Origin of the sequence: Acinetobacter sp. LMB-5 (assembly GCF_001541635.1) — a bacterium.
Taxonomy (GTDB): Bacteria; Pseudomonadota; Gammaproteobacteria; order Pseudomonadales; family Moraxellaceae; genus Acinetobacter; species Acinetobacter pittii.
The window spans coordinates 1-57,671 of record NZ_LRDR01000003.1; the positions used below are offsets into that span (position 1 = coordinate 1).

Here is a 57,671-nt window from a genome sequence, read left to right on the forward strand (position 1 = left end):
AAAAGCAAACCGTTTACGTTTATTGGCTCAGTTACGTAACTTGTTTACTGCAGTGGCTGATGTGAGCGTGTTGCAGGGCTAAGCCTTTATTAGTTGTAAATTAATGAGAACCCCTCTATAGATTAGTGGGGTTTTTTAATATTAAAAATAAATCCGCAGTCATCATAATGAATACCACTTCAATTAAAAATTTTTATCGTATAGATGCTTATCTTGTTCTTTGCCACACCCTTTTACTGGTAATCGGTTATGGCCTATGGAAAGTATATCCTCATATAAAGACCAAACCAGATATGAGCGGCCTGTTCTTTATGATTATCTCTATTCTAGGCGGTTTTGCAGGGCTGATTATGCTAGCTGTAACTCTGCCTCGTTTAGATCGTTCTGTTCGTAATTTATCAGTGAACAAATTTATTTTGGCTCTGCTGTATTGGGTTTCTAGTACCATTATTTTCGTACTATTTGGCATCAGCAAATTCTTCTTCAATAACCCGCTAGTTTTGTTGGTTTTTGTTTTGGTTTTTTTCAGCAGTGTTTATCTTTCGGTGATTCGCCTTGCAGATATGCGTCAAAAAGACTGGCTGATCTTAAGCGGAATTTTTGGAGCTATTGTGCTGTTCTTCTTTTTGCCAAAGCTTTAGAAAATGGTTTAAGTAAAGATTCTGAGCTTGCAGCACTTCGCCCACCGATTGATGCATTCTTTGATGGTGTAATGGTAATGGCAGATGATGCTGACCTGAAGGCAAACCATTTACGTTTATTAGCTTAGTTACGTAACTTGTTTACTGCTGTGGCTGATGTGAGCGTGTTGCAGGGCTAATTAGCTTATTATGAAATAAAGGGATCTTTTATAGATCCCTTTATTTTTTTGAGTTAAACAAATTCTTTAATTTCTTCTAAACTTTTTGATGGCTCAAACCACATAAAATCATAATCAGCCACATCATGAATATAAAACGGATCGTTTTTCATGATTTCTTCAGCTTCTGGAATCGAAGAACTTAAAACTAAAATCACCCCACCTACTCTATTTTCGCGGCGCCCCGACGCTAAAAACTTCTTTTGCTCATAGTAATGATCTAAAAATGCAATATGCTGTTTCAGTACAGCATCAACTTCGGCTAACGGTTTTTTATAGGTCAAGGTAACAACAATCATTTCATTCTCTTAAAGCAAGTAGCGCATGACATAGCTTATTCGATAGTACGCCTATTCCCCCAATTCATCCATACCAAACTCCCCACAATAATTACTCCACCCAGCAGCACCATCATTGATGGTTTTTCATTTAAGAAAAGCACTGCCAAACTCATTGCGACAATCGGCGAGCAATATAGAAAATTCGATGCAATCGTTAATGGCATATTTTTAAGTACATAACCCCACAGCACATAAGCCATCGCACTTGGGAAAATACCCAATAAGACAACCGACATATTGGCTTGCCAAGTAGCATGTAAAATTTCATGGGGTAAATGAGTACTATAAAATAGTAAAGGAATGGTTCCGAACCAAATGATGTAGCACATCATGCTCAAAGCGTCATAATTTAAAGCAAATTTCTTATATAAATTAAAGTAGAGACCCCATGCAATTGCAGCCAAAACAATCAATAAACTATAAGGACTCGGTACACCAAAACCATGATCTCCACTGACCACCAACACGGCGCCGCAAAGTCCCAATAAAATACATAACCATTGTTTGAAATTGATTTGTTCCTTAAAAAGCAAAGCTGAAATAATAAAGGTAAATAACGGAATAGATTGGCTCAAAATACTAGAGGCAACCGCAGTCACATATTGCTGCCCTGTATTGATAAGCAGATGATGCAGCGTCACAGAGAACAAACCTAATACAGCAAGCGCAGGAGCATCTTTCCACTTTAAAGGCTGAATGCCTTTTTTTATGACCAAAAGCAGTAAAAAAAACGATGCAATCAAAAAGCGAAGTAAGGCAATGTGCTGTGGGGTATATGAATGCAAAGCACTATGCACACCAATAGGTGAATAACCCCAACAAAAAACGGTCACAGCAATACATAAATAGAGCTTAAAAGCTGGAGGCTGGGTTTCGGCAGCAAGAGAAATTGCCATGTTAAATCTGCACTAATGAAATGGAACTCTTTCATCATATGCGCATAGATAGTTGAATAAAATTAACTTATATTGAGTTAAATATTCATTAAAAGTGAATGATAAAACATGGATATCACTCAATTAAAGATGTTCCAAACCGTGGTTGAGTGCGGAACAATGGCAAAAGCATCAATGCAACTGCATTGTGTACCATCCAATATCACAACGCGCATTAAACAACTCGAAGAAGAGCTTGGAGCACCTTTGTTTTATCGTGAAGGTAAAGCTTTAAAACTCACCCCATCAGGAGAAATCTTTCTCGATTATTGTCATAAAATTTTAGCGCTATGCGATGAGGCAAAACGAAGCATTCATCCAGATGCACCGCCCTCTGGCCCACTCAGAATTGGTGCAATTGAATCTTCTGCTACCACTCGTCTGCCAAACTTGCTTGCGAAATATCATCAACGTTTTCCAGAAGTTTCTATTCAAATTATTACAGGCACATGGAAACAGCTATTAGTCGATATTTCTCAGCACAAACTTGATGGGGCAATTGTCGCGGGTAATATTGAGTTTCCGATGCTCAATAAACTCAGTATTTACCAAGAAGATATGGTCTTAATTGCATCTCACTCTTTGGGAGAGATTCATTGCCAAGAAGACCTGATTGGTAAAGAAATTTTTATGTGGACGGAAGGCTGTCCTTACCGTGCAGCCCTTGAAGAATGGCTTAAACTGAAGAATATCTCTCTTCCCATCACCAGCATTACCAGCTATGCCACGATTATTGGCTGTGTCAGTGCAGGCTCAGGGGTGGCGTTAGTACCTAAAAGTATTTATGAGCAATATAAAAATTTGGCCCATATCCAAAGTTATAAATTTGAATATCTTGCTTTTATGCAGAACCACTTTTTCTGGCACAAAAATGTGAGTAACCATAAAACTAGAGACATGTTTATAGAATTGATTAAATCTGAATTTATCGTTTAGATTTTTTCCTACAACCAACTATCCATGCAAAAATCTATGCTTTATATAAAAGCATGATGCATAAAAAGCATCGCTAAATTTCACATTTTAAAATTTTATAAATATAAAACAACAATTTAATCAAATACCAATTATAACTTTAGAAATAAGTTCTGCATAAGTCATCCGCTTTTTGCAACGACCCCAATAAAAATATGCTCATTCTAAACATATAGAATTTTTTGAGTCACTCAACATGAATAAAGCAATTGGAATCTTAGGTGGCATGGGGCCACAAGCTACGATTGATGCTATGAATAAAATTATTAGAAATACACCAGCACATTGCGATCAGGAACATATTCCTGTCGTTACAGTTTCTATCCCAGATATTCCTGACAGAACTCAAGCGATTATAAATCAAGATAATAAACCACTCGAAAAAATGGCTGAATATCTTAAAATCTTAGAAGCAGCACAAGTCGGTTGTATCATTATTCCTTGTAATACTGCTCATTTCTGGTTTAACCAATTACAAAAGCGCACCCAGACTAAAATGATCAGTATTATTGAATCTGCGGTTCATTTTATTCAAGATAGCCAAATTGATGAGGTTTGTATTCTTGCTACATCTGCCACAATAAACACCGAGCTTTATCAAAGCCAGTTTATTGAAAATAGTATTGGTTTCTCTACTCCTTCGGCTGAAATGCAAAATAAAATAATGCAAAGTATTTACCAATACAAAGCAGGTGATATTAAAAAATCTAAACAAATGATGAAAGAAATTATTAATTTTTATGGTGAAAACAAAAACATAAAATTCCTATTGGCTTGTACAGAAATTCCACTCATTCTAGAAGAGAGTATTGAGGCTTATCCTGAACTATTTATAGACACAACTGATGTACTCATTAAAAATGCAATTGCGTGGTATCAGAATGCTCCTACAGCAAAAGTTGCATAATTAAATAAAAGACAATGCGATTTATGCATAAAAAGTTTAGGCAATTGTCCAATCAATTGCCTTCACAAAACTCCATAAACTTTCAGAAGCTGTATTGAGCCTCGCACTGCTACGATATAAGTAAATATCTACAGATAAAACTGAATCTTTCATAGGCACAATCATAAGTTGATTTTTTTCAAGCTCATCCTGAATGCTGTAATCAGGTAACCACCCTAATCCATATCCCCCTTTAATCATATCTTTAAGCAATAAACTCATTGAAGACACAAAATTTGTCTCAAATTTGTCTGAATGATGCTCTTGAAGAAACTTATTTACTTTTTTACCCATGTAACTGTCATCGGTGTAATTCATGAGCGGAACTGAAGCATCTTCAAGTGAATATTTGGGACGACCTAAATGGTTAGGTGCAGTGACTAAATAAAGCTTTGCTGAAAATAATTTATGGCACAAGAACTGTGGATTCATAAGCTCGTCATCATAAAAAGATGCAATAAAATCACATTGTCCATTTTTGAGAGAATCTACAGTTTCATTTACGTTAATGGCTTCAACATGAAAAATCTTTTCTTGATAGTTTTTTAAATTTCCTAAAATTTTAGGGAAAATATAACCCGCCAATGAGTGAGCAGACGCAATAGTGACTTTACTTCTAACATGATTGTCACCTTTAATTCGATCTATATTGAACTCAAAATCATCTAGCAAATTTCTGGCATGTAGAACAAAAAGCTTACCCTTTTCTGTCAACTGTAACGGCGAAGTTTCTCGGTCAAAAACCTCGAATCCCAGACTATTTTCTAGAGCCTGAATACGGCGACTTAGCGAAGACTGTGAAATATTCCTAATATCAGAAGCTACTGTAAAATTTCGGTATTTTTCTAGAATGATCAGATCATATAACCATTTTAATTCTATATTTTGTATCACCTGAAGCTCCAGATCATTCTAGGAATTTAGATATGCTATTTAATTATATTTGAAATGATGATTTATCGTAATCAAATCGTATGGGTTTTATCTCATTGCAGTACAAGCTTTATTTTTAACAGTAAGATCACCACTTCATCTTTTGATTCTGGTTGGGGAGATTGATCCATATGAAAACCTTACAAGTGTTATGCGTTGCAAGTTCTATATTGGCTTCATCAACCTTATTTGCAGAAACAACACAGCCACAGCAAATTGTTGAAACAACACCTAAAACACAACCTTATGGTGACAATCCTAGCTTAGGACGCGTACTGTTGTATAAAACAGGCAAAGGCATACAAAATTTAGGAAACTCTATTCAAGGTGCTTCTGAAAAAACATCGAATAAAATTAGTGAGAAATGGCAAAACACCAAAGAATTTACTGCTGAAAAAGCAGAAGTCGTTCAACAAAAAGCAGATACAGCTAAAGTATTTACTGAACAGAAAATAGAGCAAGCCAAACAAAATATTACCAGTAGCCGAAATGGTGAAAATATTCCAATTGAGCAAGGTGAATTAAGTAAATCGAGCACAACAGCTAACTAATTTTTTGGATAGCGCGATAACTTTGCGCGCTTATAAACACAGATATTCATCTAGAAATAATGTCATTAACTATAAGAAAGCTGGGAATCTGCCTTATGAATAGTCAAAAACTCCTCTTTTCAACACTATGCTGCTTAGCATTAACTGCATGTGCGACCTCTACACCTCCTTCTTCATCTTATTCTCAAGCACAAGTTTTAGAACAAGATACGAATATCGAGGCTTATCCCTCTACTACAGGTAATGTAGCCAAACTCATTAAACAAGATAAACAGGCTTGTATGATTGAATTTACTGGCTATTTAGGGGGCGGACATGTAACTGAGCACTGGACTTTTAATAATAATGGTCTGATTTCAGCGACCTCATCGACTATGCAGTATCCTGATGAATCAGGCATATTAAATCAGGCAACCAACTCCACAACCAAAAGCTCAACGACATTTAATATTCAAGATCCAGAAATTCAGAATAATTTCAAGAAACTCCAAAACAACTTTAATCCAGCGAATCTAGCAAAGTGTAATTAATACTTTTTACATAAAAAGCCCGTTGCAGAAGTTACCCTTTGCAACGGGTTATAGCTATTTAAAAATTTCTTGGACCTAATTTAAAAAATTATAAATAAGCTATTAATTAATGGTTAAACCATTTGTTGCTGCCAGTAAATCAATACGTGGGAAAACCAAGCCCGTTCTTGAATCAGTAATTGGTTTACCTGTCGTTTTTAAACGGCTGATGGTTTGATCAATACTTTCTGTTGGACTCACGCTATTCGCTCGTAACAAAGCAATTGCACCTGCCACATGTGGTGTCGCTTGAGATGTACCGCCCATGGTATAACCACCCGCCGTTATCATTGCTCCTGGTGCTAATAAGGTCACAAGACTACCACCATTACTAAAGCACGCTACCTTATCTGCCGCTGTGGTTGGGTCCGAACATTTCACTGGGTTCCCCCATGACACACCACCAATATTACTATCATAAACAGCCCCTACTCTTACTGCACCAGCAACACAGGCAGGAGATGAAATTCCATCTGAAAATGCATCATTGCCTGAAGCGACTACAGGCACCACACCAGCAGCTCGTGCATTGGCAAATGCAGTTCCATAACTGCTATCACTACACTCCGAGGTATATTTAACACCTGGTACGCCAAGGCTCAAATTCACCGCTTTAATATTATAGGTTTGTGCATTATTTACAGCCCAATTAATCCCTGCGAGGATATCACTATCATAAGCTGTGCTTACCCACTTACCTTGGGATCTCACTTTTCTAAAGACATCAATACCTATAATTTTGGTTTTGGTAGCAACCTTAGATACGATGCCTGAAACATTACTCCCATGCCCATCATCATCTAAAGCGCCATCATCTGGTGCACTATCAAATGAATAAACCACTCGACATGTGCTTGATGGTGTATCTACTGCCGTACAGCCAAAATCAGAATGAAGATAATTAACACCTGTATCAATTACTGCCACACTAGAGCCTTCACCCGTAAAACCATTGGTATTCACTTGTGGTTGATTAATTAAAGGTAAACTTTCATTGGTCGTAGTCTGGTTAATACGGTTCGGATAAACCGCTTTAACATTTGGATCATTTAATAAAGTCACCAAAGCTTCGCGATTACTAATTCGATAGAAAGCTAAAGGCAAATTATTGTAGTCCCGAAGTACTTGGACACCACCAGCACGGTTAAACCTTGCCTGTATATTCTTTTTATTTGTTGCAATATAACTCCGCCGCTCTAAACCGGAAGGCACACTCACCGAAGGAATATTGTATTCGACGATTAAATCATTCGAATCATTATTGACCAAGGCATCCAAATCGATTTTGCCCTGAAATACTTTTTGTTTTGCTGCTTGATTTAACCGCTGTTTAGCACCTTGAGAATCTAAAGGAAGAGCGGATGCAGTTGTACTTAATATCGTACATAGACCTAATAGAAATAACGTTTTACTTTGCATTATTTTTCTCCGTAGTTTTTCAACTAACAATTTGCTTATTTCGCTTTTATTTCATTTGCTGGATCTTTTTCTGGATCAATCGGTTGAATAGAAAGATCACTTTTTGTGTCATAAAAAGGAACAGTATCAGCTGATACCGATTGAGGATAAGTTGAATGTTGAGATAGATTTTTAGGTTGAGTAGGCTCCTTAAGTTTAGAAAGAAAGGACGATGTGTCTGGTTGTGGCGAATTCGACTCATGTAAAGCAGAATTGAACACATCAGATGCACCACTTGTTGGCTTAAGATAGAGAACAACGGCGACCAAGCCGACCAATACAAGAAGGGAAGCAATAATTTTCATCTGTCATATCTCTGTTTTTTTGTTTATAGATATCTATTTTTATTTTTGATTATCCGAAATAAAGTGCTATTTCTTTCAATACATTTCATGTGAAATTTCTATTTCATGAAATGTACAAACCTGAGAAAAGCTAAAGTACCTTTTCCCGAATAAGCAAAAATACAGTTCTGCCCTGTACATTTATATTTCTGGCAGAATATGGTTCAAAAAAGTGCTAAAAAAGCACTCCATTCTCATAATAAGCAATAATTATGCCGTTTCCTCTAATAAATAATTAGATTCACATCACATTTAAAGATATAAAGGATAAGTCGAGAAAAACCGAAAGAGAAAAAATTAAAGGATATTTTTTAAAAAAGGAAAAACAAGAGAGTCTAATTAGAATATCTAACAAATAAATGTTCTTTTTCACTTTATTATTAATTTTTATTAATCTTCACAATTTATCCCTAGTCTGTTTACTCAACGTAACACTGTTGTAACATTTTGATGAAGACAGTTCACAAGACTATATTGCCTTGGCTATGATTCGTTTGCGTTTATGAAATACCTCACTAAAAGGGTATATTCTTTGAAGGATATCGCAATGAAAATGATGAAAACAGCTATCGTTACTGCAAGTGTTCTTGCTTCTGCCTCTATTTTTGCACAAAGTGCGGGCGTTAATGCAGGTGCTTCTGCTCAAGTAAATGTACAACCGGGTGGTCTTGTTAGTGGCGTAGCCAATACAGTCAAAAATACTGCTCATAATGTAGGTAGCTCAGCAAAGCATGCTGGTCATGTAGCGGCTGACACTACAGTTAAAGCAACAAAAAAAACAACAGGAAAAGTGACTGAACTTTCTTCTAAAGCTGCAAATGGTACAAAACATTTTGCTGCCGAAGCTGCGACAGGTACTAAAAATGTAGCAACTAAAGCCGCAACTGGTACTAAACATTTTGCTACCGAAGCAGTAACAGGTACTAAAAATGTAGCGACTAAAGCTGCAAACGGTACTAAAAACTTAGCAGTTGAAGCGAAAGCTGATACAAAAGCAGGTGTTGATGCTGTAAAAGCTAAAGTTGCAGAAAAACAAGCTGACCAAAAAGAATTTACTGCTGAAAAACAAGCTAATGCTCAAGCGCATGTAGATGCTGTAAAAACTCGTGTAGCTCAAAACCAAGCTGAGCAAAAAGAGTTTGTAGCTGACACTAAAGCTGATGCTCAAGCAAAATTAAATGCAGCTCAACCAGCTCATGGAGTTAACGCTCAAACAGGTGTAAACGTTGGTGTTAATGTTGCTGGTATTAATGCAAATGCAAACGTAAATGCAGGCGCTCAAGCGACTACACAAAAAGCAGAAAAGAAATCTTTTATTAAAGGTCTTTTCGGTAATAACTAATCCGTTATAAATAAAAAAGAGCAATTAATTGCCCTTTTTTATTTCTCAAAATCAAGTATTCAATTCGCTTCAGTTAAAACTAAGCCCGCACGTAAACCAAGCTTCACATTTGGGTTTGGAAATAAAATCCAGACCTGATCTTGCTCAACCACATAATTACCAGAAGGTTGAGTTGCAATGATTTCACCTTTGGTAAAAGTCGAAAAATTCGGAGCTTCAGCAGATAAATTCATCTGGAAGTCTTCATCTTTTTTAATTAAAGAATCAGACACTTTAAAGACTCGAATTTTTGTTTTATTGCGTAGCGGTAAGGCTTGCTCAGAAACTACATTACGAAGAACTTCATCAATTGCAGCAAATTGGCTCAAGTCATTTTGCCCAAATGGCAAGGCTTTGCCTAACTCTAAAGTTGCGCTCGCCGCTTTAAAATTCTCACTCGTAAAATGTGTAAACGTTTTACCTACCGCATTGTGATAAACCAAAGCATCTAAATCGGCTGCTTCAAGACTTGCTGTTAAATCAGCATCATAGCTATGCATTTGATATGGAAATAAAGCAAACGTTGGTAACAATGAAGCACGAATTGCTGTGTGTAAATCATAGTGATAGCGTTTAGCGTCACTTGCACTTTCTTGAAAGAAGTTTGTGACAACTTGCTCTAAAACTTCAGCACGTTTTGATTCTTCAGTCACGGCTAGAGTTTTATATCCACCACAAAACATTCGATTTACATCGTCATGCACATAGCGTTTGCCTTGACGCATTGCATAAGGGTTACCCAATACAAGCAGCAACCTCACAGCAAGATTTAAACGCCCTGCAAATAAATCCGTGCACAGATGAGATAACAATTCAATTGGTGCTGTTTCATTACCATGCACTCCAGCTGACAGTACGACAGCTTTGTCGTACTGTGCGTTTGGCGTACATTCAAGAAGTCCTTCACCCAACCAACGCCAAGAAAAATTATTTTGTTTTCCTTCGCGAGTTGTAGGCTGCTCACCTTGTAAGGTTAATGCTAGAAAATCTTGCATGTCACCTCCTCATTATTTTTGGAAAGGATAAACCGAACCTAAACCTAAAATTTTGGTCAGTTCGTCAAGTGCCATACGGCTTTCCATTAACAAATGCGGATCAGCCAAATCTTCTTGTGCTAAACGATCACGATAATGTTTATCAACCCATTGATTGAGTGTGCCAAACAATTGATCATTCATTAGAACTTTTGGATTTACGGCATTTAACTCAGTTTCGTTCAAAGCTACACGTAAACGTAGACAAGCTGGACCACCACCGTTACGCATACTTTCGCGTAAGTCATATACCTGAATAGCATCAATTGGTGTGCCCATTTGAATCATGTCATTCAAATAGCCCCACACAGCTGTATTTTGACGAGACTCTTCCGGTACAACAATAGTCATTCCACCATCTGGACGAGTCAAAATTTGGCTATTAAATAAATAGGTTGCTACGGCATCGTCAACGGTAACACGGTTTTCAGGGACTTCAATTGAAATAAAGGCTTCACCGATGCTTGCCATTTTTTGACGAATTTCAGCAAAGGCCTGATCTTGATTTAAAAAGGCATGTTGATGATGGAATAAAACCTGTTGGTTACTTACCGCGATCACATCATTATGGAAAACGCCCTGATCAATTACATCCGGATTTTGCTGAACAAAAACAGTATGTGCATCATCTAAACGGTGCAAACGTGCAATTGCTTCACTTGCCTCACGCGTTTGACGAGCTGGATAACGTTTTGGTCCCGGTAAGCCATTATTTAAATGTTGTTGACCATAAACAAACACCTGAACACCGCGCTTAGCATAATCACCACCTAAACGATTGTGATTGGCTGCACCTTCGTCACCAAACAAAGCTACTTGTGGCAATGCTTCGTGGTGTACAAAGTGGCGTTCATTTTTAAAAATTGCTTGTAAAACTTGGCTTGTAGTTTCAGCTTCAATTGAACGGTGAAACTTATTGTTCAAGTTCGCTGCTGTAAAATGCACGCGCTCATCTTGACTATCTGCCGAAGGTGAAACGGTAGCCGCATTGGCAGTCCACATTGGAGAAGCTGAACTTAAAGATGATAATAGTTCAGGTGAATGACGCATTGCTTGAGCAACAACGCTAATGTCATCACCTGTAAAACCTAAACGGCGTAACATTGGAACATGTGGACGCTCATGCGGAGCAAGTACACCTTGTTTCATTCCCATGTCAGCCAAAGCTTTCATCTTTAGCAAACCTTGTTTAGCTGCTAATTTTGGATTCGAGGTATTATTACGGTTTTTTGTCGATGCTTCATTACCAAACGACAAACCCGCGTAGTGATGTGTTGGTCCCACTAAACCATCGAAATTTACTTCATATCCTTTCATTTTTTTCTTTCCCTAGTGTTTAAGGCAACACAATCCCTGGAGATAATTTTTCTGGTAAAGTTAAGCTGTCACTTTCAAGTGATGCCATTGGCCAAGCACAATAGTCGGCAGCATAAAAAGCACTCGCGCGGTGATTACCTGATGCCCCTACACCACCAAACGGTGCAGCACTTGAAGCGCCAGTTAACGGCTTATTCCAATTCACAATACCGGCACGTGCTTCAATGAGTAAGTCATCAAACAGTTCACGTTTTGGTGAAACCAAACCAACTGACAAGCCAAAACGAGTTGCGTTAGCAATTTTTAATGCTTCATCAAAGTTGTCATAACGTTGAATGGTGGTAAGCGGGCCAAAATATTCTTCATCCGGAATATCTTTCACGCCTGTGACATCAACAATACCTGGAGTAAGTAGAGAGCTGTCTTCTTGAGGACGTGTCATGGCTAATAAACTTTTTGCACCCAGCTCAAGTAACTTTTGCTGAGCATGCATCATGTTTGTTGCAGCAACTGACGAGATTACCCCGCCCATAAATGGTTGTTGTTCGTCGTTCCAACGGCCAACTTTTAGGTTTTTAGCAACCTCAACAAAACGTTGAATAAATGCATCACCTTCAGCACCATTTTTTACCAAGATACGGCGTGCACATGTACAACGCTGACCTGCCGAAACAAAAGCAGACTGAATAGCAAGATTAACTACTGCATCGACATCAACAATTTCATCAATAATCAATGCATTATTGCCACCCATTTCAAGCGCAAGAATTTTTTCAGGTGCACCTGCCATTTGCTTATGCAAGTGATAACCAGTGTTTGCACTTCCGGTAAACAATAAACCATCAATTTCATGTGAGGCAGCTAATGCTTCGCCCGTGGTACGACCACCTTGCACCAAGTTCATTACACCATTTGGCAGACCAGCTTGCTGCCAAAGTTTTACAGTTTCTTCAGCAGTCCAAGGCGTTAATTCACTTGGTTTAAATACAACTGTGTTGCCAGCAAGCAATGCAGGAACAATATGCCCATTTGGTAGATGGCCCGGGAAATTATATGGACCGAAAACCGCAAGTACACCATGCGGACGATGACGTAAAGATGCCACACCATCGGCCATTTCAGTTGAGCTTTCGCCTGTACGCTGGTGGTAAGCACGAATCGAAATCGCAACCTTGCCAATCATTGATTGAACTTCAGTTAACGTTTCCCAAAATGGCTTACTGGTTTCTTGGCTAATGACTTCTGCTAAATGCTTTTTATTTTCTTCAAGCAAAGCGGCAAATTTTTCAACAATCGCTACACGCTCTGCAAGTGGTAAACGCGCCCAGGCTGGAAACGCAGTACGCGCTGCCTGACAAGCTTGCTCTACATTAGTAGCAGTAGCCTCGGCACCTGACCATATAGTTTGGTTATCAACAGGATTTGTTTTTTCAAATGTTGCGCCGCTGCCTTGTAACCAGACACCGTTTATAAATAAAGAGTTTGACATCAGGATACTTCCATTGGATTTAGTGATAACACACGAACAACGTGACCTTCTTGTACACCGAGTTTTTCAGCTTGTTCATGTGTTAAATTTATTGTGTTATCAACAAGATCAAGCTTTAACAGCATTGCCTTATAGTCATGATAATTATCATTGGCAATGAGATATTGGGTCTTACCGACCACAGCCTCGCTTGTAATTTTGACGTTTAGTAACTGACTTTCTTTTACTGCTCGCAATTCATCAATATTGGCTTCAATAGTTGGACCAGCATCAAAAATATCGACATATCCTTGATAGCGTAAGCCTTCCGACTCAAGCACATGATAAGCAGGTAAAGTTTGTGGATGCATTTTTCCAATTACCTCTTGCGCATCTTTTGGCAAGAGATCTACATAGACTGGGAAACGTGGCATAAGCTCTGCAATAAACACTTTTTGCCCAATTCCACTCAAATAGTCTGCAGTTGAAAAATCCATATTAAAGAAATGGTGACCAATCGCATCCCAAAATGGAGAACATCCATTTTCGTCCGAGAAACCCCGCATTTCAGCAATTAACTTTTTCTCGAAATATTGCTTAAAGGCAGCGATAAACATAAAACGGATTTTCGATAAGAATTTACCGTTTTGGTTTTCACGACGCTCTGGATCTAAAAATAGTGTACAGAGTTCGCTACTACCTGTTCTGTCATTACTTAAAAATAAAGTAGGTAATGACTTATAGACATTTAATGCTTTTGAAGCGTGTACTTGAGTACCAACATGAAAGTTGTACCAAGGTTCAATGAGCCCTACAGCAACTTCAATTGCACTTAATCCAATAACACGTTGAGCTTCTGTATCTTCAAGAACAAATAAATAACCTTGTTCACTTTTATGGACATTGCCATTTAAAGTATTGCGAGTACGTGAAATTCGAGCCGAAAGTGTATCCATATTTTGTGGCAAGGAAGTCAGGCCTACACCCGACTTACCTGCTAATTTATAAATATCTTCAAGGTCTCGAAACTCGGCATGACGGACGATCATCATGGCTAGCTTTCCTTTTTTTTATTTAGCCAACTTTGCCAATGCGCGTTTTAAACGAGCAATTCCTTCATCAATATCTTGTTCAGGAATAATTAGAGACGGTGTAAAACGAACCACGTTTGGTCCCGCGATTAAAGCAAGCAAACCTTCTTCGCCCGCCCAAGTCGTAATGTCTTTCGCTTTCCCTGCATACTCAGCTTTTAATACGCAACCAATGAGTAAGCCTTGACCACGAATTTCTTCAAAAATCGGGTACTCAGTATTTAATTTATTTAATGCGTCTAGGAAATATTGATGACGATGTTTTACACCTTCAAGTACTTCAGGCGTATTAATAAACTCAAATACTGCACCTGCTACCGCACTCGCTAACGGGTTACCACCATAAGTCGTACCATGTGTACCCACTGAGAAATGCGGAGCAAATTTATCTGTTGTTAGCATTGCACCGACTGGGAAACCACCACCTAATGCTTTGGCAGTCGTTAACACATCTGGAATAACACCAGAGTTCATGTAAGCATACAGTGCACCTGTACGGCCTACACCAGTTTGTACCTCATCAAAAATAAGTAAGGCGCCAAACTCATCACACAGTGCTCTTAAGCCTTTTAAAAATTCGATGTCAGCAGGAATAACACCGCCTTCACCTTGGATCGGCTCAACAATAACAGCACAAGTTTGCTCATTAATCACCGCTTTTGCAGCTTCTAAATCGTTAAAAGCAACATGGTTGATACCATTTGGAAGAGGTGCAAAGTCTTGTGAATATTTAGGTTGACCACCAGCCGAAACGGTAAATAAGGTACGGCCATGAAACGCATTGTTAAATGCCACAATGCCACTTTTGCCAGCAATACCGCTGTCTAGTCCAACTTTACGAGCCAGTTTTAAAGCAGCTTCGTTTGCTTCTGCACCTGAGTTACAGAAGAATACTTTATCTGCAAATGTATTTTCAGTGAGTTGTTTTGCAAGGCGTAGAACGGGTTCATTTGTATAACCGTTACCAACGTGCCAAAGTTTTGTTGCTTGTTCTGTTAAAGCATTTACTGCCACTGGATGCGCATGACCTAATGCGTTTACTGCAATCCCGCCTGCAAAATCGATATATTCTTTATTTTCTTGATCCCAAATACGTGAACCTTCGCCACGTACCGGAATGAAATTTGCCGGTGCAAAAACTGGAACCATCCAGTCGTTAAAGTTGCTTCGAGTTACAGAAATTGGCTGTTCCATGCTTACCTCAGTATTTATTTAATATATTCGATAACACTTAAATTTGAATAATTCAGAAAAAGGGACTGAACAAATAAACCCTATAACATCCTTTATATTTGTTCAGACCACTTTTTCTAAAAGTAATTTCCGCAGATTAGCCTGGGAAAATACCGCGTTCTTTACGAGCTTTTAAGATACGCTCACATGCCAAGATGTAAGCCGCTGTACGTAAAGTACAAGCGTTGCTGTTTGCTGTATTCCAAACATCTTCCATAGCTTGAACCATCAATTTGTCTAAACGCTCGTTGATTTCTTCTTCGCTCCAGAAGTAGCTCGCCATGTCTTGAACCCATTCGAAGTAACTTACAGTTACACCGCCGGCGTTACATACCACGTCAGGAACTACAACAATGCCACGCTCAACTAATACATCTTCAGCTTTAGGATATGTCGGGCCGTTTGCGCCTTCTAAAATCAACTTAGCTTTAAGTTTTTGAGCACGTTCAACAGTGATTTGGCCTTCCAATGCAGCTGGAACAATAATGTCAACTTCAGCTGTCCAGAAATCTTCGTCAGCAATTGATTGCGCACCAGCAAAACCACCAACACCTTGATTTGCATTTACGTGATCACGTAATGCTTCAAGATCAATACCATCAGCATTGAAAATTGTGCCAGTGTGGTCTTGAACGTGTGTAACTTTCGCTTTTGATTCAACAAACAAGAAAGCTGCTTCACTACCTACGTTACCAAAACCTTGAATAGCAACTTTCGCGCCTTCAATTGCTAAATTAATTTTTGCTGCTACTTCACGACCTGTAACGAATACGCCACGACCAGTTGCTTTCACACGACCTAAAGAACCGCCTAAGTGAACTGGTTTACCAGTTACAACACCAGTTACCGTGTGACCTTGGCTAGTAGAATAAGTATCCATCATCCAACCCATGATATTGGCATTCGTACCAACGTCTGGAGCAGGAATATCTTTTTGAGGCCCAATAATATGACCAATTTCAGTCGTATAACGACGAGTCAAACGCTCTAATTCACGAGTTGATAATTTACGTGGATCAACACGGATACCACCTTTTGCACCGCCAAATGGCAAGTTCAAAACAGCAGTTTTAATTGTCATCCATGCAGACAACGCCATTACTTCATTCAAATCAACATTTGGATGGTAACGAACACCGCCTTTACCCGGACCACGAGACAAGTTGTGTTGTACACGGTAACCTTCAAAGTGCTGGATCGAACCGTCATCCATCACGATTGGCACGTCAACAATAAGCGCACGCTTAGGACGTTTTAAAGTATCGATATAATCAGCTAAGTGTTCTAAATATGGCGCTACACGGTCAATTTGTGCCAAGTAAGTTTGCCATGCATCGCTGTGTTCGTTTACGTATGAAAGATCTGACATCTTTTTTCCTATATACCTTCATAGACTCAGATTTGATAAATCCGTAGTCTTTATTATTCAGCAACTAAAACCTTGCAATAACAAAGTGTTAGTTTATTTACTAAACCTTCTGCTCTTCTAAAGCATTAGGTTTTTTAAATTCCATTTGTTGATACTAAAAGTATGATCTACTTTTATATATCGATATCTTTTACAAACTTTCTTTCATTTAACTTACTGTTTATAAAGCTATCTTTATAAAAGCCAAGTTTAACCACAACCCACTTAATCCAGTCGGCTGAAATATAAATACAAAAGAAATGGCATAACCGTTTGGGAGTTAAAAAGAACGATGATTTATAAAAAAATCATATGTCCATAAAAATTATTTTGACTAATCGATAGATCCCTCCATTAGTCTTTTTAAAAATAAACATTGTTCAATAATGCTACAGATTAATTATCTCTACACATACCGCTTAAAATTAAGCCGGAACATAGCTATAAAATCTTCCAATAAATATAGCATAGAGCACACTCATTTAGAACATTTTAAAATAAATAAGCAGAGAAAAAATAATCAAATCGCACTAATCTTTATAATAAAAAAACAACAAATATTAAAAAAAGCTTAACTTTAATAAAAAAAATTTATAGAAAACATAAAATCATAATTTAAAAAAATACACCAAATTAAAATTATAAATAACAATAACTTAAAAATTAATCACCTTCATAAATTTGTCAAAAAATTATACTCTCTCTACATTAAATCTATAATAAGTCCATTTCTAATTCATATTTCATAAAATCCAAAAAACCTCTTTATCAAATAACCAAGCTAAACATAGACTTAATCAACTATTAATAATAAATAAATATTAATAAGAATCCGATAAATGGTAATTTTATAAAACAATATTTGTTTTCATGATTAAAAATAAAACTTCATTTTTAAAAAAAATACAGAAATTCTTTCTTTTGCAGTTCCTTTAAGGCACAAAAAAGGCCCCTTTCGGGACCTTTAAAAACACATTTTTCGACTAAAAAGCTTAGCTTTACACTAGATCTTTCTTTCGATAAAAAATGAAGTAGCTTGCATAGCATAAAATGATAAAAATAATGCAGCAGATAAAACCAACTTGCATAGATGGGTCAAACACCATACTGATACAGGTAACGATACAGAACAGCCCACCTACAATTGGAGTAAGAGGGAAAAGAGGTGCCGCGAAGCGTAAATCTTTTGCTGTTTTACCCGACTTATACCACTGTCTACGGAAGTTAAACTGTGAAACGCAAATCGCAATCCAAACCACAACCATTGTAAAAGCTGCAACGCCCAACAAATTCTTAAAAATTGTTTCTGGCGCGAATTGTTCTGAAAGCAATCCAGGAATTGCACCAAACATAGTTACAGTAATGGCAACAATCGGTGTTCCAGAAGGAGTTAATTTAGAAAATATTTTTGGTAATTGATTTTTTGCCGAAAGCGACCACATCATACGTGAAGCAGCAAACAAACCAGAATTTGCAGCAGATAGTAAAGCCGTAATAATTACAAAGCGAATAATGTCTTCTGCGTATGGAATACCAATATAGTTAAATACCGTCACAAAAGGACTATTACTTACTTCATTTGCACTAAGGCCTGCAAGCTGGAACGGCAGTAATGAACTAATCACCACAATTGTACCAACAAAGAAAATCAGTAAACGCCAAATAGCCGCATTGATTGCTTTAGGAACTGTCTGTGCTGGATTCTCAGCTTCCCCCGCCGCTACTCCAATTAATTCTGTGCCCGAAAAAGCAAAGTTAACAATCAGCATAGTAGCAAAAATTGGGAAGAGACCGTTTGGGAACCAACCGTGAGCAGTCAGGTTACTAAATAATGGCGCTGTTTCATGTCCGTGGTAAGGAATAAAACCAAAAATTGCCAGTAAACCTAAACCAATAAAACAGATGATTGTAATAACTTTGACGAGTGCCAACCAGAATTCAGATTCGGCAAATAATCGAGTTGAACTAATATTAAGGAAAAAAACTAAGGCGCCAAAAAAAAGAGTCCAAGCCCATACCGAGGTAGATGGAAACCACTCCTGCACCAATAAAGCTGCCGCAGTAAACTCAGTTCCCAAAGTTGCAGTCCAAGTTAACCAATAGAGCCAAGTAATCATATAGCCCGTACCCGGACCAATATAACGGCGGGCGTATTCACCAAAAGAACCTGATTCCGGTACATGAACCGCAAGCTCTCCCAGACATAACATCACGGTATAGGCAATTAAACCGCCCAAAAAATAAGAAATAATTGCGCCAATTGGGCCTGCTTGGGAAATTACATCACCAGACCCTAAAAAAAGACCTGTACCTATGGCACCGCCAAGGGAGATCATCACCAAATGTCGAGTACTCATTGCTCGTTTCAAAGGTGCAGAACTTCCATGTTGCGATGCATCATTATTCCGATAATTTAATGATTGCATATAAAAAACTGTAACGACAATTTAGTAAAAAATCATTTTAGGAGAAAAAAATAAATATGCAATTATCTTTGAATAGTGAACTTATTTTAACCAAGCTCTTCAGGTAAAAATAAAATATATAGTAAAAACATTTAGTTATATTTTTTTATAGCTATAACTGTATTTTAATTAATCTTATATTATTTCTACAATTTATGTATTATGAAAACCCATTTATTTTTAAATATAATATTTATATACATTACTGATTATGCCTACTTTAAATACAGCAGATCACCATATAATAAACCTACTATTTATTTAAATAATGAATTTTAAAATAATATACAAATAAGTTTATAAAAAAATATTTTTTAAGCAAAAAATAAAGCCCAAACCTAAAGGTCTGAGCTTTATTTAAACACTATAACGTTTTAATAGCTGATGGTGCTCAACTGCTCTGTAGGTTGAATTGAACCTTCCGTAAATTCACACAGCCCTTGTTCATCAAAAGATAAATTTAGTTGCTTATAGCTAATCGCAAAAGAATCCGAATATTTTTTGATTACAAACGGACTCATATCCGATGTTAAAGGCTCTTCACTCTTGAACAATTTAATAATCTTACGATCATTCATCGCTAACAAATAAATCTCATTATTTAATTCAATATGCACTACACCAGTTTGCTCAGCCACAATTGGAACCAAATAAGATTTATTCGCCAGTAGAGTATCTACTGTATAACTTTCAAACTTTGAGTTGATGAGGTTGAATACCAGAACTAAACCAAAGCTAGTCTGCAAACCTTCTTTATAATTTGCATCTTCTTGAATTCGTTGTACTTTAATACCAAGCTTTTGAAAGTCTATCTCAGTTGCTTGATTTGTTTTTATCAGACTACGTGTAATAGCCTGTTTAAGGGGGTTATCAAAATAACGTTCATCTAACTGGAAATCATTTTGACGTAATATTTTTAACAACATTTCATCATGTTGGGTAAGAACATGCGCAAGTACATTACGGAAGTAAAACTTACTTTGTTTTTTGACCTTACGAACTTGCTGATAAAAATAGATTTCATCGAAATCATGTTCAATAAAATCATGTAATAAACTTGAACTAGCCAATACAGACAATGCTTCATGACCAGTAAATGGCAAATGAATCGTATGTAAGCTTGGTAACAGCTCTTTTATTTTTAAGTAATGTTCACGGTCAATCGAGAAATATGGGTCATAAACAATGACATATTCACGCGCTGAATCGACATCTTGCGGCTTAATCTGCATGTCCTTGTTTGCTACCGAATCAAAAAACTCAGCGTAGCGTCGGTCTTCAACATGCTCTGGGTCAATTGAATATTGAGGCACAAATGCAATCACACGGTTCATATTCAATGAATTAGAATATTTGATTGCCGCATAGCCGCCCATTGAACCGCCATAACCCACAATATTTTTAAAGCCTTCTAGAATAGGCGAAATTGCTTTTGCCAGCTCAATCATGCTTGCTTGAGGAAACCATGATTTTTGTTTTGGCATTACCCCAATAACATTATATTGGTATTTAATTAGAGACTTTTCAGCATTGATAGATAAGCCACTCGCTCGGGTAATCAAATCGCCAAAAGAGAGAACCAATGTATTAGAATCGCCTGGTAAAAAAATGGCTCTAATGTGTTCGTCTTCAAAAATAATTTGCTTATCCATGCTCACACCGAAAGAAAATTTACTCCCACATACAACGTCAAAAATGAAACAAAATAGGTGTTTTGCCAATTTATGATTGCGGAGTATCTTATTTTATAGATGCCAGTCAGATTAAAAAGCGCAAAATATGACACAATCCTTACATCCTGCCGCTCAAAAAGGCTTCAGTTCAGCTGCTGAACTATATCAGCAAGTTAGACCCAATTATCCCGCAGAAATAGTAAGTTGGCTGCAAAATTGCCTACAAATACAGGAAAAATCTACTGTTATTGATCTTGGATCGGGTACTGGCAAATTCTTACCCTACTTAAAACAAACACATGCTGATGTTATTGCAGTTGAGCCAATTGGCGAGATGTTACAGCAGCTTCAACAAGTTTATCCTGATATTCAAACATTACAGGCTTTTAGCCATTCAATTCCTGTAGCAGATCATAAAATTGATGCCATTATTTGTGCGCAATCTTTTCACTGGTTTGACAACCTCGACACCCTAACAGAAATGCATAGAGTATTAAAACCAGAAGGACATTTAGGGCTAGTTTGGAATCAACGCGACGAACGTACAGATTGGGTCAAGGCTTTAGCTGACTTCCTACTTCCTCTTGAGGGTGACACACCTCGTTATCATAGTGAAAAGTGGAAACGCGTATTTGAACAACAAGATTTATTTGTATTTGATAGCCTACAAACATTCACACAGTCACAACAGGGTTCTGTCGAACAAGTCGTGAGTAAACGTTTACTCTCTACTAGTTTTATTGCTGCAATGACTGAAAAAGATCAATTACAACTCAAAGCACAGTTTGAAAAAATTGTTTATGATTTTACGGGATTAGGTCCTCAAGATCAGATTGATTTTCCATATATTACGTATGCATATCACTTTCAGAAAAGTACGTTACCAATTAAATAATTAGTGAATAGGTTTGGTTGAAAGTTATGAAGAAAACACCTCAAATCATATTAATGTCTTTGCTTTGCTCTAGCCTATTTCTGACTGCTTGTAAAAAAGCGGATGAGCCTGCTAAGACGGAGCAACCTTCTAGCACCTCATCTACCGATCAGGTTTTAGAAAAACTGAATGAAAGACCTGTTAAGACCTTCCCTGCCACTGCTGATGATGCGCATGATATTGCGCTGTTAGAGGATTATGATCGTCGCTTTACAGAAATGAGTGACGAGATGGAAAGTGAATTAGCAAAAATGCATGAAGCTGGAACCCTCACTACAGAGTTTGAGCAACAGCGTACACTCGATAATGTGCGCTCTGCTCTAACCATCTTAAAAGATTTAGATCTAAAAACTGAGCAGGGCCGTTACATTCAGGGTCTACTTTATCAATATTGGGAAAACCAAGAAAAACACTTGAGTGATAAGCAAGCCAATAAAGATGAACAGATCAATGATCTTGCCGACTATTTACAAGCGCAAAATCAATTAAAATATTGGAAAGCATCGCAACAGAAATAAGCAATGTAGTGCTTATAAAAAAGCCTTCAAACTTATGAAGGCTTTTTTATAAATTATATATTTTGCTTTTCAACCCAATGAATTGCCTGAACGCGGAATAACTCACATGCACCATCACCCGTATCAGTTGGCGTAAGTGAAGATTTCCAGACTAAATTTTTGTCTTTAATCTCGACAAGGTCACCTTTAAGATAGACCAGATCACCGCGTTTAACCTGTTTAATCTGCTCTGCAATTTTCGGGTTGGCAGGAATGATGTGCATGTTAGACACCATTTGCATTGCTTGCTCTGCTGGAACAGGTAATTTAGGAATTTTCCAGTTTAAATAACGGTCATATTGTTTCACTGAAATATGACGTGCGATTTCAGGCTGTGCAAACAATCCCCAACTTACGGCATAGTCGATAGGAGAAAATTTAGCTTGTTCATCATTTTGATAAACTTTTGAACCCAAGATTCTGAAATTGCCTTGAAAAGGTTGTAATACAGAAATAGATTGATCTTTTTCTATCGGGCTCAAACCATTAGCAATATTATATTCACTTGAGGTCGATGCAAATGTTGAACTCATGCCAATCGCGGCGAGTAAGCCCATCATCAAACGTTGTTTTTTCATCGTGTTACACCTCAAATATTGCTCGATCAAAGTGAATAGATCTTCAATTTATAATAGCTTTAAGCGATGAAAAAAATATCGAAATTTAGTAACAATACAGATCAATTTCGTCTATTTTTGTGCTGAATTAAACAGCTTGTTAATCTTCAAAATCTATTCTCAACGTTTCAAAACGAACCTTGCCTTGTTGAACAGCTTGTGCAATTGCCTGTTGACCTTTCGTAAGTCTAGCTCCACCACTTTTTACATCAAGCAAAATAATATTGATGTCTTCTGCCGTACCATCGCCATCGCGAAAATCGGTGTATCCATCAAAGATAATATAGTCCACTGGATCGCCCATGAATTTTGCATCGCTTGGTAAATACTGAAATTCAGGTAAAACCGGAGCAAATTGTTCTGCCATTTTTCCTTTCAACACCGCACGACTTGTATTTACACTTCTCTTTTGTGCTTGAGTAAGCGCTTGTTGATGCTCTAGTTCAAGTTCAGCAATATATTGCTCATATTCAGCCTTAATTCGTCCATTACGTGTATTTGATAAAATAAGAGTAGTGATAATGATGCCAATTCCAGCACCAATAAGCATGGCAAGCCATACAGACATAAATTTTCCTTAAAAAGCACGAATTAAGATTACAGATCTAATCATATCTAAAATAACGAAACAGCTTAAACTTTTGTCAAATGTGGTCATCTCCTTCACATAAAAAGATGCTAAGGTATAAAACATAAACAAATATGCTGCTGAAAATAATTGGATTTATGAAAACGATACTTATTGCAAATCAAAAGGGCGGATGCGGAAAAACCATGACGGCCATTACGTTGGCAACAGCATTGGCACAAAAAGGATATAAAGTAGCATTAGCAGATTCGGACAATCAAAAATCGGCTTTACAATGGTTAAAACAGCGCCCTGATAGCGTTGCAACGATTCAAAGCCTAGACTGGCGTCATGAGAAATCAATTGGTGATGCACCCAAAAATCTGGACTATTTAATTATTGATGCGCCTGGTGCACTTTCAGGTGAGCATGCTGAACAACTTATTAGTGAAGCTCATGCCATTATTACTCCGCTTCAGCCTTCATTTTTTGACATAGACAGTACTCGTCGATTTTTGAAGCATTTACAAGATATTAAACGTATTCGCAAAGGCAAAGTACAGATTTTGCTTCTTGCTAACCGTGTAAAACCAAATAGTGCAAGCTCAAAAGATATCCAGCAGTTCTTTGAAAAAATTGAACAGGAACCTGTTGCATGGATTGCTGAACGCACTGCCTATGGCAGCTTAGCAATGCAAGGTTTAAGCATTTTTGATAAACCGCAAAAAAACTTTATTAGTATCCAAAATCAATGGCAACCTGTTCTAAACAAGTTAATTGAAGATAAAGCTGAGTGGTTTTAAAGGAATTTTAGCCTTTGAAACTGGATGTATAAGGTTCTTTACATTACGGCCTTAAAATTTGCCTCAGGTTATTTTTCAGTTAATATGACTTTATTCTATGTAGAAAATTAGAGAAATATTGTTCGTGCATCCATACGCTCCTAATTTACAGCGCGTTTTATTGTTTGGGCTGTTTTTTATTTTGATTTTTTTAGGATTTAATATCCTGAAATATTTTATCGTTCCTGTACTTTGGGCTGCCATCATTGCATATATGACTTGGCCTATTTATTTAAGAATTCAGCGTTTTTTTGGAGAATCACGTAATACTTTAAATGCAACCCTGATGATTAGTCTGGTCATTTTGGTAGTTGGTATCCCCTTTACATGCGCGGTTTTTATTTTGCAGCATGAGGGACGTAACTTATATTTTGATTTACAACGTCAGGTTTTTTCGGGTCATTTAAGCGTTCCAGATTTTATTCGTGACCTTCCTTTTGTAGGAAAAGAGATTTCTCGTACACTCAATGAGTTAAATAACGATCCTAATAGTACGATTCAAAATATCGCAGCTTGGGTACAAAGCCATTTAAGTTATGGCCGTGTGCTGCTCGGTGAAATTAGTAAAAATATTGTCAAACTTGGTTTTGCCGTATTTAGCCTCTTTTTCTTCTACCGTGATGGGCAACTGATTTTGTCTCAGGTGAGCAAAGCTTTAGAAATGGTCATAGGCCTTCGTGTTCATCACTATCTTGATACGATTTCTGAAACGACTCGTGCCGTAGTCTATGGTGTAGGTTTAACTGCAATTGCTCAAGCCGTTTTAGCTGGATTAAGTTATTTTGTAGCGGGTGTACCAAACCCAATGGTACTCACCATTGCTACTTTCTTATTAGCTCTAATCCCATTTGGTACTCCAATCTCCTATTTAGGCGTCGGCTTATGGTTGTTCTCTCAGGGACAAACTATGGAAGCAATTGGTGTAATTGTATGGGGTGTGGTGATTGTTAGTAGCTCAGATAATGTGATTCGCCCGCTTGTTATTTCCGGTGCCACTAAAATTCCATTCCTATTAATTATGTTTGGTGTGTTAGGTGGTATCGCGAGTTTCGGTTTGGTGGGATTATTTATTGGACCTGTAATTTTAGCTATTTTACTGGCGATTTGGCGTGAATGGTTACATGAAACTATTGAACCTGAACCTATGCCCAAAACGACCATGATTTATGATCCTGATAATGAATCTTCCAATCATAAAGAGTGACATACTTATTTAATTTAAAAATGTTTCAAGATACAAAGTGACTATTTAAATTAACTTGTAGGCTAAGCCTTCCTTTGTTTGAATCTAATAATCAGACATATATATTTATAAGGACATCCAACCATGCAGACTTTTAATAAAATTGGCGCAGTCTTTGCGCTTACAGCTTTTTTTGCAGTCGGCTGTAGTTCAGTCACAAAAACTATATCCGACACGGCTCACTCATTAACCACAATGCATACGAAAAAAGTGGTTGATGTAAATGAAGTTACCGCAAATGGTATTGGTAAAAAAATAGGTACAATTAGCTTTCAAGATAGCGACAAAGGTTTAATTATTACTCCTGCTTTAGCTGACTTACCTAGCGGTACTCGTGGTTTCCATATTCACGAAAATGCCTCTTGTGATCCTGCTGAGAAAGATGGAAAACCTGGTGCTGCTTTAGCTGCTGGTAGTCACTACAATCCTAACCAAGCTCCTCATCACGGTACGCCAACGACTGGCCATTTAGGCGATTTACCTGCTTTAGTCGTCGATAATACTGGTGTTGCAACCACGGCTGTGATCGCACCTCGATTGAAATTTGCAGATATTCAAGGCCGAGCGATCATGATTCATGCGGGTGGAGATAATTATTCAGACTCTCCTCTGCCTCTCGGCGGTGGCGGAGCACGAATCGCATGTGGTGTGATTAAATAATTTATCTGTTTATTAAATTGTGGGTATCTAAAAAGATATCCACAATTTTGTTAATTTATTGATCGCTATAACTTGGTTTAAGCCTAATAAAATCTTAAAAAATGACTGACTTTTGTAGATAAAAAGAATAATATTTTTGAAGTAATAAAAATTTAAAGTTACATACTGCTTTCTCACGTATTCTCTAATTTAGAACAAAAGCCGTGAATTATTTGACCCAAATATTTAATAGTTTTAAGACAAACTCGATTTTAATTTATTGCCTGCAAATTTTGATTGTACTCACAGGCACAACTTTAGGTTTGCTTTCACTAGACCATAACGAGCTGATTGTTCCTGTGACTTTAGGGGCAATTGCAGCAGCGTTAACCGACTTTGATGACCGTTTAAGCATTCGATTACGCAACTTAGTCTATGTCTGCCTGCTATTTTTTACAGTCAGTAGCATTCTTGGATTTCTCGCTCCCTACAAAATTTTCTTTATTCTCTATCTCTCAATTTCTAGCGCTTTTTTCATTTTATTAGGGGCTTTAGGGCAACGTTATGCCACGATTTCGTTTGGTACTATCTTGCTTTCCATCTATAGCATGTTCGGTTTAGGAGAATATGCTCATTGGTATCAGCAGCCTACCTACTTTGTCTATGGAGCTTTGTGGTACGGTTTCACCTCTATTTTATTTTTTATTATTAAACCTACACTCCCCTTACAAGATAAACTCTCACAAATTTTTAAAGAAATTTCTGTTTTACTACAGGCAAAAGCACGTTTGTTTGATCCCGACAATAAAGAGAATGTAGAACAGCTCTTATATGAATTATCCCTACAAAATACACAAGTGGCTCAAAGTCTGAACCAAATACGCAGTTCTCTACTCACTCGGCTAAAGGCTTCACGGGTGAGTAATAAAAGTATTTATTGGCTAAACCTGTATTTTTTTGCGCGAGACATTCACGAGCAAGCAACCTCTAATTATTTACATTACGAACATATTCAACAGAACTTTAGCCGTAGTGATCTTATTTTCCGTTTCCAAAAAAATCTGCGCCTACAAGCACAAGCTTGTCAGGACTTAGCTCAATGTATTTTATATAACCAGCCATATCAGCCTTCGCAAGAAAGTCAGAAAGTATTGGGACATTTGGAAAGTTCTTTAAAAGATTGGATACAACAACATCCACAAAATTTTGAAGTTAAAAATTTAAAACTTATTTTTGATAATTTAAAAGGAATGCATGAACAGTTTGAACAACTGCAATATGCCCAACCTGTTCCTGAAAATAACACTCAAACAAGACAAGAACACTTAAATTTACTTGATGATGATATTCAAGGATTTTCAGATCTTATCTTAAAACTTCGGCAACAACTTACGCCACAGTCAGCGCTGTTTAGGCATGCCATACGAATTGCTGTGGTTTTCGCCGCAGGTTATGCAATTTCACTGTTACCCTTTGCGCAGCATGGTTACTGGATTTTACTGACCAGTTTGTTTGTCTGTCAGATTACTTATTTTGCGACTAAAAGCCGTCTTAAATTAAGAACGATTGGTACCTTACTCGGTGTTTTATTAGGAATACCAATTTTATATTTTGTACCGAGTATTGAAGGCCAGCTCATCATTACAATTATTTGTGGAGTTTGCTTTTTTTACTTACGTCAAAAGAAATATGCTTTGGCTACGCTCATGGCTACCCTTATGGTGCTATTAATTTTCAACTTAAAAGGCGCTGGCTACAGCATTATTTTACCTCGACTGATAGATACCTTATTAGGCTGCTTTATTGCATGGCTCGCCGTAAACTTTATTTGGCCCGACTGGAACTTTCGAAACATCCCCAATAATATTAATAAAAGCAGCAAAGCAACCTTAGATTATTTCAATGTGATTGTTGAGCAATATCAATATGGCAAAAATCAGGATATAGAGTACCGCCGAATTCGTCGTGCTGCGCATAACGCTCAGATTGAGCTATCCAACATGATTTCAAGCTTAAGTGCTGAACCGAACCCGAACCCTCAACTCATCCATTATGCTTTTCGTTATCTGGTTTATAGCCACAGCCAACTAAGTTACGTGGCAGCGTTAGGAAGTCAGCGTCAAAAAATTGATGATCAACAAGTATTACAACTCTTACTGGATTGTCAGCAAATTCTTAAACAGAGCTTATTTGATCCGGCTTATATTGATTTCAATTTCCTTGAGCAGACTTTAGCGCAAATTCAAAGCCTAACTACTCATGAGCACTTTTCAGAGAATTACACACTCGTGTTAAAACAAATCAGTTTATTGCTAGAAACCTTGCCAGAATTATTAACACTTAAAGACAAACTTTTAGAACAAGAGATTAAGTAGAATAAAAAAATACCGGAATATGACTTCCGGTATTTTTTATTTAATTGTTGCCTTGTTGCAGTCTTTCTTGCATTTCCTGCTTCAAAGCACTCCGCGGTTGGCTAAACCAAAGAACAATAAAGGTAAATGCAGACAATGCAAAAGCCCATAAATGAAATTGTGTATAGAGATAACGTACAAGTTCAATCATTGCAAAGAAGCTCATCATCAGTAACATTGAAACTGCTGCTGCAACAGTTCCTTTTGATACCTCAGATGACATGAGTGCAAAGCGATATAAGACTGAAAAGCTAATTCCTTCACCAAAACAGATGAGTGTCATGCCTGTAAGCAAACAAGGTATGAGATAGGTTTGCCATACCACACCTAATATTAAAATGAGTGTACCGGTTAACATAATCGGCAAACCCATCATGACGGTTTTACCCAAAGGCAAACGGTCAATAATTTTGATTAAGACAATGTTGCCTACGATTAAACCCAAAAATACAGGGAATTGAGCTAAGCCATATTGCACACTGGTGAGCTTTAATTCATCTACTAAAATGATTGGAGATAAAGCAATCCATAGCATTAAAGGCATACCCACTAAAGGTAATGCGAGACTTAAACCTAAAAAACGGCGGTTGGCAAACACCTTTTTAAAATCATCAAAAAGATAACTAAAAGGTTGCTTGGTTACACTGACTTGCTGGCTTGGCATCTGTTTTTTCAACCCGATCCAACTGAGTAATGCCAATACTGCGATGGCGACAAAGCCCCAGTGCCATGACACATAATCAATTAAGAAAGCGCCAAGTACAGGCCCTAACAAGGGTGCAAGTAATGAGATATTTGCCATGAGTGCCATGACTTTAATCGCATCACGTTCAGCAAAGCTTTCTTGAATAGCCGCATATCCAACTGCTGAAATTACGGTTAAGCCAATTCCCTGCAAGAATCTTAAAGCTAGAAATTGCTCGATTTGCGTCGTCAGTAAAATTAAAAAACAGCATAGAGCAAAGAATAAAACTCCTGCTAATAGTACTTTTTTACGTCCTAGACGGTCCGACAAAGGACCAAGTAACCATGCGACAGATGCGCCACCTAACAAATAAAATGACATCGAAGACGGTGCCCAAGTTGCACTTACACCAAAGTCCTCAGTAATTGCCAACATGGCGGGCTGAATCAGGTCATTACCAATATAAACCGCAAATTCAAATAGCACTAAGGCCAAAGGAAACATCAACGTTGTACGGTTCAACGTTGTCGTTTGAGTATTTTTCATGAGTTGTACACTTCAAAATAGCGGCCATATGTCTGTACGACTATCTATAAAATAAGATGTAGTCATGACGATGACATGTATGGTCAATCAATCTTTAGTTAAGTTGTTATATGCCGTGAGAGTGCATGTTTAGAGTGTGAAACACCGTATTCACAAGGTGTCTAAAACGAGAAAAAATATATGACGTGAGATTCGGTAATTTTTTACCAATTGGCACAATTGCCGAGCGCAACAATAGCACTTTTTAAATTGATCAGCAATCATGCAATTTCAAGAAGCTTAAATTTCAGTTTTTTGCAAAAAAAGGCATGCAAATTATGCTTGTGCACAAACTCAAAGTTATCCACATATTCGATAAAAAATTAAGCATCATGGGCAAGGATTAACTTGGAAGTCTGTAGTTTCCTCTCCTTTTGTACATTGATAGCTTTGCTTTTTATTCACAATTTTCCAGATTTGCTGATCTCGTTTTAATAAATATTCAGTACGTGTTTTCGACACCGCATCTGGACTAGGTTCTGTTTGCAAAATAGTAACTTGCGCACTGGAAGGATCATCCGAAGCATTCATTTGCTGTGAAATATCTAAATTGCTTGCATCATTTAAAAGATCTGGTTGATCGAGTAATACAGCCTGTATAGGACTATCAGCAAGTTGAGCAGAAGAATTTTGAGGTGGAGCACAAGCTGTTAATATGCTTAAGCTGAAAATAACCAACAAACCATTCTTTTTCATCACTCTTCCCCTCTATTTACTTAAAATTAATGCTAAAGATAATAGGCCCCTTTTTCCTTTTGAGCTTTGTAAATAGGTATAAATTTATTAATATTAATGAGATAGATTAATTTTAAATAGAAATCCAATAATAATTATTGATTTTTTATCAACAATATTTTTCCTATTCATGCATTTTTCTACAACAGTAAATCTCATAGAGTATGCGTCAAATACAGGAATTTAATGAGAGCAACCTCCATGAGTAAGATTTTAATGATTAATGGTGCTAAACAATTTGCCCACTCAAACGGTGAATTAAATGACACATTAACCACCCTAGCAACCACACACCTCACGGAACTCGGCCATGAAGTTCAAGTCACCCGTGCAGACAGCAACTATGATGCTGAAAGTGAGGTTGAAAAATACTTATGGGCAGATGTTGTTATTTATCAAATGCCAGGCTGGTGGATGGGCGCACCTTGGACAGTCAAAAAGTATATTGATGATGTCTTTACCACTGGTCATGGTTCACTTTATGCAAGTGATGGGCGTAGCCGTTCTGATGCCTCAAAAAAATATGGTTCAGGTGGTCTAATTCATGACAAAAAATATATGCTGTCATTGACTTGGAATGCTCCAATGGAAGCATTTGAAGATGCAGATCAATTCTTCCACGGTGTAGGTGTAGATGGTGTTTATTTACCATTTCATAAAGCCAATCAGTTCTTAGGCATGAGCACCCTTCCGACATTTATCGTAAATGACGTAATTAAAATGCCTAACGTTGATAGTTATGTTGAAGAATATAAAGCACACTTAAATACTGTATTTGCAGCAGCCTAATAAGGAGAAATCCATGCTAACCATTATTGCGGAAATTCGTACTAAATCGGGTGGACAGCATCGCCAGAACGTATTGGATGCCTTTCAAAAAATCATTCCAACTGTTTTAGCAGAAGATGGTTGTCATGGTTATGAACCTTTAGTTGATCATAAATCAAATGCTAACTTCCAAACCCAAGAGCCTGACATGATTGTCATGCTAGAAAAATGGGAAAGTGTTGCTCATCTTGAAGCGCATTTAGCGACGCCTCATATGCAAACGCATCATGAAGCAGTTAAAGATGATGTAGTTGACGTCAAAATTAAAATTTTAGAAAGCGGCGTATAATTTAGGTCATTAAAAAAGACGATATATTTATCGTCTTTTTTGTTTTTAAGAGCAAAGCTGGGTTTGGAAACCTTTGGAACCCTTTCCTCGCGCACATTGGTAGCTCTTTTGCTTATTTTGCAATTGCCACTTTTCATCAACCAATTTGAATGAATATTCTGTTCGGATTGCGGAAACAGAATCATCCATTAAACCAGTTTGAATCACGGTAATACGGGAAACTGTTGGAGATTCTACTCGGTTAAATACTTGCTGAACTGAGGTATTATTGTGCTCTTTTACGATCTCAGGTTGAGCTTTAAGTACTTGTTGCATCGGGGTTTCAGAACCCACAAAAGGGATTAATTTACTGGTCGTCGCACACCCAGTGAAAAGCCCAGCACAGAGCGCTGAAATTAAAAATAAACGTTGCATTTTTATCACCAAAAACAAAAACCATAGCTTTATGATGCTATGGCTTTGTCGGTTACTCTGTAGAAACTATGTAGTCCTACAAAATAGATCTAAATTAAAGATCGAATAATTTACCTGGGTTCATCAAACCATTCGGGTCAAATACTTTTTTCAAAGCTTTCATATATTCAATTTCTTCAGGCGAACGTGAATATTCCAAATATGGCTTTTTCGTCATACCGACACCATGCTCAGCAGAGATTGAACCGTCGTATTTTTTAACGGTATCAAACACATATTTATTTACCACCTGACACTTCGCAAAGAACTCATCTTTGGTTAAGTTTTCAGGTTTCAAAATATTTAAGTGTAAGTTACCGTCACCGATATGTCCGAACCAGCAAATTTCAAAGTCTGGGTAGTTTTCTTGAACAATTGCATCAATTTCACGAATAAATGCAGGTACGTGAGTAATTAATACTGAAATATCGTTTTTGTATGGAATAAATGGCGCGATTGATTCAGAGATATCTTCGCGTAAGCGCCATAAGCTTTCTACTTGGTCAAGGCTCTGGCTCATTACGCCATCAAGTACCCAACCCTGCTCCATACAATGCTCGAAAATTTCCATTGCTTTATCGAGAATCGGCTCATATGGAGCTTCAAACTCAAGTAATACATAGAACGGGCATTCAGTTTCGAATGGGCGTTGTACATGGCCATGATCTAAAACTTTTTGCATTGCAAGTTCACCAAAGAACTCAAATGCAGTTAAGTCGATGTCTTTTTGGAACGCATGTAATACAGGCATCACTGCATCAAAATCAGGGACACCTAAAACTAAAACTTGTAAGTTTTGTGGTTGACGCTCAAGTTTAATTTCTGCTTCAGTCACTAAACCTAATGTGCCTTCACCGCCAATAAACAAATGCTGTAATGCATAACCAGTTGCATTTTTAACCATGCCTTTGTTTAAACGTAGAATATCGCCTTTACCAGTCACTACGGTTAAGCCAAGCACCCAGTTACGTGTCATGCCATATTTAATAACTTTAATACCACCAGCATTGGTACCGATATTACCGCCAATCTGGCTAGAACCCGCTGAAGCAAAGTCCACTGGGTAATACATGCCTTGTTCTTCTGCATAATTCTGCAATTGCTCAGTCACAACACCAGCTTGAACACGCACCATACGGTCTGCCGGGAAGAACTCAAGAATTTGGTTCATTTTGTCCATGCTAATGACAATTTCACCATTGGTTGCTACTGCACCGGCAGAGAGACCAGTACGACCACCTGACGGTGTAATCGCAACATTAAACTGGTTCGCAAGCTTTACAACTGCCTGAACTTGTTCAGTCGTTGACGGAAAAACGATGACCGATGGGTTCGGATTAAAATGCTTGGTATGATCTTTACCCCAGTTTTCGAGACTATCAGCATCAGTTTTAATACGGTTTTCACCGACGATTGCTGTTAATTGGGTGAGTAACTCAGGTGTTAAAGCGACTGGAGCATTCATCGTTTGCAGACCTAGCAAGAAGTAAACTGTGGTGGGACTATGACCTCATAATTCTCAAGGTTCTCACCTGAGCAAAGCCATAATGTTCAAGGAACTCCTATATTCTACATGTATCCGCGCAAGCGATAAAGTTCAGAATAGAGATACTGTCACTACAAAACATGTTTAACGTAAATAAATGCTTTCTATGGGGCTTTCAGAGAAAAATCACATTTATCCCCCTACCAAGCATATTTTAAAATGCTCGACAAGCCATAAACAGAAGTGATTAGACATAGATAAAATTGCCATAAGGCGATGGTATAAACGAAATATCTATAGCACCGCCCAGTATGTTATTATACCGCCACCAAATTTGGCCTTTGTAGCGGAGCCGTAATGAGCCAACATCTTTCACTACCTAAAGATAAAATCCGTTTCCTTTTGTTAGAAGGCGTTCACCAAAACGCAGTCGATACTTTAAACGCTGCGGGTTACACCAATATTGACTATCGTAAAACTGCTCTTGAAGGCGAAGCGCTTAAAGAAGCAATTAAAGATGCTCACTTTATTGGTATTCGTTCGCGTACCCAATTGACTGAAGAAGTTTTCGAAGCTGCAAATAAATTGATCGCAGTAGGTTGTTTCTGTATCGGAACAAACCAAGTTGATCTTAAAGCAGCAATGGCACGTGGTATTCCTGTATTCAACGCACCGTATTCAAATACGCGTTCGGTTGCAGAGCTTGTACTTGCTGAAACGATTCTTCTTCTTCGCCGTGTTCCTGAAAAATCGGCGGCTTGTCATCGTGGTGGTTGGGACAAGTCTGCTGTCGGTTCTTTTGAAACTCGTGGCAAAACTTTAGGTATTGTGGGTTACGGTTCCATCGGTTCTCAACTTTCAGTTCTTGCTGAAAGCATGGGTATGCATGTTATTTATTATGATGCAGTAACCAAATTACCAATGGGTAATGCTCGCCAAGTTGGTTCTTTAGATGAACTTTTAGCAACTGCAGATGTTGTAACGTTGCACGTGCCAGATGTTCCGTCTACACGTAACTTCTTTACTAAAGAACAATTTGCGAAAATGAAAGAAGGCGCGATCTTCTTAAATGCTGCACGTGGTACATGTGTAGTGATTGAAGATTTAGCTGATGCAATCAAGTCTGGTCATATTGCTGGTGCAGCGGTTGACGTGTTCCCGAAAGAACCTAAAGCAAATGGTGAAGAATTCCAATCTCCACTTCGCGGCCTAGACAACGTGATTTTGACTCCTCACGTTGGTGGTTCAACCATGGAAGCACAAGCAAACATCGGTTTAGAAGTTGCAGAGAAATTTGTTGCTTACTCTGACAAAGGTATGACACTTTCTGCGGTGAACTTCCCGGAAATCGCATTACCATTGACAGCTGGTCAACACCGTTTATTGCACATCCACAAAAACGTGCCAGGTGTATTGTCTAAAATCAACAACTTGTTTGCTGAACAAGGCATCAACATTTCTGGTCAGTCACTTATGACTAAAGGTGACATCGGTTACCTCGTCATGGATGTTGACGCTTCTGCTTCTCAAGAAGCTTTAGATATGTTGCATGAAGTTGAAGGTACAATTCGCGTGCGCGTATTGTTCTAATACGAACTGTAAATTCAAAAGCCACAGCATTGTCTGTGGCTTTTTTATGGGTATTTACATTATCATGTGAAAAGTATACCAATTGATCAAATAATAAAATGTCCACTTTAAACCAGAAATCTCAGCTACATGCTTTGGGTTTTCTTATTCTTGCTATGTTAAGCGTACAAAGCAGTGCATCTCTAGCAAAAATTCTGTTTCAGAACTTTCCTGTACTGACTGTTTCTGCAATGCGCCTATGTTTAGGTGCAATTATTCTTGCCATTATTTTTCAAATTTGGCGAATTAATTTTAGTCAGGTCCGCTGGAAAGCAATCTTAGCTTATGGATTTGCGCTTGCAGGCATGAACGCCTTATTTTATCTGTCGATCGAACGCTTACCGATTGGAATTGCGGTTGCTTTTGAATTTATTGGCCCTTTAAGTGTAGCGTTATACCACGCACGCCAAAAATATGATTTTGTTTGGGTGAGCTTCGCAATTATTGGGCTGATTTTACTTTTCCCTTTCAATCAGGCTCATAGCTTAGATTGGATCGGCGTCTTATTTGCAATTAGTGCAGGGTCTTGTTGGGCGCTTTATATTATTGCTGGTCAAAAACCTTCTGGTATTTCAGGTAATCACACTGTGTGTTTAGGAATGAGTGTAGGTGCATGCATCTTATTACCCATTACCTTTTTTTCAGGCTCAATTGCACAAGTTATAGAACTTCCCTATCTTTTTTATTTTATTGGCTTGGCAATTTTAGCCAGTGCTCTCCCATTCTCTTTAGAAATGTTGGCACTACGCAATTTGACACCTTTAAGCTTTGGAACACTGATGAGCCTAGAGCCAGCTGTTGCTGCACTTTCCGGTTTTATCTTCTTGGGTGAATATCTTTTATGGAATCAATGGCTAGCACTTGCAACCATTATCACTGCCTCTGTTGGTTGTACCGTAACCACCCAAAAAGCTCGCCAAGAACGTGAAAAAGTAGCAAGTTAATTTAATGAAACTTGCCAGCTAAAACATAGTATTCGTTATAATTGTCCACCATTATTTTTAGACATCAGATGAAGCGCTAGAGTATTTTCCATGCAAAATCTTCCAATTATTGCTGTGCTGTATATGATTTTGTCGATGGTCTCATATCAAATCAGCGCTTCATTTGCTAAGCAGCTCATTGCAACATTAGACCCTCTCACCGTTACAGTTTTAAGGCTGAGTTTTGCAACGGTTATTGTCGCAATTATGTTTCGCTCTTGGAAAATCTGGTCACGCTTACCCTATTTAAAATGGCGTGATTTATTGATGTACTGCGCATCTTTAGGGTTAATGAATATCCTATTTTATACCTCACTTGGAAAATTACCCCAAGGTATTGCTGTTGGATTAGAGTTTATTGGTCCATTGGGTCTTGCGCTTCTTTCTATTAAACAAAAGAGCGACTACATTTGGGTAGCACTGGCCATGTTAGGCATTGCACTCATGGTACCTTGGCAAAACCCTATTCAACACCATTTCTCGTATGTAGGTGCAGCATGTGCACTAGGTGCTGGACTTTGCTGGGCCTTCTATATCTATTTCGGTCATAAAGTTGTGACTCAAAATATCGGGATGCACGCCTTAACGATTGGGATCGGTGTATCTGCACTTGCCTTATTGCCAATTGGAATCTGGCACAATGCTCCTGCATTACTTGAGACACAGTACTGGGGTAAAGCCTTACTTATTGCGGTGTTAGCGACTGCAATTCCATATGCACTTGATTTAATGGCTCTCAAACAACTCAATAAATTAACTTATGGGACTCTAACGAGTTTAGCACCAGCATTGGCAGCATTAACGGGTTTCTTATTGCTTCACGAAGAAATCAGCATGCTGCAATGGGTGGCTTTGGCTTGCGTAATGCTGGCCTCTATTGGTGTTACTTTAAGAAGTACTAAAAAGGCTGCATAGGTTTACTCTACTGCTGCTTTTTATACTTTTTATATTCCTTTAAATATTTATTACCCAGTGTCTCCTTTTCGCTGTCTTTAAGAATTTTTCCAGCTTGTTGAAAAAACTTATGTTCTTCTTCTTTTAAATGATGATGGACTTTTTCACTCAACTGTTTGGCGGTTGCTAACCAGCTCGGGCTACTCATATCGGTTTTTTCAAGTTGTTCGACCAACTCATCCATTTCATGATGTTCAGATAAAGCATGTCTCGTAATATCTAAACCGACATCATCAAACATTAAAGGAATATAAAGGTAACGATCTTCGGCAACTGAATGGGCATAAAGTTCATTTTTTAATGCATCAAATAATTCTTTTCGTTCTTCGGTTAAACCGTGTGTCTGAATGAGTTGTTCAGAAAGGTTACGTTGATTTTCATGGCTTTCTCTTAATGCTTCGAAAATATTCATTCTCTTCCTCATCTTTTAGCTAAAAAATCTTTTTTATTTCAAGGTTTATCATACGTTGAAATTTATAATGTTTAAGTAGCTTAAAATGAGACTATTTTTTACACAGTTTTCTTTCTAGTAAATTTCTGTAATGATTTTTATATTTCTAACTGTAAATGATACACAAAAGTATGAACTGCATTTTTGAGACAGCTCATACTTTCAATCTTATTTAACCCGTAACAAACATTTGATAGCCCAAACGGCAAATCAGAATACTTACCAAAATTAAAAAGATAATTCGCACAAAACCACTGCCATATTTAAGTGCAGTACGCACCCCAACAATAGAACCTAGCACGTTAGCCGCCGCCATCATTAAACCAATATGTAAAATAGCGTGACCAGTTGGGATGAGGAAACTCAGCGCAGCTAAGTTAGTCATAAAATTACCAATTTTTGACAAAGCTGAAGCATGCAAGAAATCAACTTGTAAAAAACGGATAAAGAAGAAAATAAAGAAACTGCCAGTACCCGGCCCAAAAATACCGTCGTAGAAACCAATGGCCAAACTACCAATACCAGCTAAAATTAACATTTTCGTGGTAATTTTTTGCTCGGTATGAACTTGACCGAAGTTCTTTTTAACTAGGGTATAAATCGCAATCACAATCAACATTACGAAAACGAAAGGACGCAATACGGATTGTGGAATAAGTGATAAACATGCCGCGCCAGCAAAAGAACTAATCAAGGCACAAATGGCAATAACGGCTAAAAGCTTCCATTGCAATTTTACTTTTTTAGCAAATGTATAAGCCGCCGATGCAGTACCAAAAATGGATGAGACTTTATTGGTACCAATCACCGTAGCAGTCGACATGTTAGGAAAAGTGCTCATGATCCCGGGAATCTGGATGAGTCCACCGCCGCCTACAGCAGCATCAATTGCTCCCGCAGTAAACGCAAAAAAGATCAAACTAAGGATAACGTCCCATTCCATGCCCATGCTCTATACTCTACATCTACTACAAATTTAAGATACGCTTAGGTACCAACCGTTTTTTATCGGTAATCTCAGCTAAGCCTAAACAGCGCTCACCCGAAAACACCAAAACTTCTGCTTCTGCAGAATGCTCAATATTGCTTTCTAAACCGTTGCAAAAATATTTTTCACGCCCTTCCGGAACTTGAATTTTTAAGAAATGGTCAACTGGTGCATAAACTGGAAGTAGCAAAGCTTCTCTTTGCTCTTCTGTTAAACTTTCCAGATATTCAATGGTATAGCTCGGTATAAGCTCAAAATGTCCTGTTTGAGTCCGGTTCAGCATCGTTAAATGCCCACCACAACCGAGTGCTTCACCAATATCTTCACCTAATACACGGATGTATGTCCCTTTAGAGCAGGTTACATCCAGAGTGATACTATTTTCGGTAAACTCAATAAGCTCTAAAGCATAAATCGTGACTGGACGCGCCTCTCGCTCAATCTCTATACCTTTTCTCGCCAACTCATATAACGGCTTACCTTCTTTTTTCAAAGCCGAATACATGGGCGGAACTTGTTGAATATCGCCTCTAAACTTTTCTAAAGTTTGTTCAATAAGTTCTTGGTTAAGAACAGGGACAGAACGTTCTTGTAAAATATCCCCTTCCACGTCACCTGTTGTTGTGGTCTGCCCCAATCGAACAGTGGTCTGATAGCGCTTTGTTGAGTCCAGCAAATAATGTGAGAATTTAGTGGCCTCTCCCAAACAAATCGGGAGCAAACCTGTCGCCAAGGGGTCTAACGCTCCAGTATGGCCTGCTTTTTGGGCGCGATATAACCAACGCACTTTTTGCAAAGCGGCATTTGAACTTAAGCCTAATGGTTTATTTAATAGAAATACACCACTGATATGGCGACGAGAAATTTTTTGATTTTTTGTCGTCATTTTTACTGGAACACAAAGCTAGAAAAAAGTGCCGACATGTTAGCAAATTCGGCAAGATATTTTCATAATATTTAGGTGCCTTTTCACTTATTTTATGGCACATTAATGATCGAGTAAAAAAACAACAAATTAAAACTTAAGGAAGATATCTTTATGCAAGGGATGCAGAAGAAGGTATTGTGGTGCGTGCTCGGATTTTTTATTTTGAGCCTCATTGCATGTGTATATTGGTTAAGTCCTGATTCAAAAAACACATCACCCCAAGTCAGTGAAAAGACAGCTCAAAATTTAGCATCAGCTCTACCTACAAATCATTCATCGCTAAATGCAGATGCTTACCATAGTAAAAGTCAGCAAGATACTGAAGTTAACTGTCAGTTAAAAATTGATAGTTCCCAACATTTGGTTGTTAACAGTCAAACTCGTGACTGCTTTGAATATTTTATTACTCAATATGGAGAAAATGATTTAGAGCAAATTAAAAATCACTTTGGACAATTTATTCAGGGGAAATATTTAGAGCCAGCTCGCTCACAGATTCTGGATTTATGGACCCGCTACTTAAAATACCGTGAACAGCTTGCTCAAATCCAAACACCTCCATCAAAACAACAAGATAAAAATTATTTTCAAAAGGTATTTAATTCAATTCAAGATTTAAGGAAACGTTTCTTTTCGGCCGCTGAAATTGAAGGGCTCTTCTCAAATGAAGATATATATCAGAACTACACGCTAGATCGTATGCAAATACTTGAGGACTCTTCTTTAAGCGAAATTGAAAAGGCTCAAAGGCTTAAAGAACGCTTTGAACAGCTACCAGAAGACTGGCAACAGAACCTACAAGAACTCTCTAAACTTGACGACTTACATGCACTGACCAAACAAATTAAAGCACGTCATGGTTCAGCAGAAGAGCTTAGACAAATACGTACAGCACTTGTTGGAGCTGAAGCAACTCAAAGGCTAGAAACTTTAGATACACAGCGTAGTGCTTGGCAGCAAAGGGTCACAAGTTACTTGAGTGGACGAGATGAAATTATTAAAAGCAATATGAGCGATAGTGCTAAAAACCAAGCTATACAACAATTACGCCAACAACAATTTAACTCATCACAAGAACAATTAAGACTTCGAACTTTTGAAACGGTCCATGATCAGGGAGGTGAACTGCCATTTAATTATTAAGCCTTTCTTTTTAGGAATTGGCTAAACAAGCACTAGCAGTAAGAAGCTGCTTTTCATACAAAATAAAAATAGTGAGTAAAAAATGAAAAGGAAGTTAACGTTTTTTTGCGCTGCAATGCTCTCAGGACTGAGTATTTCAGCGGCCCATGCCACAAATGCTGAACAAGTTAAAAACTCGTTCGTCTATTCATCTTATGCACAAACCAAATATCCACTAGTTTTTAACCACGGTATGGCAGGTTTTAACCGAGTTGGAACAGATACTCTTGGTCTCGATTACTGGTACCAAATCCTTCCGGATCTTGCTCGTAATGGAGGAAATGTCTGGGCCACCAGAGTGTCACCTTTTAACTCAACAGAAGTGCGTGGTGAACAACTTGCCCAGCAAGTAGAAGAAATTATTGCCATTACTGGTAAGCCTAAAGTCAACTTGATCGGTCATAGCCATGGGGGCCCGACAATTCGTTATGTGGCCGGTATCATGCCAGAGAAAGTTGCCTCACTCACTACAATTGGTGCGCCTCATAAGGGATCACCAATGGCAGATCTGATCCTGAACGTTGAGGGTACTCCTCTGTCTGGACTGGCAACGTTAGTAAACTGGTTTTCAGCAGCCATTACTTGGGCAGGAGGCCTAGACCCAACAAGCTATCCGCATGACTCTTTAGCAGGTGCTCATAGCTTATCAACTCAAGGTTCAGCTCAATTTAATGCTCAATTCCCTATGGGTGTACCAACTACTTCTTGTGGTGAAGGGACATACCAAGAGAAAGGTATTTATATGTATTCTTTCTCGGGGAATAAAGCGCTGACCAACCCATTAGATCCATTTGATATTGCGCTGACAGGCAGTAGTTTAGTGGTTGATCCATTTGGTGATAATGATGGACTTGTTTCCCGATGCAGTGCCAAATTTGGTAAAACAATTCGTGATGATTACAACTGGAATCATTTAGATGAAGTGAACCAAGTACTTGGTATACGTTCTATTTTCGCTTCCGATCCTGTATCAGTTTATCGTCAACACGCAAACCGTTTGAAACTTCAAGGACTATAGTTTTTAAACAAAAAAATGCGCCAAAAGGCGCATTTTTTTACTCGCTATAAGCTTACGCTTTACGAGCTGGTAATTTTTCACGAATACGTGCAGCTTTACCAGACAAGTCACGAAGGTAGTAAAGTTTAGCACGACGAACGTCACCACGACGTTTCACTTCGATTTTAGCAACAACTGGTGAGTGAGTTTGGAATACACGCTCAACACCAACACCGCTAGAAATTTTACGTACTGTGAACGCAGAGTTCAAACCACGGTTTTTCTTAGCGATTACAACACCTTCAAATGCTTGAAGACGTTCACGATCACCCTCTTTTACTTTTACTTGAACGATGACAGTATCACCAGGAGCAAAAGCAGGGATATCAGATTTTAACTGTGCATTTTCAACAGCTTGAACTAAAGGATGTTTACCACTCATTGTGGGAATCTCCAATATGTGCGGAGTCAGAAGAGGTCTGAATTTCCGCTGGGGATAGAGGCTAAAGCGCATATCAACCCGTTTATCTTTCCCTTTACGACAATATGTCTATAAAGAGCCTTTAAATTTACATAAAACTATTCATTAAATAGAATTATGCTTTAACTCGAAGCATTGCTTCTCGTCTTGTTGCAGAACTTTCGTTCTTGAGAATAACGATTAAGAGTTACCGTTATTCACTTGCGTATCTTTTAGCCATTTTTTTTGCTGCTTAGTCAACTCAACCTTTTCGACCAACTCTGGTCGGCGCTCTAGAGTTCTTTGATATCGCTGCAAAAAACGCCATTTTTCAATATTGCCATGATGTCCAGATTTTAATACCTCTGGCACATCCAGCCCTTCAAAATGGTCAGGCTTTGTATATTGTGGACAATCTAAAAGACCGTCAACAAAAGAATCTTGTACTGCTGATTGTTCATCTGACATTACATTCGGCAAACGGCGAATAATACTGTCAAGTAACACCATAGCGGGCAGTTCACCACCAGATAAAACATAATCACCAATTGACCATTCTTGATCAACATAATGCTGGATCAAACGTTCATCGACTCCTTCATAACGTCCACACAGTACAATTAAGCCGTCATAATCAACAAACTGCTGTACTGCCTGTTCATTTAAGGTTTTGCCTTGTGGGGACATATACACCACAGGAACATGAACACATCCTGCTTGTGAGGCAAGCTGTTTGGCATGTGCAATTGCTTTCGCCAAAGGCTCAGCCATCATCACCATACCTGGGCCGCCACCAAATGGACGTTCATCCACTCTTCTGTAGTTTCCCTCAGCAAAATCACGAGGATTAATACAAGTGACTTGTACAATATCTCGTTTTGCCGCGCGTCCGCTGATGCCGTAGGCTGTAATCGCTTCAAACATTTCAGGAAAAAGCGTAATGACTGCAAAAAACATCACAGACTCCTCTATTTTCCTGCTGTATTAATCCTAAAAGGATTAATAATCTACGCCCCAATTGACATAAATACGACCAGCTTCAAGATCAACACGTTGTACTACATCTTTATGCCAAGGAATCATGCGCTCTTCTGAATCAATGCTGTCTGGGGTAGCATGCACCACCATCACATCATTAGCTCCAGTTTCAAACAACTCATGAATTTTCCCTAAGTTTACTTCCTGTTCTTCTTCATCAAGACCTAATACAGTTAAGCCCTTTAAATCTGACCAGTAGTATTCATCTACATCTGCTTTTGGCAGTTGAGACTTAGCAATCCAGATATTAGCGCCAACCAAGCTTTCCGCCCCAGTGCGATCACTCACACCTTTCAACGCAACAACTAGGCCTTTGCCATGGGGTTTCCAACGTTTTACATCTATTGTTTGCCAACCGGCCTTGGTCTCAATGTACCAAGGCAGGTAGTCAAACATGTTGCTCATAGGTTCTGTATTTGAATACACCCAGAGCCACCCATTCAATCCATAAGCTGAACGTAACTGTCCAATCTGAATACGATCTTCGGGAACATTCTGTGTTGATGTCATGGGCTACCTACTACAAAAATTATGCAGTAGCTTTTTTAGCTTGAGCAGCTAAAGAAGCAACACGTTCAGAAGGTTGAGCACCTTGAGAAACCCAGTGAGCAAAACGGTCTGCATCTAAACGAAGTTTTTCTGCTTGACCTTGTGCAGTCGGGTTAAAGAAACCGATACGCTCGATGAAACGACCATCACGTGCATTGCGGCTGTCAGTCACAACGATTTGATAGAATGGACGTTTTTTTGCGCCGCCACGTGCTAAACGAATAACAACCATGATAAAAGCCTTATAATTCTTACGGATTATCCCTGCGCCGACCATCGGCAACACTTCAAACCCCTTTCATAGAGGGCGACATTCTACGTGATTTTCGCCCTGAAAGAAAGATTATTTTTTGAGTTATCCGCAGTTTTAAATTTAAATTAGCGACCATCCCAATTTGATGTTCCGGAAGGAACACAAGCGGTACCACTATTAATATCAGTCCCTTTTGTCCAGCAACGCTCACCACGATAATTTAAAACGATATCTCCATCACCCGACTGTGAAGTCTTTACAATTGGAGTCGCAGTTAACACCCATGTTTCAGCAGTTAAAGCACCAGAGGTAACAGGTGCCAAATCGACTGTATACAGAGGATTGCCCTGTACTGGATAAGATTCTGCTATATTGAAATCAGAACTTGTTGCACCCATTACTTTAAAATTTGCGATTTTGTAGCGTTGGATCTGCATAGCGATCTGTTGCAAAGTAGCTTGCATTTCCATACGTTTAGTACGACGAATATGCTCTTGATAAGAGGGATAAGCTATCGCTGCTAAAATCGCAATAATTGCTATAGCAATCATTAACTCAATTAAGGTAAAGCCTTTTGTTTTAATTACCATGACTCCCCTCCCGTACCACAAGTTGTATAAGTAACATTATCAGCAGCTTTATTCTTACAACGTAACCCGCTACTATTAAATAAAAAAGTAAAATTATAAGGATCGGAAGCCTCTGCCCGAATAACCCAATTTTGCCCTAAAACCGAAGTATCCATTAAAGTTTTCGTCGTATCGTCACCATCTCTTACCGTTATTTGATATTTAATAGCGCTACCAATCGCTCCAACAGGTAAAATTACTGGTGCGGTAGCACCAGTAGAAAAACCTCTATAATTAAAATTTCTAGATTTCTGACGCGCGAGTTGCATGGCGATTTGTTGAATTTTTTGTTCTGCACGCGAAGCATCAGCACGCAGAACATATGCTTGATATGAGGGCAATGCAATTGCAGCAAAAATAGCAACAATCACTACTACAACCATTAGTTCAATAAGAGTAAAGCCGAAAGAATATGTGAATTTACTTTTCATCACCCATTCCTTCTTAACGGACATACCAGCGCTGTGGTATTAAACACATTTTACTACTATTCGAGGCAATAATACCGCCAATAGTCGTGACACCACGATTACCCATATTTACACAATAATTTTTATTGTTAGTACTATTAAGATTTTCAGGAGGGGGAGGATCATCATCATTATTATTCTGATTCTCTTTGCCATCATCTACTACTGTAGTACCCTGAATACCAGAACCTTGTGAACAATCTGCACCTGGCGCACATTCCACATGACTATTTTCAGCTGTTAGAATAGATTGACTACATTGTCCAAAAGGCATACAGAACTGCGTTAAAAAGCTTTCTCCCTTTACCCCTGCTCCACAATCACCAGATAAACCATCTTTACTTCCATCAAACGTTGAAACAAATAAACGATGATTTAGAACAATTGGTGTAAAAAATACTTTTGTTTGGCTACCGTTATAACGATAAAACCATCCACGTTTAGAGGAAAGTAAAGCTATTGCGCCTGCATCATATGTATTCCAATTATCATTAGTAATTTCACCAAGCTGACTAGTACTAATTACAGTTGAATCTTGATATTCATAATTTGATTGATATAAATTTCTCGCTGCCACATCCCGATCATAGATATTGTATACAGCATCATAGTTGCCTGAAGTTTTAGATGCCAAAGGAGTGCTACGATCTCCACTACCAATTGAAATAACAGCAAATGTTACTCCATTATAATCGTAAATAGAAAAAGCTGGCATTTCATAAAAACGAGGACCAGTCCCACCATTATGTAAATTCAATAATAATTTTGGCAGCTTGGCAAAGCTTGAATTTGTTGCAGCAGCATTATCTAAATCGATACGGAATAGTTGTCCACCTAAATCGCCAAAATAAAGATGATCTACTAAACCATCACCATTTCTGTCTTCTGTCCGGATTTCACTTACAACACTATATTGCAAGTTAGGAGAATACATTTTTTCCACACCTGATGATGCAGTTACACTATTAGTATTGGCACTTGCCCACCATAATAATTTACCATTATCCGCATCAAACATATATATGCCTGCGCCTTTGCTAATAGAGGGGTTATATGTCTCACTTTCATAACCTTCATCATAACCACCACCTACGAACATTACGCGCTTCCGTTTCGTTTGTAATATTCCTTGACTATTCTTTTCTTTCCAATTTACCCATGCGATAGCAGGTTTTGACCAACTTTGCCCCATATATTGTAATTCTGGATAGCTAATAGTTGTGCCATTCGAATAAACTTTCTGATCTTTAGGAGAAATTTGAAACATAAGTTTTGGATTACTCATATCTTGCAAATTGAGTGCATAATAACTACGCCCCCCCATTCGCACCCCCCCATAAACCATCTGTTTACCTGTCTCAGACTGATAACCTGCTCCAACAGTTAACCCTTCTCGACTACTATCTAATACATATTCAGTATAACTAGTCCACGGCGCATCGATACCATAATAAAGGCTGTCAATCCCACCATCGGTAACATCATTTTTGAGAAATGCAGCAGGTTGATTTTCAATCATTTCATTTGGCACGAAGGTAAAAACCTCTTTTCCACCGTCACTATCTAAATCATTTTTTCCAGCTTTTACTACATGTAATAAACCTTGTGTTGTGCCAAAGAGCACATAATCTTCCCTATCCGTAGTATCAATTTTACCGTTAAGGTAAGTAATTTTACCGCTATTTGTAAGTAGTAATGGTGAAGAATGCATCACAGCACCAATCTGGCGAAGCTCTGTAGTCATCGCACTTAATGAAGTCAAGGTAATATTAGCGGGATTCTCAGCATCTACCTTAGTAACTGGATACCCCAACAACGCCATTAAATAGCCCCTATAACTATCAGTTTGATAATCTCCAGCGAGTAAACTAGCTCGAGAGATTTTCTTTAAATCACCACTACTATTATCAAATGTCTTTGTTGAACTGTTATAAACACGATTAGTTACTAATTTACGTTGCGAATCTGAATTATCGCTATTCATTTTTAATAAGAGCTTTGACCAAGCTCCGCCTTTTAAGGCAAATTTTTCACTTCCACTAGTACTATCATCAGCATTAATATTAGTACTAGTGACAGCCTCTGACCAAAGATCATAATTAGCTCTAATAGTACCTGTACTTTCAATAATATTGGTTCCATCCCTATCTTTTAACACACCATTAACAACATTATACTTTTTCAGGTTACCTGCCCAAAGTTGAAATTTCTTATCTGGTGTAGGCTGAAATTGGGGGAAATATGCTTCTTTTTGCAATACTGCCGGATTTAAACTATCTTTAGGAATTGTAGGTGAACCTGTTGTTACTGCAGGGATATCACTAGATAAGATTTTAATAAAGTTATTTACACTGTTAACGACATCTTGCGAGCTAGAACCAGAGTACCATCCTCCCTGTCCATAAATTCCCCACGCAGCAGCTTTCTTAACATCGCTATTGAATAAGGCAGATGTAATATCACTTATTCTAGTTTTATAATTCGCTGTGTTAGTGCCAAAAAGCATCTTATTTAAGTTCAATAAGCGATTAGCTTCTACAGAAAGATCTGTTCCATCATATGAAGTCATATTATTATAATCATTACCAAAACCCACTACAGCAGTTCTAATCTTTAATCCCAGTGGATTCATTGGCGTATTTGAAACATTTCCTGCTGTAGTATTATTTAATAGTAGCTGTGAAAAATCACTAATACATTCCCAAGCACTCTGTGATGAATAACTAGCATTCGCAGCATTAAATAGTGTGCCTGAACAAGTTAAAGCACTACTATAACCACTAGTCAAAGCTGTTTTCATTAATTCTTTTGCAGTTGTCACACTAGAACCATTGGGTTCACCATCTGTCAACATATAAATACCTTGCGCACTACAAGATTTATTTGTATTAGTACCAGTATTATTTACCTGTGCTCGAATAGGCCCGGGCATCTCATATAAAGTTTTATCAATAATTTTAGTATTATCTGCTGAATAAGCAAAACCACTACCAGTTGAACTAACCGATTTATAATAATAGGTTGTTACTTTAGAACGGCCACTTCCTGTTTGCATATAATAATAAACCGTCCCATTAGACGGGGAAGACGTGGAATAGTTAGATATACTAGGTGTTGTTGTTAAAAGAGATTGACAATCATATTGGTTGGTAGAACCACTACTACCACAGCCATACCATTTAACCGTTCCAGTTATTTTTCCCATCATGTAAGCAGCAACCTCAGCATAAGCATTAGCTGTAGGAGTACTACCCGTTCCTTTAAAATCTGCTACAGCCTTTAATAAAGCGTCACGTTGAGTAGCATAGGAAATACCCTTATAAATAACATTGGGTGTATTTAAAGGTTGAGCTGGTAAAATAATATAACCAGCTGAGCTATTATAAAAACTAGATAGACCGATTACTTTATCATCTGATAATTTAGTGACTGTATTGCTTCCTTGTAATAAGTCCACCATAGCATTTTGAACTCGTTGTAAACGAGTATAACTTGTACCATCATAACTATTGGAGTCAGTCATACTCCCTGACGTATCAATCATAAGTGTCAGGGTAATATTACCAGCTGTCGCTGCCTGATAAATTTTAATATCGCTAGCCTGACTTACGCTACTCGCTACTAATCCAGTGCATAAAGCGGCTACTGCACTTGTTAGAAGCTTTGAATGATATAAAAGTTTTAAGCCTTTCTTATCCATTATTATTTCCCCAATTAATTAAAATCTTGTGCAATAGTGTATTCAGTGACGTTCGTAGTGAATGGAACATTTAAGCTGGTTAAGCACTCTGCTACTGACTTTAGAGGATTATCTAAGTCGGATTTATTAGTAACATCTGGTGCTGCCGTTCCATCTGGGAGTGTCACTTCACTCATGTGTTGTTGTAAACACTTGTTAATATCAACCTGATTAACACTACTTAAACTTGGCATTAATGACACAGCAAAGATCTTGACTCGTTTGGCTTCCTGAACTTGTCCTTCTTTTTCATCAAGGCCACGAGTTTGAGCATAAAATGGATCATCCTCTCCAATAGTCGAAAATTTAATAGCAACCTGAGTCATGACTGCTTTACGACCACTTGTAAACCAGTTCTTGGTTGTATCGACTGCATCACAATATCCATCTGTACCTAAAGCATTATTAGTAGGTGTACTATTTCCATCTACCCACTGCATTAAACTGGCACGCCCAATATTAAAAAAGTCGCGTTGATCTCCACGATAACAAAAGACTAATTCTTTATTTTTGTCATTTTCATTGCTGATATAACCAAAAAGACCTGTCGCACTTAAGCTCTGAATTAGGTTAGTTGGATTCTCTATCTGAAAAAAAGAAGCATCCGAATTTTGCAATATCAATTGTTGTACTTGACTATTTGTCGCTATATTTAGATTAATCAAACCTTTACGAATTGCTATTGTGCCAATAATCATAATTGCGACTAAAAAAATTAGTACCATAATTAATGCCGAGCCACTCTGCTTCAGTTTCATTCACCACGCTCCCCAATTACATTACGCAAGGCAATAGTTTGTGATATCACTTGACGTACATATTTCTTGGTCGAATTCTCAGGCTTTTTTACTGTGATAGTTTGATCTAATACTGAAAATTGCTGGTCATCTTTAATTGCTACTTCTGCACTTACAGGTTGCAATGAGCGGGTTAATAATCCAATTTGTACAGAAACAATACGTGGACGGGGAGCTGTCAAATTCAAATAATCATGTATTGAAATATAACGTCGTCCAGTTCCCCCTTGAACATTAAGTAAAACCCGAAGATAATCCACACGTTTCATTACGATTTCACCTGCATCCCCATAACGAGTTATAGCAGTTGGATTACCGGTTAATGAGTAATAACCAGCATCACAAGCAAGTGCCAAGGGTTGATTAGGCTCATCAATATTATTTTTGGCGTCTTTACGTAAAAAATAACGCTGAACAACAACTTGACGACCACTAGCAAGAGGAAAATTCAGATTATTTCCTTCACAATCTATACCACCTTTATATTCATCATCATTTTGAGTTGTTGTACCTTTGGTATCAACTATATATTGCGGTATATATTGAATAACGAGTTGGTCACTAGTGATATCACTTCCATTACTTTGGGTATTTGATGCTCCAGTCCAAGCGTTACCACTACCGACACTATCCCCGTTACTTCTTGAAAGTAAATTAGTATTAGCAGTTACACCAACAATAGTTTTATAAAGATTGCTAAGTGGTTCATTAGCCGCATCTTTAGCTGAATTAATTGCGGAGGTTAAGACAATACCACCATAAGCAGTTTGGTCATTAATAACTGCTTTGGGATTATTTAAGTTGGCAAGACGAATATCTTGCGTTAAATAATTAAGACCAAAATTAGCATTATCCTGTACATCAGAAACACCTAGTTGCATAGATAAACTTTTTTGGCTTGTTAAAAATAATAGTATGGCCGCTGCACTAATTATAAGCCCCAGGGCTAAAGAAAGCATGAGTTCAATTAATGTAAAACCTTGATTTTTTATCATTTTAATAGGTCTCCATAATCACACAAGTTGAATTATCGCTATACGAAGTATCTTGAGTACAATCTCCCGGACTAGTGCCATTTGTTGCACTCGTATCGCCCCATGCAATATAAACACATTGACGATTATTAGTTTTTGGACAAGCAACCATATTCACAGTCATGCCTACAGAAGACGCACTTTTAACAACCTGTGCAACATCGAAATCTGCTAAATCTGTATCACTACAATTGTCCTGAAAGCAATTTTTAATAAAGTCTTTTTGCTTAGCAGGATCTTGAAGTTGCTGGTTATAAATAGATAAAGAATTACGATTAACTCTAATCCGTTCGGCTATATCCCGAGCGATCGTAATTGCTTGTACACGTGATGTGCTCTCTGCACTTGCTTCCAAAGCTCTATATTGCAAAGCAATAAATCCTAAAATCCCAATCGCCAAAATCAGTAAAGCAACTAGAATCTCAATCATCCCCATACCCTGTTGATACTTAATATTCTTCATGAACATGTTCCCATCATGGTTAACTGAATTACCCCCATTCTTGAAACACTAATAATTTTTGATTTATCACCACCTGCTTTATTACAAATTTCAAATGTAGTATCTCCGGTTGCATCTTTTACTAAACCAGACATCAAAAATATTAAAGAGGTATTAGATCCCGTCCTTAATTGAGCTTTCCCACTTGGCATCCAATTGATTTGATTATTAGTATCCGCAGTATAAGTAGAGTTTAATTGCACTTTTATTTGTCTACGCTCTAATACAGCTTTCATACGAGCTTGATCTATACTTGAAATTAGATCTTCCGTACTTTTATTCAAGTTTTGGTTAATCAACATATCCCCAAATAGTGGTGCAGCCATCATCGCGATAATAGCCATGACCGCAATCGTCACCATAAGCTCAACCAAGGTGAACCCGTCTTGCGGAATAATTCCCCTCATTCCCAGAACCCCAAATAACTTAAAAATTTTTATTTATTGTTTAAATTTTACGCCTTATGTTTACAAAACAAATACAAAGCAGATAAAGGGTATAAAAAAACAGATAACTGTCATATCAACAATTATCTGTTTAACTTTTTAAAATCAGTATGTTAAATAAATCACACTTTACGCTTGAGTCACATGAATACGTAATTCCTTAGGAAGACTAAAAGTTATGTTCTCTTCACGCCCATCTAATTCTTTCGGTGCTTGAGCACCCCAATCTTGTAAACGTTGAATCACTTGCTTAATTAGAATTTCTGGTGCAGAGGCACCAGCGGTAACACCAATTTTACACGTCTCATTGAACCATGTTTGCTCTAACTGATCAGCATTATCTACAAGGTAAGCGGCTTTACCCATACGTTCTGCAAGCTCACGTAATCGATTTGAATTTGATGAGTTAGGTGAACCTACAACTAAAACCACATCACACTTTTCAGCTAAATCACGCACAGCATCTTGTCTGTTTTGAGTTGCGTAGCAAATGTCATCTTTACGTGGGCCCTGAATATGCGGAAATTTTGCACGTAAAGCATCAATAACTTTAGCTGTATCATCAATAGATAGCGTTGTTTGAGTTACAAATGCAAGTTTTTCAGGATGTCGAACGGTAAGTGCAGCAACATCAGCTTCATCTTCAACCAAATAAATATCGCCGCCTTTTAATTTGTCATATTGCCCCATTGTGCCTTCGACTTCTGGGTGTCCTTCATGACCAATTAAAATAGCTTCTGTCCCTTCACGCGCATATTTAGTCACTTCAATATGAACTTTAGTCACTAAAGGACAAGTTGCATCGAAAACTTTTAAACCTCGACGCTCTGCTTCTTGCTGAACTGCTTTTGAAACACCGTGCGCACTAAAAATTACAATTGAGTCATCTGGAACCTGATCTAGTTCATCAACAAAAACGGCCCCTCTTTGACGCAAGTCATCTACCACAAATTTATTGTGTACAACTTCATGACGTACATAAATAGGAGGATTGAAACATTCTAAAGCCCGATTGACGATTGCTATGGCTCGATCAACACCGGCACAAAAACCACGCGGATTAGCTAACACAATTTCCATAACAGCCTCAAAATTAATAAAACAGGGGAATTTCTCTTGAATATTTGCAATTAAAACTATTCAGTTTAAACGCACGGTACACTACAATAGCGAAGATATTTTATCATATCAGGAAAAATATCATGTCGGGTCTATTGTTTGTCGTTTCTGCTGCATCAGGAACGGGCAAAACATCTTTGGTGAAAGCCCTGCTTGACCGTGTGAGCAATTTACATGTTTCAGTCTCGCATACAACCCGAGGTCAACGTCCCGGTGAGTTAGATGGTGTTCACTATCACTTCACTACAAAAGATGAATTTCTAGACCAAGTCAACCATGATGGCTTTATCGAATACGCTGAAGTATTTGGTAACTACTATGGCACTTCTCAAGCTACGGTAAAACAACAGTTAGCTCAAGGACACGATGTCTTACTTGAAATTGATTGGCAAGGTGCAGAACAAGTCCGCAAGCTTTTCCCTGAATCCAAGCAAATATTTATTTTACCTCCAACTCAATTTGATCTACGTCAGCGTTTATCTAATCGCGGCACTGACTCAGTTGAAGTCATTGAGCATCGTTTAAGCTGTGCAGTAGAAGATATGCAGCACTACACGAACTTTGATTACATCATTATTAATGATGATTTTAATAAAGCCTTACATGAGCTTGAAGCTGTGATTACAGCGAACCGTTTGGTGCTATCTCAGCAAGCAAAACGTCATCAAACTTTAATTCAGGACTTGATTACTCCTCAACCAAAACAGGAATAACTTGAGTCTAGATCGAAAGCCTTTTATACTATTTAGTCTGTTCAAATTCACCATTCCAAAACGAGAACTTTTATGGCACGCGTCACCGTTGAAGATTGTTTAGATCATGTAGACAACCGTTTTGAGCTTGTGCTCGTTGCAAGTAAACGTGCTCGTCAATTGGCACGTCAAGGCATGGAGCCAACTGTAGAATGGGATAATGACAAACCGACTGTAGTTTCTTTGCGCGAAATCGCGGCAGGGCACGTTACGAAAGAAATTCTTAAACAACGTGAGCAAGATTACCAAACTTCTAGTCTTGATCTTGCCCTTTCTACAAACAGCTTGAATTTAGAAGGTTTTTCTTTCTAATTCACTCTGTTTCATAAAAAAACCATCGTTTTTCTGCGATGGTTTTTTATTTGGCTTTGTCCCATATTTAAACATATTGAGAAAAGCAATTATTTTCATTGAAAAAAAAATACACTTTTTCAAATGAAAAAATTGACAAGTTCCGCAATATGCTTTTCATTAAGAAGCAGATAGATTTAGTTTTTCAGCAATAGGAAAAAGGGTGATTTATGCCAGGCGAAGAGGTCAGCCAAGCCAAGCAACAGCTCAAATTAATTATCGACCCTTACTTATCGGTAAGCGAAGTCGAAAAAGTGCTTGCTGCCTGCGATTTTGCCGATCTAGCGCATACTGGCATTACGCGTAAAAGTGGCGAACCCTATATTCTACATCCGATTGCTGTAAGCTGTATTCTTGCAAACATGCGTTTAGATGCTGAAACTTTAATGGCTGCACTTTTGCATGATGTTATTGAAGATACTCAATATACAAAAGAAGATATTATTGAGAAATTTGGCCTAACAGTTGCAGAGCTAGTCGATGGTGTAACCAAACTTAGCCAATCAAGCGATAAAGAATATAACAAGGCAGCTTCATTCCGAAAAATCTTGCAAGCCACCTTACAAGATCCACGCGTCATCATTATTAAATTAGCAGATCGCTATCATAATATGACAACTCTAGGTGCTTTACGTCCAGATAAACGTGCCCGCATTGCTCAAGAAACTTTTGATATATTTGTACCGATGGCGAGATTAGTCGGCATGAATGAAATGGGCGATAATCTAGAGAATCTCTGTTATCAAAACCTTGATCTAGATATGTTTGATAACGTCCAAAATGCTTTGCTTCAAACAAAGCCAGAACGCTGTAAATATCAAAGTATTTGGGAACAAAACCTCGCAGAACTTCTGCATAATTATCATATTCAAGGCCGTATTAAAAAGAAAAATAACAATATCGAATTATTACGCCATTTCGTTAAAAACGAGATGGATCTCCAAGAACTTACTCATAGTCATGCTTTTGAAATTGTTCTACAAAGCATTGCCGACTGTGACCGCTTAGAAGAAGCATTAAGAGAAAACTTTCAGGTTATCCAGTACCAAGACCACATTCGTCGCCCATTACCCGGCGGTAATCAGTCTTTACTGATAAAGCTTAAAGGCGAAAAAACAACACTATCACTTACCATTCAAACCGAGCTCATGCGTAAAGCTGCCCGTTTTGGGGTAGTATTAGGCGAAAATGCGCCGCAAACTTGCCGTTCTGCCATTCAGGCTTCAATGCAGAACTTAAATACATTGATTGACGGCGAATGCGCTAAAACAACTTTTAATGATTTGCTTGATTATCTACACCAAGAAAAAATCTGGGTATATACGCCCCATGGTCAACTGCATGAGCTACCGCAAGGCGCTACCGTAGTTGATTTTGCTTATTCAGCAAGCTTATTTTTAGGTAACCATGCGGTTGGTGCAAAAGTCGATGGAGAGATTAAACCACTCTCTACACCATTAGTTAGCGGTCAGGTTATCGAGATTATTACGGATGTTTTAGCAACACCAAACCCAGACTGGCTAAGCTTTATTAATACGCAAAAAGCGCGTCGTGCATTACAGCATGTGCTTAAAGATCAAGATATCGAAGAACAACGTCTTGTTGGTGCACAAGCACTTTCTCGTGCACTAAAACTTTTTAATCGTTCAATCAATGATCTTTCTGAAGCGGACTGGTTAGATCTATTGCAATGGCGTCACATCGATAATAAAAATACATTGTTTGAACAAATTGCAGTTGGCGATTTACTACCTCAACTTGTAGCAAACCACCTGTTTGCTCATGATAAACATCCGCAAGTGGAAAACTCAGATCGACTTATTCAAAGCACGGAAGGGGTCGATGTTAAATATGCACACTGCTGCAACCCTATTCTAGGCGATCCAATTCAAGGACATTTAACGCGTCGCGGGTTAATTGTGCATCGAATTCGCTGTCATAACTTATTACATGAACAACATCTACATCCTGAAAATATCATGCCGCTTCAATGGAAAGCAGATGATGTAGATGATGTACGTTTTACAGCCTACCTCGCTATTTATATGGCAATGAATGATGAACAGGTATCAGACCTAATCTATCAATGTCGTAAAAATAACGCTGGGGTAGAGATGGTTCACTCAAATGAGCAAAGAACTTTTGTGAATATTGTAGTGAATAACCGTAAACATATTGCAAAAGTCATTCGTGATTTACGCATGCACTATGGTTTCCCACGGATTGAACGTTTAGACGCTCCTGCTCCACAAATGGAAATTTCAAAAGTAAGCTAAATTTCTAGAGAGACAATTGACTAGATTTATGTTTCCTTAACAAAATCAAACTTTCCAAATTCACTTAATCAATTAAATCGATGATACTTTTGTCCAAAGCTATCATCGATTATGATGGAAATAGATTTAATCAAGGAGAACCAAATGTCCCGCCAAGTCATTCATACTGAAAATGCCCCTGCTGCTATCGGCACATACTCTCAAGCTATTTTAGTAGACAATACGCTATATCTTTCAGGGCAAATTGGTTTAGACCCATACAGTATGGAACTTGTAGAAGGTATCGAAGCTCAAATTCGCCGTGTATTTGATAATTTAAAAGCAGTTTGTGAAGCTGCTGGTGGTTCACTTGCAGATATTGCTAAGCTCAATATTTTTTTAACAGATCTATCAAATTTCCAACTCGTAAACCAAATTATGGGTGAATATTTTGCTCAACCCTACCCTGCACGTGCAGCTCTTGGTGTAGCGAGCTTACCAAAAGGTGCATTAGTGGAAATGGACGGAATTGTAATTATTAATCAATAAGATATAAAAATTAAAATATCTAAATTTCACTATTTAGTTTTTTAAAACACGAACCACCTTTGCATAAAAATCTAAATTCTTCTTGGATTTCCACTTAGGTGGTCTTTTTTTATTCAAAATCCCAATAATGATAAATGAGATTTTAAATGAATTTCATTGACAAACGATAATAATTATCAATAATATCAATTATCGCATTTATATTTGGGGATCACTCCCATGTACGTTTGCTTGTGTCGTGGCATTACCGATCAGGATATTAAAGACGCTATTGAAAATGGCGCTGAAAGCTATCGTGAAATTCGCGACTTGCTTGATCTTGGTACGTGCTGTGGACGCTGTGCACCAGAAGCTCGCGCTATCATTAGCGAAGAATTAGCAGAAATCGCTGCTCGCATTTCTGTGGCTGCATAATAAAAATTAATATCTAACAAAATTTATTGACTCCTCCACCGCTTTTTGCTGAACCTTTATAGTTCCTCATTCAAGCGGTTTTTTTGACATAAAAACATCCTTTCTAATATTGTGTTGTTTTTGATTGCGATTTTCATTTGCTGTTCCATAAATTACTCGCCATCTCCATGATTGTTCACTAAAATGGATTTATAGATTGCCTTAATTAAGTTTGAGGCAGAAATTGTTTTGGAGTAGCTACAATGAAAGGCAATCGTGATGTCATTAATCAGCTCAATCAAGTGCTGTATCATCATTTAACTGCAATTAATCAATACTTTTTACATTCGCGCATGTTTAATGACTG

59 protein-coding genes and 5 pseudogenes (1 of these 64 running past the window's edge) are annotated in these 57,671 nt (G+C 37.9%); 29 read left to right on the forward strand and 35 right to left on the reverse strand.

Features of this window, described 5'->3' with window-relative positions; translation table 11 throughout:
• The 3 genes and pseudogenes from AW165_RS20270 to AW165_RS20045 all read left to right on the forward strand — a co-directional run.
• A pseudogene (locus AW165_RS20270) lies at nt 1–82 on the forward strand (hypothetical protein); the annotation flags it as partial.
• Nucleotides 83–167: 85 nt separating this feature from the next.
• Nucleotides 168–641, forward strand: coding sequence for a hypothetical protein (locus tag AW165_RS03385; RefSeq protein ID WP_060464951.1), 474 nt, complete (start codon nt 168–170; stop codon nt 639–641).
• Nucleotides 620–769: pseudogene (locus tag AW165_RS20045) on the forward strand (hypothetical protein); the annotation flags it as partial. The gene AW165_RS03385 and the pseudogene AW165_RS20045, both read left to right, overlap by 22 nt.
• Before the next feature lie 104 nt (nt 770–873).
• Here AW165_RS20045 and AW165_RS03390 read toward each other — a convergent pair.
• Nucleotides 874–1,158: a YciI family protein gene (locus tag AW165_RS03390; protein ID WP_005804582.1), complete on the reverse strand. Its 285-nt coding sequence runs from the start codon at nt 1,156–1,158 to the stop codon at nt 874–876.
• Between the two features lie 35 nt (nt 1,159–1,193).
• Complete coding sequence (locus AW165_RS03395) at nt 1,194–2,096, reverse strand: DMT family transporter (RefSeq protein WP_060464952.1); 903 nt, start codon at nt 2,094–2,096, stop codon at nt 1,194–1,196.
• 108 nt (nt 2,097–2,204) lie between these two features.
• Here AW165_RS03395 and AW165_RS03400 point away from each other — a divergent pair, with 108 nt between their 5' ends.
• Both AW165_RS03400 and AW165_RS03405 read left to right on the forward strand, forming a co-directional pair.
• Nucleotides 2,205–3,071 carry a LysR family transcriptional regulator gene (locus AW165_RS03400; protein WP_060464953.1) on the forward strand — a complete coding sequence of 289 codons (867 nt, stop codon included), beginning with the start codon at nt 2,205–2,207 and terminating at the stop codon, nt 3,069–3,071.
• A 235-nt stretch (nt 3,072–3,306) separates the two neighbouring features.
• A complete protein-coding gene (locus AW165_RS03405; RefSeq protein WP_060464954.1) occupies nt 3,307–4,017 on the forward strand; it encodes an aspartate/glutamate racemase family protein in 711 nt (236 codons plus the stop codon).
• A 36-nt stretch (nt 4,018–4,053) separates the two neighbouring features.
• Here the strand turns inward: AW165_RS03405 and AW165_RS03410 are convergent, their stop codons facing one another.
• The gene (locus AW165_RS03410; protein ID WP_060464955.1) at nt 4,054–4,950 is read right to left on the reverse strand and encodes a LysR substrate-binding domain-containing protein; all 897 of its coding nucleotides are present in this window, start codon (nt 4,948–4,950) and stop codon (nt 4,054–4,056) included.
• A 170-nt stretch (nt 4,951–5,120) separates the two neighbouring features.
• On the opposite strand from AW165_RS03410, the gene AW165_RS03415 reads away from it, so the two are divergent.
• Both AW165_RS03415 and AW165_RS03420 read left to right on the forward strand, forming a co-directional pair.
• Nucleotides 5,121–5,540 (forward strand): hypothetical protein, encoded by a 420-nt coding sequence (locus AW165_RS03415; RefSeq protein ID WP_014207781.1) that lies wholly within the window; start codon nt 5,121–5,123, stop codon nt 5,538–5,540.
• Nucleotides 5,541–5,635: 95 nt separating this feature from the next.
• Nucleotides 5,636–6,070 carry a hypothetical protein gene (locus AW165_RS03420; RefSeq protein WP_032063079.1) on the forward strand — a complete coding sequence of 145 codons (435 nt, stop codon included), beginning with the start codon at nt 5,636–5,638 and terminating at the stop codon, nt 6,068–6,070.
• A 102-nt stretch (nt 6,071–6,172) separates the two neighbouring features.
• Here the strand turns inward: AW165_RS03420 and AW165_RS03425 are convergent, their stop codons facing one another.
• Both AW165_RS03425 and AW165_RS03430 read right to left on the reverse strand, forming a co-directional pair.
• A complete protein-coding gene (locus AW165_RS03425; RefSeq protein ID WP_060464956.1) occupies nt 6,173–7,528 on the reverse strand; it encodes a S8 family peptidase in 1,356 nt (451 codons plus the stop codon).
• A gap of 35 nt (nt 7,529–7,563) precedes the next feature.
• Nucleotides 7,564–7,872, reverse strand: a complete 309-nt coding sequence (locus AW165_RS03430) for a hypothetical protein (RefSeq protein WP_017481693.1) — start codon at nt 7,870–7,872, stop codon at nt 7,564–7,566.
• 586 nt (nt 7,873–8,458) lie between these two features.
• Here AW165_RS03430 and AW165_RS03435 point away from each other — a divergent pair.
• Nucleotides 8,459–9,253, forward strand: a complete 795-nt coding sequence (locus tag AW165_RS03435) for a hypothetical protein (RefSeq protein ID WP_032036665.1) — start codon at nt 8,459–8,461, stop codon at nt 9,251–9,253.
• 59 nt (nt 9,254–9,312) lie between these two features.
• On the opposite strand, the gene astE is transcribed toward AW165_RS03435, so the two are convergent.
• The 8 genes from astE to AW165_RS03475 all read right to left on the reverse strand — a co-directional run bounded on the left by astE (nt 9,313) and on the right by AW165_RS03475 (nt 20,960).
• Nucleotides 9,313–10,287: a succinylglutamate desuccinylase gene (gene astE / locus AW165_RS03440; RefSeq protein ID WP_060464957.1), complete on the reverse strand. Its 975-nt coding sequence runs from the start codon at nt 10,285–10,287 to the stop codon at nt 9,313–9,315.
• Nucleotides 10,288–10,299: 12 nt separating this feature from the next.
• Nucleotides 10,300–11,643, reverse strand: a complete 1,344-nt coding sequence (gene astB / locus AW165_RS03445) for an N-succinylarginine dihydrolase (RefSeq protein ID WP_060464958.1) — start codon at nt 11,641–11,643, stop codon at nt 10,300–10,302.
• A 19-nt stretch (nt 11,644–11,662) separates the two neighbouring features.
• A complete protein-coding gene (astD, locus tag AW165_RS03450; RefSeq protein ID WP_060464959.1) occupies nt 11,663–13,132 on the reverse strand; it encodes a succinylglutamate-semialdehyde dehydrogenase in 1,470 nt (489 codons plus the stop codon).
• On the reverse strand, nt 13,132–14,163 hold the full coding sequence (gene astA, locus AW165_RS03455; RefSeq protein WP_032052634.1) for an arginine N-succinyltransferase: 1,032 nt from the start codon (nt 14,161–14,163) through the stop codon (nt 13,132–13,134). Before astA ends, astD begins: the two co-directional genes overlap by 1 nt.
• Before the next feature lie 18 nt (nt 14,164–14,181).
• Nucleotides 14,182–15,396: an aspartate aminotransferase family protein gene (locus AW165_RS03460; RefSeq protein WP_005804572.1), complete on the reverse strand. Its 1,215-nt coding sequence runs from the start codon at nt 15,394–15,396 to the stop codon at nt 14,182–14,184.
• Between the two features lie 136 nt (nt 15,397–15,532).
• Complete coding sequence (locus AW165_RS03465; protein WP_060464960.1) at nt 15,533–16,804, reverse strand: Glu/Leu/Phe/Val family dehydrogenase; 1,272 nt, start codon at nt 16,802–16,804, stop codon at nt 15,533–15,535.
• Between the two features lie 1,037 nt (nt 16,805–17,841).
• Entirely contained in the window at nt 17,842–19,269 is a 1,428-nt protein-coding gene (locus tag AW165_RS03470) for an amino acid permease (RefSeq protein ID WP_005078414.1), read from the reverse strand.
• A gap of 413 nt (nt 19,270–19,682) precedes the next feature.
• Nucleotides 19,683–20,960 (reverse strand): hypothetical protein, encoded by a 1,278-nt coding sequence (locus AW165_RS03475; RefSeq protein ID WP_060464961.1) that lies wholly within the window; start codon nt 20,958–20,960, stop codon nt 19,683–19,685.
• Between the two features lie 127 nt (nt 20,961–21,087).
• Here AW165_RS03475 and AW165_RS03480 point away from each other — a divergent pair, with 127 nt between their 5' ends.
• Nucleotides 21,088–21,876, forward strand: coding sequence for a class I SAM-dependent methyltransferase (locus AW165_RS03480; RefSeq protein WP_060464962.1), 789 nt, complete (start codon nt 21,088–21,090; stop codon nt 21,874–21,876).
• Nucleotides 21,877–21,902: 26 nt separating this feature from the next.
• A complete protein-coding gene (locus AW165_RS03485; RefSeq protein WP_081410527.1) occupies nt 21,903–22,433 on the forward strand; it encodes a hypothetical protein in 531 nt (176 codons plus the stop codon).
• A gap of 53 nt (nt 22,434–22,486) precedes the next feature.
• Here AW165_RS03485 and AW165_RS03490 read toward each other — a convergent pair whose 3' ends face one another.
• The gene (locus tag AW165_RS03490; RefSeq protein ID WP_002116739.1) at nt 22,487–23,050 is read right to left on the reverse strand and encodes a hypothetical protein; all 564 of its coding nucleotides are present in this window, start codon (nt 23,048–23,050) and stop codon (nt 22,487–22,489) included.
• Nucleotides 23,051–23,189: 139 nt separating this feature from the next.
• The gene (locus AW165_RS03495) at nt 23,190–23,657 is read right to left on the reverse strand and encodes a Holliday junction resolvase-like protein (protein ID WP_002116954.1); all 468 of its coding nucleotides are present in this window, start codon (nt 23,655–23,657) and stop codon (nt 23,190–23,192) included.
• 158 nt (nt 23,658–23,815) lie between these two features.
• Between AW165_RS03495 and AW165_RS03500 the strand changes: the two genes are divergently transcribed.
• The 4 genes from AW165_RS03500 to yccS all read left to right on the forward strand — a co-directional run bounded on the left by AW165_RS03500 (nt 23,816) and on the right by yccS (nt 28,756).
• A complete protein-coding gene (locus AW165_RS03500) occupies nt 23,816–24,460 on the forward strand; it encodes a ParA family protein (protein WP_032036650.1) in 645 nt (214 codons plus the stop codon).
• A gap of 124 nt (nt 24,461–24,584) precedes the next feature.
• Entirely contained in the window at nt 24,585–25,703 is a 1,119-nt protein-coding gene (locus tag AW165_RS03505) for an AI-2E family transporter (protein WP_060464963.1), read from the forward strand.
• A 123-nt stretch (nt 25,704–25,826) separates the two neighbouring features.
• Nucleotides 25,827–26,402, forward strand: a complete 576-nt coding sequence (gene sodC / locus AW165_RS03510; RefSeq protein ID WP_060464964.1) for a superoxide dismutase family protein — start codon at nt 25,827–25,829, stop codon at nt 26,400–26,402.
• 203 nt (nt 26,403–26,605) lie between these two features.
• Nucleotides 26,606–28,756 carry a YccS family putative transporter gene (gene yccS, locus AW165_RS03515; protein ID WP_060464965.1) on the forward strand — a complete coding sequence of 717 codons (2,151 nt, stop codon included), beginning with the start codon at nt 26,606–26,608 and terminating at the stop codon, nt 28,754–28,756.
• 40 nt (nt 28,757–28,796) lie between these two features.
• Here the strand turns inward: yccS and AW165_RS03520 are convergent, their stop codons facing one another.
• Nucleotides 28,797–30,026, reverse strand: a complete 1,230-nt coding sequence (locus tag AW165_RS03520; RefSeq protein ID WP_060464966.1) for an MFS transporter — start codon at nt 30,024–30,026, stop codon at nt 28,797–28,799.
• Nucleotides 30,027–30,395: 369 nt separating this feature from the next.
• Nucleotides 30,396–30,764, reverse strand: a complete 369-nt coding sequence (locus AW165_RS03525) for a hypothetical protein (protein WP_081410528.1) — start codon at nt 30,762–30,764, stop codon at nt 30,396–30,398.
• A 237-nt stretch (nt 30,765–31,001) separates the two neighbouring features.
• Here AW165_RS03525 and AW165_RS03530 point away from each other — a divergent pair, with 237 nt between their 5' ends.
• The gene (locus AW165_RS03530) at nt 31,002–31,589 is read left to right on the forward strand and encodes an NAD(P)H-dependent oxidoreductase (protein ID WP_060464968.1); all 588 of its coding nucleotides are present in this window, start codon (nt 31,002–31,004) and stop codon (nt 31,587–31,589) included.
• A gap of 13 nt (nt 31,590–31,602) precedes the next feature.
• The gene (locus AW165_RS03535; RefSeq protein WP_060464969.1) at nt 31,603–31,917 is read left to right on the forward strand and encodes a putative quinol monooxygenase; all 315 of its coding nucleotides are present in this window, start codon (nt 31,603–31,605) and stop codon (nt 31,915–31,917) included.
• A 45-nt stretch (nt 31,918–31,962) separates the two neighbouring features.
• On the opposite strand, the gene AW165_RS03540 is transcribed toward AW165_RS03535, so the two are convergent.
• Both AW165_RS03540 and AW165_RS03545 read right to left on the reverse strand, forming a co-directional pair.
• Complete coding sequence (locus tag AW165_RS03540) at nt 31,963–32,331, reverse strand: hypothetical protein (protein ID WP_002116952.1); 369 nt, start codon at nt 32,329–32,331, stop codon at nt 31,963–31,965.
• Between the two features lie 94 nt (nt 32,332–32,425).
• Nucleotides 32,426–33,835, reverse strand: a complete 1,410-nt coding sequence (locus AW165_RS03545; protein WP_017403264.1) for an FAD-binding oxidoreductase — start codon at nt 33,833–33,835, stop codon at nt 32,426–32,428.
• A 378-nt stretch (nt 33,836–34,213) separates the two neighbouring features.
• Between AW165_RS03545 and serA the strand changes: the two genes are divergently transcribed.
• The 3 genes from serA to AW165_RS03560 all read left to right on the forward strand — a co-directional run bounded on the left by serA (nt 34,214) and on the right by AW165_RS03560 (nt 37,383).
• Complete coding sequence (serA, locus tag AW165_RS03550; RefSeq protein ID WP_002116919.1) at nt 34,214–35,446, forward strand: phosphoglycerate dehydrogenase; 1,233 nt, start codon at nt 34,214–34,216, stop codon at nt 35,444–35,446.
• Between the two features lie 98 nt (nt 35,447–35,544).
• On the forward strand, nt 35,545–36,429 hold the full coding sequence (locus tag AW165_RS03555; protein ID WP_060464970.1) for an EamA family transporter: 885 nt from the start codon (nt 35,545–35,547) through the stop codon (nt 36,427–36,429).
• A gap of 90 nt (nt 36,430–36,519) precedes the next feature.
• Nucleotides 36,520–37,383, forward strand: coding sequence for an EamA family transporter (locus AW165_RS03560; protein ID WP_005067148.1), 864 nt, complete (start codon nt 36,520–36,522; stop codon nt 37,381–37,383).
• Between the two features lie 7 nt (nt 37,384–37,390).
• Here the strand turns inward: AW165_RS03560 and AW165_RS03565 are convergent, their stop codons facing one another.
• The 3 genes from AW165_RS03565 to truB form a co-directional block, all read right to left on the reverse strand.
• On the reverse strand, nt 37,391–37,834 hold the full coding sequence (locus tag AW165_RS03565; RefSeq protein ID WP_001019905.1) for a hemerythrin domain-containing protein: 444 nt from the start codon (nt 37,832–37,834) through the stop codon (nt 37,391–37,393).
• A gap of 211 nt (nt 37,835–38,045) precedes the next feature.
• Nucleotides 38,046–38,822: a sulfite exporter TauE/SafE family protein gene (locus tag AW165_RS03570; RefSeq protein ID WP_000525218.1), complete on the reverse strand. Its 777-nt coding sequence runs from the start codon at nt 38,820–38,822 to the stop codon at nt 38,046–38,048.
• A 19-nt stretch (nt 38,823–38,841) separates the two neighbouring features.
• A complete protein-coding gene (gene truB, locus AW165_RS03575; protein ID WP_060464971.1) occupies nt 38,842–39,747 on the reverse strand; it encodes a tRNA pseudouridine(55) synthase TruB in 906 nt (301 codons plus the stop codon).
• A gap of 153 nt (nt 39,748–39,900) precedes the next feature.
• Here truB and AW165_RS03580 point away from each other — a divergent pair, with 153 nt between their 5' ends.
• Both AW165_RS03580 and AW165_RS03585 read left to right on the forward strand, forming a co-directional pair.
• On the forward strand, nt 39,901–40,932 hold the full coding sequence (locus AW165_RS03580; RefSeq protein ID WP_060464972.1) for a lipase secretion chaperone: 1,032 nt from the start codon (nt 39,901–39,903) through the stop codon (nt 40,930–40,932).
• Nucleotides 40,933–41,047: 115 nt separating this feature from the next.
• The gene (locus AW165_RS03585; RefSeq protein WP_081410529.1) at nt 41,048–41,989 is read left to right on the forward strand and encodes a lipase family alpha/beta hydrolase; all 942 of its coding nucleotides are present in this window, start codon (nt 41,048–41,050) and stop codon (nt 41,987–41,989) included.
• A 52-nt stretch (nt 41,990–42,041) separates the two neighbouring features.
• Here AW165_RS03585 and rplS read toward each other — a convergent pair whose 3' ends face one another.
• From rplS to AW165_RS03640, 11 genes are all read right to left on the reverse strand, one after another.
• Nucleotides 42,042–42,410, reverse strand: coding sequence for a 50S ribosomal protein L19 (gene rplS, locus AW165_RS03590; protein ID WP_002116654.1), 369 nt, complete (start codon nt 42,408–42,410; stop codon nt 42,042–42,044).
• A gap of 219 nt (nt 42,411–42,629) precedes the next feature.
• Nucleotides 42,630–43,385, reverse strand: a complete 756-nt coding sequence (gene trmD / locus AW165_RS03595) for a tRNA (guanosine(37)-N1)-methyltransferase TrmD (RefSeq protein WP_060464974.1) — start codon at nt 43,383–43,385, stop codon at nt 42,630–42,632.
• A 42-nt stretch (nt 43,386–43,427) separates the two neighbouring features.
• Nucleotides 43,428–43,976 carry a ribosome maturation factor RimM gene (gene rimM / locus AW165_RS03600; RefSeq protein WP_002116736.1) on the reverse strand — a complete coding sequence of 183 codons (549 nt, stop codon included), beginning with the start codon at nt 43,974–43,976 and terminating at the stop codon, nt 43,428–43,430.
• 19 nt (nt 43,977–43,995) lie between these two features.
• Nucleotides 43,996–44,247 carry a 30S ribosomal protein S16 gene (rpsP, locus tag AW165_RS03605; protein ID WP_000260334.1) on the reverse strand — a complete coding sequence of 84 codons (252 nt, stop codon included), beginning with the start codon at nt 44,245–44,247 and terminating at the stop codon, nt 43,996–43,998.
• A gap of 146 nt (nt 44,248–44,393) precedes the next feature.
• Complete coding sequence (locus AW165_RS03610; protein ID WP_060464975.1) at nt 44,394–44,858, reverse strand: type IV pilin protein; 465 nt, start codon at nt 44,856–44,858, stop codon at nt 44,394–44,396.
• Nucleotides 44,852–45,328 carry a type IV pilin protein gene (locus tag AW165_RS03615; protein ID WP_060464976.1) on the reverse strand — a complete coding sequence of 159 codons (477 nt, stop codon included), beginning with the start codon at nt 45,326–45,328 and terminating at the stop codon, nt 44,852–44,854. The genes AW165_RS03610 and AW165_RS03615 overlap by 7 nt, the downstream gene beginning before the upstream one ends.
• Nucleotides 45,329–45,341: 13 nt before the next feature.
• Nucleotides 45,342–49,067 (reverse strand): PilC/PilY family type IV pilus protein, encoded by a 3,726-nt coding sequence (locus AW165_RS03620; protein ID WP_060464977.1) that lies wholly within the window; start codon nt 49,065–49,067, stop codon nt 45,342–45,344.
• 14 nt (nt 49,068–49,081) lie between these two features.
• Nucleotides 49,082–49,864 (reverse strand): pilus assembly PilX family protein, encoded by a 783-nt coding sequence (locus AW165_RS03625; RefSeq protein WP_060464978.1) that lies wholly within the window; start codon nt 49,862–49,864, stop codon nt 49,082–49,084.
• Nucleotides 49,861–50,898 (reverse strand): PilW family protein, encoded by a 1,038-nt coding sequence (locus tag AW165_RS03630; protein WP_060464979.1) that lies wholly within the window; start codon nt 50,896–50,898, stop codon nt 49,861–49,863. The genes AW165_RS03625 and AW165_RS03630 overlap by 4 nt, the downstream gene beginning before the upstream one ends.
• Before the next feature lies 1 nt (nt 50,899).
• Nucleotides 50,900–51,400: a type IV pilus modification protein PilV gene (pilV, locus tag AW165_RS03635; RefSeq protein WP_081309672.1), complete on the reverse strand. Its 501-nt coding sequence runs from the start codon at nt 51,398–51,400 to the stop codon at nt 50,900–50,902.
• Nucleotides 51,397–51,846 carry a pilus assembly FimT family protein gene (locus tag AW165_RS03640; protein WP_060464981.1) on the reverse strand — a complete coding sequence of 150 codons (450 nt, stop codon included), beginning with the start codon at nt 51,844–51,846 and terminating at the stop codon, nt 51,397–51,399. The genes pilV and AW165_RS03640 overlap by 4 nt, the downstream gene beginning before the upstream one ends.
• Between AW165_RS03640 and AW165_RS20275 the strand changes: the two are divergent.
• A pseudogene (locus AW165_RS20275) lies at nt 51,755–52,002 on the forward strand (hypothetical protein); the annotation flags it as partial. The gene AW165_RS03640 and the pseudogene AW165_RS20275 sit on opposite strands and share 92 nt — an antisense overlap.
• Before the next feature lie 12 nt (nt 52,003–52,014).
• Here AW165_RS20275 and ispH read toward each other — a convergent pair.
• Nucleotides 52,015–52,965 carry a 4-hydroxy-3-methylbut-2-enyl diphosphate reductase gene (gene ispH, locus AW165_RS03645; RefSeq protein ID WP_060464982.1) on the reverse strand — a complete coding sequence of 317 codons (951 nt, stop codon included), beginning with the start codon at nt 52,963–52,965 and terminating at the stop codon, nt 52,015–52,017.
• A 122-nt stretch (nt 52,966–53,087) separates the two neighbouring features.
• Here ispH and gmk point away from each other — a divergent pair, with 122 nt between their 5' ends.
• The 5 genes and pseudogenes from gmk to AW165_RS03665 all read left to right on the forward strand — a co-directional run bounded on the left by gmk (nt 53,088) and on the right by AW165_RS03665 (nt 56,911).
• On the forward strand, nt 53,088–53,717 hold the full coding sequence (gene gmk / locus AW165_RS03650; protein WP_002116973.1) for a guanylate kinase: 630 nt from the start codon (nt 53,088–53,090) through the stop codon (nt 53,715–53,717).
• 72 nt (nt 53,718–53,789) lie between these two features.
• Entirely contained in the window at nt 53,790–54,068 is a 279-nt protein-coding gene (rpoZ, locus tag AW165_RS03655; RefSeq protein WP_002116990.1) for a DNA-directed RNA polymerase subunit omega, read from the forward strand.
• 38 nt (nt 54,069–54,106) lie between these two features.
• Nucleotides 54,107–54,262 (forward strand): annotated as a pseudogene (locus AW165_RS19620) (hypothetical protein).
• Nucleotides 54,263–54,277: 15 nt separating this feature from the next.
• Entirely contained in the window at nt 54,278–56,383 is a 2,106-nt protein-coding gene (locus AW165_RS03660; protein WP_002116807.1) for a RelA/SpoT family protein, read from the forward strand.
• A gap of 144 nt (nt 56,384–56,527) precedes the next feature.
• The gene (locus tag AW165_RS03665) at nt 56,528–56,911 is read left to right on the forward strand and encodes a RidA family protein (RefSeq protein ID WP_002116996.1); all 384 of its coding nucleotides are present in this window, start codon (nt 56,528–56,530) and stop codon (nt 56,909–56,911) included.
• A gap of 39 nt (nt 56,912–56,950) precedes the next feature.
• Here AW165_RS03665 and AW165_RS20050 read toward each other — a convergent pair.
• Nucleotides 56,951–57,028: pseudogene (locus AW165_RS20050) on the reverse strand (hypothetical protein); the annotation flags it as partial.
• A gap of 102 nt (nt 57,029–57,130) precedes the next feature.
• Between AW165_RS20050 and AW165_RS03670 the strand changes: the two are divergent.
• Together AW165_RS03670 and bfr are read left to right on the forward strand one after the other, a co-directional pair.
• A complete protein-coding gene (locus tag AW165_RS03670; protein WP_000289091.1) occupies nt 57,131–57,325 on the forward strand; it encodes a bacterioferritin-associated ferredoxin in 195 nt (64 codons plus the stop codon).
• Nucleotides 57,326–57,567: 242 nt separating this feature from the next.
• Nucleotides 57,568–57,671 carry the start of a heteropolymeric bacterioferritin subunit Bfr gene (bfr, locus tag AW165_RS03675; RefSeq protein WP_005067113.1) on the forward strand. The gene runs 361 nt beyond the window's last position, so only the first 104 of its 465 coding nucleotides appear in the window; its start codon is at nt 57,568–57,570; the stop codon falls past the right edge of the window.

Excerpts from the sequence above, each read along its gene's own strand:
- AW165_RS03400 (WP_060464953.1), top strand. The coding sequence starts at position 2,205 with ATGGATATCACTCAATTAAAGATGTTCCAAACCGTGGTTGAGTGCGGA.
- rpoZ (WP_002116990.1), top strand. The coding sequence starts at position 53,790 with ATGGCACGCGTCACCGTTGAAGATTGTTTAGATCATGTAGACAACCGT.
- AW165_RS03570 (WP_000525218.1), bottom strand. The coding sequence starts at position 38,822 with ATGGGCATGGAATGGGACGTTATCCTTAGTTTGATCTTTTTTGCGTTT.
- AW165_RS03610 (WP_060464975.1), bottom strand. The coding sequence starts at position 44,858 with ATGGTAATTAAAACAAAAGGCTTTACCTTAATTGAGTTAATGATTGCT.
- AW165_RS03405 (WP_060464954.1), top strand. The coding sequence starts at position 3,307 with ATGAATAAAGCAATTGGAATCTTAGGTGGCATGGGGCCACAAGCTACG.
- AW165_RS03625 (WP_060464978.1), bottom strand. The coding sequence starts at position 49,864 with ATGAAACTGAAGCAGAGTGGCTCGGCATTAATTATGGTACTAATTTTT.
- trmD (WP_060464974.1), bottom strand. The coding sequence starts at position 43,385 with ATGTTTTTTGCAGTCATTACGCTTTTTCCTGAAATGTTTGAAGCGATT.
- AW165_RS03555 (WP_060464970.1), top strand. The coding sequence starts at position 35,545 with ATGTCCACTTTAAACCAGAAATCTCAGCTACATGCTTTGGGTTTTCTT.
- AW165_RS03500 (WP_032036650.1), top strand. The coding sequence starts at position 23,816 with ATGAAAACGATACTTATTGCAAATCAAAAGGGCGGATGCGGAAAAACC.
- AW165_RS03585 (WP_081410529.1), top strand. The coding sequence starts at position 41,048 with ATGCTCTCAGGACTGAGTATTTCAGCGGCCCATGCCACAAATGCTGAA.
- truB (WP_060464971.1), bottom strand. The coding sequence starts at position 39,747 with ATGACGACAAAAAATCAAAAAATTTCTCGTCGCCATATCAGTGGTGTA.
- AW165_RS03535 (WP_060464969.1), top strand. The coding sequence starts at position 31,603 with ATGCTAACCATTATTGCGGAAATTCGTACTAAATCGGGTGGACAGCAT.
- AW165_RS03560 (WP_005067148.1), top strand. The coding sequence starts at position 36,520 with ATGCAAAATCTTCCAATTATTGCTGTGCTGTATATGATTTTGTCGATG.
- AW165_RS03420 (WP_032063079.1), top strand. The coding sequence starts at position 5,636 with ATGAATAGTCAAAAACTCCTCTTTTCAACACTATGCTGCTTAGCATTA.
- AW165_RS03565 (WP_001019905.1), bottom strand. The coding sequence starts at position 37,834 with ATGAATATTTTCGAAGCATTAAGAGAAAGCCATGAAAATCAACGTAAC.
- AW165_RS03485 (WP_081410527.1), top strand. The coding sequence starts at position 21,903 with ATGAAGAAAACACCTCAAATCATATTAATGTCTTTGCTTTGCTCTAGC.
- rimM (WP_002116736.1), bottom strand. The coding sequence starts at position 43,976 with ATGACATCAACACAGAATGTTCCCGAAGATCGTATTCAGATTGGACAG.
- AW165_RS03470 (WP_005078414.1), bottom strand. The coding sequence starts at position 19,269 with ATGCAATCATTAAATTATCGGAATAATGATGCATCGCAACATGGAAGT.
- AW165_RS03430 (WP_017481693.1), bottom strand. The coding sequence starts at position 7,872 with ATGAAAATTATTGCTTCCCTTCTTGTATTGGTCGGCTTGGTCGCCGTT.
- AW165_RS03385 (WP_060464951.1), top strand. The coding sequence starts at position 168 with ATGAATACCACTTCAATTAAAAATTTTTATCGTATAGATGCTTATCTT.
- astA (WP_032052634.1), bottom strand. The coding sequence starts at position 14,163 with ATGATGATCGTCCGTCATGCCGAGTTTCGAGACCTTGAAGATATTTAT.
- AW165_RS03490 (WP_002116739.1), bottom strand. The coding sequence starts at position 23,050 with ATGAAAAAACAACGTTTGATGATGGGCTTACTCGCCGCGATTGGCATG.
- AW165_RS03530 (WP_060464968.1), top strand. The coding sequence starts at position 31,002 with ATGAGTAAGATTTTAATGATTAATGGTGCTAAACAATTTGCCCACTCA.
- sodC (WP_060464964.1), top strand. The coding sequence starts at position 25,827 with ATGCAGACTTTTAATAAAATTGGCGCAGTCTTTGCGCTTACAGCTTTT.
- AW165_RS03620 (WP_060464977.1), bottom strand. The coding sequence starts at position 49,067 with ATGGATAAGAAAGGCTTAAAACTTTTATATCATTCAAAGCTTCTAACA.
- AW165_RS03435 (WP_032036665.1), top strand. The coding sequence starts at position 8,459 with ATGAAAATGATGAAAACAGCTATCGTTACTGCAAGTGTTCTTGCTTCT.
- AW165_RS03415 (WP_014207781.1), top strand. The coding sequence starts at position 5,121 with ATGAAAACCTTACAAGTGTTATGCGTTGCAAGTTCTATATTGGCTTCA.
- AW165_RS03495 (WP_002116954.1), bottom strand. The coding sequence starts at position 23,657 with ATGTCTGTATGGCTTGCCATGCTTATTGGTGCTGGAATTGGCATCATT.
- rpsP (WP_000260334.1), bottom strand. The coding sequence starts at position 44,247 with ATGGTTGTTATTCGTTTAGCACGTGGCGGCGCAAAAAAACGTCCATTC.
- AW165_RS03580 (WP_060464972.1), top strand. The coding sequence starts at position 39,901 with ATGCAAGGGATGCAGAAGAAGGTATTGTGGTGCGTGCTCGGATTTTTT.
- AW165_RS03465 (WP_060464960.1), bottom strand. The coding sequence starts at position 16,804 with ATGTCAGATCTTTCATACGTAAACGAACACAGCGATGCATGGCAAACT.
- AW165_RS03425 (WP_060464956.1), bottom strand. The coding sequence starts at position 7,528 with ATGCAAAGTAAAACGTTATTTCTATTAGGTCTATGTACGATATTAAGT.
- astD (WP_060464959.1), bottom strand. The coding sequence starts at position 13,132 with ATGTCAAACTCTTTATTTATAAACGGTGTCTGGTTACAAGGCAGCGGC.
- AW165_RS03460 (WP_005804572.1), bottom strand. The coding sequence starts at position 15,396 with ATGGAACAGCCAATTTCTGTAACTCGAAGCAACTTTAACGACTGGATG.
- astE (WP_060464957.1), bottom strand. The coding sequence starts at position 10,287 with ATGCAAGATTTTCTAGCATTAACCTTACAAGGTGAGCAGCCTACAACT.
- astB (WP_060464958.1), bottom strand. The coding sequence starts at position 11,643 with ATGAAAGGATATGAAGTAAATTTCGATGGTTTAGTGGGACCAACACAT.
- AW165_RS03390 (WP_005804582.1), bottom strand. The coding sequence starts at position 1,158 with ATGATTGTTGTTACCTTGACCTATAAAAAACCGTTAGCCGAAGTTGAT.
- AW165_RS03630 (WP_060464979.1), bottom strand. The coding sequence starts at position 50,898 with ATGATAAAAAATCAAGGTTTTACATTAATTGAACTCATGCTTTCTTTA.
- AW165_RS03640 (WP_060464981.1), bottom strand. The coding sequence starts at position 51,846 with ATGAGGGGAATTATTCCGCAAGACGGGTTCACCTTGGTTGAGCTTATG.
- AW165_RS03540 (WP_002116952.1), bottom strand. The coding sequence starts at position 32,331 with ATGCAACGTTTATTTTTAATTTCAGCGCTCTGTGCTGGGCTTTTCACT.
- AW165_RS03475 (WP_060464961.1), bottom strand. The coding sequence starts at position 20,960 with ATGGATAAGCAAATTATTTTTGAAGACGAACACATTAGAGCCATTTTT.
- AW165_RS03660 (WP_002116807.1), top strand. The coding sequence starts at position 54,278 with ATGCCAGGCGAAGAGGTCAGCCAAGCCAAGCAACAGCTCAAATTAATT.
- rplS (WP_002116654.1), bottom strand. The coding sequence starts at position 42,410 with ATGAGTGGTAAACATCCTTTAGTTCAAGCTGTTGAAAATGCACAGTTA.
- serA (WP_002116919.1), top strand. The coding sequence starts at position 34,214 with ATGAGCCAACATCTTTCACTACCTAAAGATAAAATCCGTTTCCTTTTG.
- pilV (WP_081309672.1), bottom strand. The coding sequence starts at position 51,400 with ATGAAGAATATTAAGTATCAACAGGGTATGGGGATGATTGAGATTCTA.
- ispH (WP_060464982.1), bottom strand. The coding sequence starts at position 52,965 with ATGGAAATTGTGTTAGCTAATCCGCGTGGTTTTTGTGCCGGTGTTGAT.
- AW165_RS03480 (WP_060464962.1), top strand. The coding sequence starts at position 21,088 with ATGACACAATCCTTACATCCTGCCGCTCAAAAAGGCTTCAGTTCAGCT.
- AW165_RS03670 (WP_000289091.1), top strand. The coding sequence starts at position 57,131 with ATGTACGTTTGCTTGTGTCGTGGCATTACCGATCAGGATATTAAAGAC.
- gmk (WP_002116973.1), top strand. The coding sequence starts at position 53,088 with ATGTCGGGTCTATTGTTTGTCGTTTCTGCTGCATCAGGAACGGGCAAA.
- AW165_RS03615 (WP_060464976.1), bottom strand. The coding sequence starts at position 45,328 with ATGAAAAGTAAATTCACATATTCTTTCGGCTTTACTCTTATTGAACTA.
- AW165_RS03545 (WP_017403264.1), bottom strand. The coding sequence starts at position 33,835 with ATGAATGCTCCAGTCGCTTTAACACCTGAGTTACTCACCCAATTAACA.
- AW165_RS03520 (WP_060464966.1), bottom strand. The coding sequence starts at position 30,026 with ATGAAAAATACTCAAACGACAACGTTGAACCGTACAACGTTGATGTTT.
- AW165_RS03395 (WP_060464952.1), bottom strand. The coding sequence starts at position 2,096 with ATGGCAATTTCTCTTGCTGCCGAAACCCAGCCTCCAGCTTTTAAGCTC.
- AW165_RS03665 (WP_002116996.1), top strand. The coding sequence starts at position 56,528 with ATGTCCCGCCAAGTCATTCATACTGAAAATGCCCCTGCTGCTATCGGC.